Here is a 57671-nt window from a genome sequence, read left to right as displayed (position 1 = left end):
TGGTAAGGCTCCAGATGGTTGACCGGTCGACCACAGAATCTTCCCCGCAGGTTCATCGACCAATCATTCTGAGCCTAGACCACTTTGATCCTAGGGTTCAGCGTGGCTCCATATGAGCGATCATCAATTGCACACTTTCCTGCCCGCGAAACTCGTTGACGTCGAATTTGAAGGCCAGCTCGACCCAGCGCACCGTTGGATTCGGCCAGACATCACGGTCCACGCCGAACGCGATGCCGTCGAGCTTCACCGAACCACACTCGCTTTTGAGCACGACTTTGAGGTGCCGTTCGCCGACCACCCGCTGCTCGACCAACTGGAATACCCCATGAAACAGCGGCTCGGGAAAATGTTGTCCCCATGGCCCGGCATGACGCAGGGCACGGGCCAGTTCCAGATGAAATTCCTCGACGGCCAGGGTGCCATCGGAAAGCAGGCGACCGGTCAAATCGTCCTCGCACAGTTGCCGGCGAACTTCTTCGTCGAATGCCTGGGCAAAGGCCGGGAAGTTTTCGCCGGGCAACGACAGACCCGCGGCCATGGCATGACCACCGAATTTGCTGATCAGTTGCGGATGACGAGCGGCCACTGCATCCAGTGCGTCACGAATGTGAAAGCCTGGCACCGAACGGGCTGAACCTTTGAGCATGCCCTCGCCGGCGTCGGCAAAAGCAATGGTAGGACGGTGGTAACGTTCCTTGAGGCGCGAAGCAAGAATACCGATCACGCCCTGGTGCCAATCCGCTTCGAACAGGCACAAGCCGAAAGGCATGGATTCCAGCGGCAGGTCCTTGAGCTGAGCGAGTGCCTCGCGCTGCATGCCCTGCTCAATGGATTTGCGGTCCTGGTTCAACTCATCGAGCTGCCCAGCCATCTCACGTGCCAGATTTGGATCGTCGCTGAGCAAGCATTCGATACCCAGGCTCATGTCATCCAGACGACCGGCTGCGTTCAGGCGCGGGCCGAGAATGAAACCAAGGTCAGTGGACGTGATCCGCGCATGATCACGTCGGGCGACCTCCAGGATGGCCTTGAGCCCCGGTCGTGCCCGCCCCGCCCTGATCCGCTCAAGCCCCTGATGAATCAGGATACGGTTGTTGGCATCCAGCGGCACGACGTCGGCAACGCTACCCAGCGCCACCAAATCGAGCAATTCGCCAATATTCGGTTGTGCTGCATTGTCGTAATGGCCAAGGCTGCGCAAACGAGCGCGCAAGGCCATCAGCACATAGAAAATAACCCCGACTCCGGCAAGCGCCTTGCTCGGGAACTCGCAACCCGGCTGGTTTGGATTGACGATGGCATCGGCGGCGGGCAGGTCATGGCCCGGCAAATGGTGATCGGTCACCAACACTTTCAGGCCGGCCGCCTTGGCCGCGGCCACTCCTTCCACACTGGAGATGCCGTTATCCACGGTAATCAGCAGTTGCGGCTGGCGCTGCAGCGCAACTTCGACGATTTCAGGGGTAAGTCCATAGCCATACTCGAAGCGATTGGGCACCAGATAATCGACATGGGCCGCTCCCAGCAAGCGCAAGCCCAGCACCCCTACCGTGCTGGCCGTGGCACCATCGGCGTCGAAGTCGCCAACAATCAGGATACGCTGGCGCTGAGCCAGGGCTTCTACCAGCAGGTCTACTGCCGCCCCAATGCCCTTGAGTTGCTGATAAGGCAGCAGTCGCGCCAGGCTTTTGTCCAGTTCGGCCGCACTTTGTACGCCACGGGCGGCGTACAAGCGGGTCAACAGCGGCGGCAAGTCGCCAAGGAACGGCAAATTAACTGGCAGGGGACGCGATTCGATGCGCATGGGGCAGTAAAAGCTTCTCTATGGATGAAGGGAAAAAATCAGCCGCGCTCGCCAAGCAGCCACTGCAGCTGGACTTCGTGCTGGCCACGGTCATCGGTAACGAACACCGTGCCTTCGCTAATCATTACGTCCCACTTGATCGCCCGCGGCATGTCGGTGGCCAGGGTCTCGAGAACCTCCTGCGGTACCGCTGCAATATTCACGTTCTTCAGGTTTTTGACAGCCGGGAGTACCTTGGTCTCCCACACCCGCAGGCTGCCATAGGCCAGCAGGCTGGTGCGTTCGGTACGACGCGAACACCAGGTCAGGCGGTCAGCGTCCGGCTGCCCTACTTCGATCCAGTGCAGGATGCGATCGTCCAGGCTTTTTTCCCACAGGGCTGCTTCATCCACATCTGAAAGACCCCGCCCGAACGACAGCTGTTCGTTGTACCACAGGGCATAGGCCAGCAACCGAACGGCCATACGCTCCTCGGTTTCCGACGGATGACGGGCGATGGTCTGCTTTACGCTTTCGTACACGCCGCGGTCGAGGTCGGTGAGGTTCAGTTCAAATTTGTAGGTAGTGGACGGCTGGGCCATGGACGGGGCTTCTTGCGACAGGGAAAGTCGCCCAGTCTAACCGATCCGCATGTTCCTTGCGCCGCGGCAGTATCTGAGCGCGCCCAGCTATGATAAAAACGGGGGTTCTGACCAGTTGCTACGGACGCCCCATGCCTACGCCCAGCAAACCCCTCGCCGGCCTCAAAGTCATCGAACTCGGCACCTTGATCGCCGGCCCGTTTGCCTCGCGCATCTGCGCAGAATTCGGCGCCCAGGTCATCAAGGTCGAGTCACCCGATGGCGGTGACCCTTTGCGCAAGTGGCGCAAGTTGTATGAAGGCACCTCGCTGTGGTGGTTTGTGCAGGCGCGGAACAAACAGTCTCTGACGCTCAACCTCAAGCATGCCGAAGGCATCGAAATTCTCAAGAAGCTGTTGTCCGAAGCCGACATCCTTATCGAAAACTTCCGCCCCGGTGTGCTGGAAAAGCTCGGACTGGGCTGGGACACACTGCACGCCCTGAATCCGAAACTGGTCATGGTGCGGCTTTCAGGTTTCGGCCAGACCGGCCCAATGAAAGATCAGCCCGGCTTTGGTGCCGTCGGTGAATCCATGGGTGGCCTGCGCTATATCACCGGTTTCGACGACCGTCCGCCGGTACGGACCGGCATCTCCATTGGCGACTCGATTGCCGCGCTCTGGGGGGTGATCGGCGCGCTGATGGCGCTACGTCATCGCGAAGTCAACGGCGGAGAAGGCCAAGTGGTGGATGTGGCGCTGTATGAAGCCATTTTCGCGATGATGGAAAGCATGGTGCCCGAGTTCGACGTGTTTGGTTTTATTCGCGAACGTACCGGCAACATCATGCCGGGCATTACCCCCTCCTCGATCCATACCAGTGCCGATGGCAAGCATGTACAGATCGGGGCCAACGGCGATGCGATTTTCAAGCGTTTCATGCAAGCCATCGGGCGCCAGGATCTTGCCGACGATCCGACCTTGGCCAGCAACGACGGGCGTGACCTGCGCCGCGATGAACTCTATGGCGTCATCGATCGCTGGGCCCGCACGTTGCCGTTGGATGCGCTGATGCAACTGCTCAACGACGCCCAAGTGCCGGCCAGTCGAATCTTCAGTGCCGAAGATATGTTCAGTGACCCGCAGTTCCTCGCTCGGGAGATGTTCCTGCAAGCCAAGCTGCCGGACGGCAAGCCATTCAAGATGCCCGGCATCGTGCCCAAGCTGTCGCAGACGCCAGGCTCCAGCGAATGGGTGGGGCCGGAACTAGGCGCACATACCGAGCAATTGCTAGGTGAGCTGGGTTACGACGGGGCAGAGATTGCTCGTCTGCGTCAGCAAGGCGCGGTGTAAACATTGCGCCTGGCCCGGTGAGCAGCCCGACGGTGGAGACTCGTATATGACCCGACGCAGGCAACAACGCTGTCGTACGCTGCTGGTATGGGCCTTCTGTACCCTGATGGGGGCCGGCATTCCGGGTGCGGCCTGGGCCAAGGAACATCTTGTCTGGCTGCTGCGTGATCTACCGCCGCTGACCGTCTTCGAGGGCTCGAGCAAAGGTCAGGGTATCGTCGATCAACTGCTGCCGATGCTGATCGAAAAAATGCCTGAGTACGATCACAGTATTCTTCGGGTCAACCGCGCTCGCGGTAACCAGATGCTGCAGGAGGGACGCTTCACCTGCGACCCGATGCTGCTCTGGACCCCTGAACGAGCCAAGTACATACACTTCTCGCAACCCAGCCTGGGCGTACTCAGCAGTGGCCTGGTGGTCCGACAGAAGGACCAGCAACTGCTTACCCCTTTTCTGAACAAGGGTGAGATCGACCTGCGCAAATTGCTCGAAGACACCGAACTCAAACTGGGAGTAGTTGCAGAACGCAGTTACAGCCCTTCAGTCGACACTTTGCTCAAAACAGTGCCATCGGCAACCCTCAGTCGTCATTTCGGCAATGATGCCGTTACCAACCTGCTACAGATGCAAAAGCGCGAACGCCTGCAACTGTTGCTCGGCTATTGGCCGGAGGTTCGCTACCTGATCAAGCAACAAGGGTGGACCGTAGCCGACTACGGCTTCTACCCCATCCAAGGTGTGGCACGCTATCAGTTCATTCACGTGGGCTGTGCCGATACCCCCCAGGGACGCGAGGCCGTCAGCCATATCAATCAACTGCTCGACAGCTTGCGTCGCGACACCCTGCCCAATCTGTATGCCCAGTGGCTGGATCCGGAGCTACGCGAGCACTACCTCGAAGACAGTCGGCGGTTCTTCGTCGCCCCCCAATGAGCAGGCAAAAAGAAACCCCGAACGTTGGGGAGACCGCTCAGGGTTAAACAAAAGCCCCGTAGGACTTTTAGCGACAGTTGAAAGACATCGGAGCAAAATGCCATTCAACTGGCCTTACACGTTCTGATTACCTAGCGGGGCAAAGGTTCATTCACAGACAGCCCGAGTCTTTCCATTGGTCTACCGGAGCCGCAATTTGAGCACCTCTGCACAGTCGCCCTTGCGTATCGTCCTGGCAGACGATCATCCGATCTTTCGCATCGGGCTACAGGCCGTCCTTGAACAGATACCCAACGTAAAAGTGGTCGCCCAGGCAGCAAGCCCACTGGAACTCATGACTCATCTGCAGGCCGTGGAATGCGACATACTGGTAACCGACTTCATGATGCCGGTGGACCAGCAGAACGATGGTCTGAAACTACTCGAGCAGATTCGCCGACAGCACCCGCAGTTGCCGATCCTGGTGGTGACCATGCTCAACAATGCCGGACTGTTCAGAGCGATGCTCGGCTTGGGTGTGAGCGGCCTTTTGAGCAAGGCCAGCCTGGCTGACGAACTTCCCCAAGCGATTGGCAGCATGTCGCGGGGCAAGGTTTATCTGGCTGCTTCAGTCCAGCATCTGCTAATGCAGGACGGTGCAGTACGCGAAGACAGGATGGCGGACAAAGATCCACTTTCCCCCAAAGAACTTGAAGTCACCCGGTTGCTTGCCGCTGGTCACACGGTGAACCAGATTGCGGCACTGCTCAGTCGCAGCAAGCAGACTGTCAGTTCCCAGAAGGTCAGCGCCATGCGCAAGCTAGGCGTAAGCAACGATGCGGCGCTTTACCTTTATCTGCAGGAAAATGGCCTGACCTGAACAGTGCCTCAGGCAATGGCCTGGCGGTTGAATCGCGTGCGCTCATCCATCCATTGCTGCAGTTCTGCCTCGGGCATGGGACGGGCGATGAAATACCCCTGCATGACCGGTTGTCCAAGGTCCTTGAGTGCCAGCAAATCATCAGCGGTTTCCACGCCTTCAACCACTACATTCAAGTTCATGCGCCGCGCCATCATCAGGGCGCCAGCCACCACCGCAGCCTTGCGCCCGTCGTGGGCCATGCCGCGAACGAACTCGCTCGGCAGTTTCAACTCACTGAACGGCAGCTCCAGCAATCGCTGGACATTGGAAACGCCCGTACCGAAATCATCGATAGACAACTGACAACCCAGAATCCGCAAGCGCAGCAACCCTTCGAGCTGTTGGTTATCCAATGCACTGCCGGCGGTTTCGACGATTTCCAGGGTCAACGCGCTTGCTGGAGCTTCGTGACGATCCAGCGCTGACTTCACCTGGTCGTGAAAATCATCTCGAACCAATAGATCGGGAGCGATATTTACCGCTACCGGCAATGCCTTACCCGCGCAGGCCTGATGCTGCGCACTCAGTGCCAGGGCTTGATCGAGAACATGCCAACACAGGGTATCGAACAAGTCAGTGCGCTCGATAAGCGGAAAAAACTGCGCGGGCGACAAAATACCCAGCCTAGGATGCTGCCATCGCACCAAAGCCTCGACGCCCACCAGCTTGCCATCGAAGCAGACCTTGGGCTGATAGTGAACGGTCCACTGATCTTTACTCTGCGCCAACTCAGCCGCAGTGACTTCCGACAGTTCCAACTGTAATACCGGCCTGGTAGGGCTGGGCTCGACCTGAACCTGCTCCAGGTAGCGGCGGAACAACTGGTTCAAGACAACGCTGTTGGCCGGTTTCTGCAGGCAACCCAGCACCTTCAGTCCAAGTTGCCGAGCCAGCACGCCGACACTGTCGATAACACAGGCCTCGGCGCTGCTGAGAATGATCAACGCTGCGGCCAGATTGTTTTCCGCCAGATGGCGGATCAACGCCAGGCCATCTTGCCCGTCCATCTGCAGGTCACAGATGGCAATGTCAACGCGACCGCGACGCGCCAGGGTCTGCCGGGCGACCTCAACCGAGTCAGCGGTCAGTACGTCAAACACGCCGATGGCATTGAGCATCTGATGCAACGCCATAAGTTGGAAAGGATGATCTTCTAGAATCAGAACCTTGAGTGAGTGCATGAGTCTTACCCGCGTCTGCAAACATGTGCGAGCGACACTTTAGGAAAGAACCCCTCCGCAACCTATCGGACAAGTCCTAAAGTTGGACCGGAATTTTCGCTAATTCCTTATCGATATCTCGGTTGAGCTGCGACAACACGCGCTTCATCTCCTCCCACGCGCCATTCAAGGCGCCTGGGCTTCCTTCAGCACACGCTCGACTCAAGGCAGAACACGCTTGCGCCAACTGCACTGCATCAACCAAGCAAGCAATGCCCTCGAGCCGATGCAGGGAGATCCGGATAGCGCCCACGGCCTGGCTCGCGGCTGCTTCGCCGAGCAACCCCTGCTCCTCAATCAGATTTTTATTAAGCTCCTCCAGCATGCGTCGCATCACCTGGTGATTGGCTTGAGTCATTTGTTGGAGTAGTTGCATGCGGAAGCTGCACACCGGCGCCTGCTCCTCGATCATGGCCGCCAGATGGTTGAGGGACACCGGCTTGACCAGCAGTTCGTCCATTCCCGCTGCCAGGCAGCGCTCGCGCTCCTCTTTCATGGCATTGGCGGTGCAGCCGATTATGGCTGTGGGCGAACGCTGCATACGTCCTTCCAACTGACGAATACTACGGGCCAAGGCATAGCCACTCATCACTGGCATGTTGCAATCTGTCATTACCAGATCGAAGTGATCTGCTTGCCAGGCATCCAACGCCTCCTGACCATTTTTCACCGCCTGCACCTGATGCCCGAGAAACGCCAGTTGCTGGCTGAGAACCAGGCGATTGGCAGACAGGTCGTCAACCACCAGGATGCGCCTTACCGGGCTTTCCTGGCGAAGCGTAACCACTGCCGTGGCTTCAACCGGCGCCTGCACCAGCGGTTCAAGGGTCAGTGTCACCCGTACTTCGGTCCCCTCGCCCGGATTGCTGTGCAAGATGATGGTACCGTCCATCAGTTCCACAAGTTGCCGACAGATACTAAGCCCCAGGCCAGACCCACCGTACTCGGCAGCCAGGCGCGCATTGGCCTGGGCAAATGGGGTGAACAGTTCTGACTGCTGCTTGGCGCTGATGCCAATACCCGTGTCGCACACGCTCAAAAGCAGCCCGACACCCGCTGGCGAATCTTCCCCGGTGCGACTTACCTGCAGGCTCACTCGGCCCAGATGAGTAAACTTGAGGGCATTAGCCAGCAAATTGACCAGTACTTGGCGCAGTCGCAACGGATCGAACCAATACGTGCCATGTGCGTCGTCGGCAACCTGCAATTGCAGGTGCAAGCCTTGCGTTTGAGCCTGGTTTCGAAACTGGCTGACAATGTCTTCAACGAAAGGGAGCAGAGCGGTTGCCTGCGGTGCCAATTGCAAACTACCGGCCTCGATACGGGCCAGATCCAAACTGTCGCCAATCAAGGCAATCAACTCGTTCGCCGTTCGGTACGCCATCTCCAGCCCTGACGACGGCGCTTTGCCTTGGACTAGAGCGGTTTCCCGCTCCAGTTCCAATAAGCCGACGATCACGGCAATGGGCGTGCGAATCTCATGGCTCATCGTCGCCAGAAACGTACTTTTGGCCTGATTGGCTTGTTCCGCCTGCTGGCGCGCCTGCATCAGGTCGGCCTCCAGTTGCTTACGCTTGGTGATGTCGATCCAGCCCCCCAGCAAACCCTGCAACTGCCCGTCAGCGCGGTAGAAAGGCACTGTCCATTGATAGGCCTCAGTACACTGTCCGTCCAACTCGATGCGCCGATCGACGAATAACGGCTTAGAGTCCTGTAACAACTTTATGTAGTCAGCATGAAGTTCATCTGCAAGCTCAGGTGGAATCATTGCGATATCAGTGAGGCGACGCCCCTTGACGTCTTCCAGGCGCAACGAGAACGCCTGTTCGTAGCTTTTGTTACAGGTGATCAAGCGCCCTTCTAAATCCCGCACATAGATGGGATTGGGAATGCCGTCGAGCAACGCGCGCTTGAAGGCCAGTTGATCGTTCAGCGCCTCCTCCGCCTTCTCTCGTTGGCGGATCTGGGCACGCAAGCGACTGCTCCAAAGCAGCGACACCAAACCCAACAGCACTGCGGCGCCAACAGCCCAATAAACCCAAGGTGCGATGCGTTGCCAGGCCGACGCTGGGGGTGCCTGCGCCCCCAGCCATCGCATCCGCAATGCCCGAAGCTCGGCAACCGGAAAGGCTTCCAGCGCTTTATTGAGAATACTCAGGAGCTCCGGCGCGCTACGTCGCACCGAAAAGTGGTCGGGCGCCCATTGTCCCTCAACGCCACGGCCAACCTTGATTGTCGGATCGTCACTGAGCTCCATGTAAGCACCGACTTCGCTGTCGATGGTCGCGACGGCCTCGCCTCGGCGAACCTTTTCCCGCGCTTGCTCCAGCGAGTCCACCAGCAACAGGCGGATGTCGGGATGAGACTGACGAATACTGCTTTCCAGCGCATGCTTGGCTGGCAGCGCTAGCGTTTGTCCTGACAGCTCGTTCAGCGAAGCCGGACCGAGGTCAGGCTGGCGAACAATAAACACCCAGCTCTGCCCACCCAGGGTATGGCTGAAGTCAAGAAACGCACGTCGCTCAGGTGAGTCACTGAGTGTGGTGCTCATGTCTGCCTCGCCGCTCTTGAGCAATGCCAAACTGTGGGCGATGGACGTCGAAGCGGTGAAGCGAAATTGTAGGCCGGTCAATTGCGCAATAGTTGCCAGCACATCGCTATTCAGACCCACCCAGTCGCCCTGACGATTGCGAAACAGGTAAGGCGGATACTGAATGCCTACCACAGCCACTGTGGGATGCTGGGTAATCCATTGACGCTCCTGTTCGGTCAATTCGATCCGATTGTGGGCTACATCCGATCCCAGCCCCGAGGTCCAGCGCGCAAGAATTTCACCGCGAATCGAATCATCGATGCTGATCAAGGCGCGGTCAAACACGTCACGCAAGGTGCGATCCTCAGCGCGCATGGCAAAGGCAAAGCCTATCGGCGGCAAGGCACTGGGGCCCACCACCTGCAACCCGAGATAGGGTCGCAAGCCGTTATAGGCACGAATGATGACCTCGTTACCAATGAACGCATCGACCTCACCCTGGCGCAGCGCTTCCAGCGCGCTGCTGAGGGTGGGTGCAAGGATTACCTTGCTCTGAGGGTAATCTCGCTGCATTTGCTGGAAATCGGCATAGCCATCGAGCAATGCGATTTTTTTCCCAGCCAGTGACGCTTGTGGAACCGGCGCACCGCCGCGCACCACGACCATGGAGCGGTCCGGAATGTAGTCACGGGTAAACACCAGGTCAGGCACACTGCGCTCGAATCCGTTGGCGCTGGTCAGCACATCGATTTCGCCTTCCTGCAGCGCCTTGATTGCTTCCTCGCGTCTGGCAAACGCCAGAACCTGAGTCTGCACTCCCAGGCGGGCCGCGACCAGGCTCAAGTAATCGGCACTGATACCCTGATAGCGGTTACGGTCGATAGTTATGTCGACAGGTTCGTAGTCGGCAAAGGAAATGCCCACCCGTAACACTCGTGAAGGTCCAAGCCACTGGCGTTCGACCTGATTCAACGGCATCGGCTGGAGGCTGATGAACGGGGGCACCAAGGTGAAAGGTAGCTGTGCAGCCAATGCCCATGCACCTGCGCAGGCCCACAACAGGCAGGCTATCACCAGCCCTATTGATCGTTGCTGCCATTTGCTCATCGGTTCCTCGTCGCTCTCGTCTGGTTCAGGCCAGTAAAAACAAAAAAACCCGTCAGAGACGGGTTTTTCTGGGTGTCTATCGGATGATCACAACGGCTTGCCGCGGTTGCCATGCTGCGCGACGAACGCGTGAACAGCCTTCAAGTCGTTGGCCAGAACCGTGCAGCGCTCTTCCCGCGAGAACAGATCGTTCAGGTGCGCTGGCAGCTCAAGCGCTTTACCCACGCCAGCTTTCTCGACGGCCTCGGGGAACTTGACCGGGTGGGCAGTACCGAGCACCACCATCGGCGTGTCCAGGCTGCGCCGGCATTCGCGTGCTGCCTTGACCCCGATTGCGGTATGCGGGTCGAGTACTTCACCGGTCTGGGCAAAGACTTCGGCAATGGTTTCGCAGGTTTGCGCATCATCGACAGCCAGCGAGTCGAACAATTTGCGCGCCTCGGTCCAGCGATCCTGTTCAACGCTGAAGCCGCCACCTTGTTTGAAGTTGTCCATCAGGTCGGCAATTGCTGCACCGTTACGACCATGCAGATCGAACAACAGGCGTTCGAAGTTGGACGAAACCATGATGTCCATCGACGGCGACAGGGTCGCGTGCAGGGTTTCCTTGACGTACTGGTTGCCACTCATGAAGCGGTGCAGGATGTCATTGCGGTTGGTGGCGACGATCAGTTGGCTGATCGGCAGACCCATGTTACGCGCCAGGTAACCGGCGAAGATGTCACCGAAGTTGCCGGTCGGCACCGAGAATGCAACCGAACGCGCCGGGCCACCCAGTTGCAGGGCCGCATGGAAGTAGTAAACGATCTGGGCCATGATGCGTGCCCAGTTGATCGAGTTTACCGCCACCAGGCGGGTACCCTTGAGGAAGCTCTGGTCAGCGAAGCTGGCCTTGACCATTTCCTGGCAGTCGTCGAAGTTGCCTTCGATGGCAATGTTGTGGATGTTCTCGCCGAAGATGGTGGTCATCTGCCGACGCTGAACCTCGGAGACACGTTGATGCGGATGCAGAATGAAAATATCGACGTTGTCGCAGCGACGGCAGCCTTCGATCGCAGCCGAACCTGTGTCACCACTGGTAGCGCCGAGGATCACTACGCGCTCGCCGCGCTTGACCAGTACGTGATCAAGAAGGCGCCCCAGCAGTTGCAGGGCAAAGTCCTTGAAGGCCAGGGTCGGGCCGTGGAACAGCTCCAATACCCATTCGTTGCTGCCCAATTGACGCAGGGGGGCGACAGCGGCGTGAGCGAACTCGCCATAGGTTTCTTCGAGGATCTTCTTGAAGTCGGCATCGGCAATGCTGCCGGTGACGAACGGGCGCATCACCCGAAAAGCCAGCTCGTGATACGGCAGGCCAGCCCAGGAAGCGATCTCTTCCTGGGTGAACCGTGGAAGGTTTTCCGGCACATACAAGCCGCCATCACTGGCCAGACCAGCCAACAGCACATCTTCGAAATTCAGGGCCGGTGCCTGGCCGCGGGTACTGATATAACGCATAAGGACAAACCTTCGGTTTGGGCTTCAAGCTTCAGGCTTCAAGCTTCAAGCAGGAGCGCGTTGCTCCCTGCCTGCCGCTTGCAGCCTATGACTTGCAACTAAAGTTAACTGAGTTGTTCGACGCGGATACGTACCACGTTGCCGACCACGTCCTGCAACGCTTCCAGGGCGGTGATCGCATCGTTCATGCGTTGCTCGACCACGCTATGGGTAAGCAGGATCATCGGCACCAGGCCGTCTTGTTCCTCGACTTCCTTCTGCATGATCGATTCGATGTTGATGCCCCGCTCAGACAAGATGCTGGCCACCTGGGCGAGTACGCCTGGGTGATCCTTGGCCTGGATACGCAGGTAATACGCTGATTCGCAGGCTTCGATCGGCAGGATCGGGTGGTCCGACAGCGAGTCCGGCTGGAAGGCCAGGTGCGGCACGCGATTCTCCGGATCGGAGGTCATGGCCCGGACCACATCGACCAGGTCGGCCACCACCGAGGATGCGGTAGGTTCCATGCCAGCGCCAGCGCCGTAAAACAAGGTGGAGCCAGCGGCATCGCCGTTGACCATGACAGCGTTCATTACGCCATTGACGTTGGCAATCAGGCGATCGGATGGAATCAGCGTGGGGTGTACGCGCAGCTCGATGCCGTTGGCAGTGCTGCGGGCAACGCCCAGGTGCTTGATACGGTAGCCAAGCGCTTCTGCGTAGTTCACATCGGCAGTCGTCAGCTTGGTGATGCCTTCGGTGTAGGCCTTGTCGAACTGCAGCGGAATACCAAAGGCAATGGAAGCCAGGATGGTGAGCTTGTGCGCAGCATCGATACCTTCGACGTCAAAGGTTGGGTCGGCTTCGGCATAGCCCAGGGCCTGGGCTTCGGCCAACACGTCAGGGAAGGCACGGCCTTTCTCACGCATCTCGGTGAGAATGAAGTTGCCGGTACCGTTGATGATCCCCGCTACCCAGTTGATGCGGTTGGCCGACAGTCCTTCACGAATTGCCTTGATCACGGGAATGCCACCGGCTACGGCTGCTTCGAAGGCAACGATAACGCCCTTTTCGCGTGCCTTGGCGAAGATTTCATTGCCATGCTCGGCAATCAGCGCCTTGTTGGCGGTGACAACATGCTTGCCGTTATCGATCGCCTTGAGCACCAGATCACGGGCAATGGTGTAGCCGCCAATCAGCTCGATGACAATGTCGATTTCCGGGTTCGTTGCGACCTCGAATACATCAGCGGTAATGGGGGTACCGGTAATCTGGCAATTCGGGTTTGGCGAACGCATGGCAATCTGCGCCACTTCGATACCACGCCCGGCACGACGGGCGATTTCCTCGGCGTTACGCTGAAGTACATTGAAGGTACCGCCACCGACGGTCCCCAACCCACAGATGCCTACTTTGACCGGTTTCACTGTGAACTCCCCATTGAACGAACGGCGCTAAGCCGTCCGTGATATCAGCCGTCTCCCCATGGTGACGGCTCGCTTGTTGAATTATTTACCGCCGGCCAATGCCAGCTTGGCTACCTGTGGTGCCGGTTGATAACCCGGGATTACCTGGCCGTCTTCAAGAACGATGGCCGGGGTACCGTTGACACCAATGGACTGGCCCAACTGGAACTGTTTGCTGACCGGATTGGCACATTTGGCAGCTTTGATTTCTTTGCCGTCGATCATCTTGTCCAGAGCGCCCTTGCGGTCGCTGGAGCACCAGACGGCTTGCAGTTGTTCATCGCCCGCGGAGCCGAGACCCTGACGCGGGAAGGCTACATAGCGCACTTCAATACCGCGGCGGTTTAACTCGGGAACTTCGGCATGCAGCTTGTGGCAGTACGGGCAGGTAGTGTCGGTAAACACAGTGATGTGCGATTTGGTTTCGCCCTTGGCAGGATAAACCACCATCTCTGCGGCTGGAATAGCATTGATGGTCTTGGCGATGGCCTGACGCTCGGTTTTTTCAGTCAGGTTGACCGGCTTACCGTCCTGGATCTGGTAGAGATAGCCCTGCATGACGAACTGGCCGTCGGGGCTGGCGTACAGTACCCGACCGCCCTGCAGCTTCACTTCGTAAAGGCCGTTCAACGGGCTGGAGGCAACACTTTCAACCGGCAAGCCCAACTCCAGGGTTTGCAGGGTCTTGCGGATCGTCTGCTCGGCGGTATCGGTAGCAGCAGCAAAAGTACTGACCAACGCCAGGGCGGCGGTGGCGATAATCTGGGTCACGCGCATGGGAACTCCTGAAGGCGGGCAAAGAGCCGGTGAGCAACGCGCGTCTTGAAATAACGGCGGTCGAACGGCCCTTGATGCAAACCGTCCAAGCCTACCACAACATCCCCGCGCAGACCGCCCCCAGGCGACACATGCGCGGTGCACTCAGCCACGTGGATGATGGCGCGCATGCAACTCCTGCAATCGCGCACGGGCCACATGGGTATAGATTTGCGTGGTGGACAGGTCGCTGTGTCCGAGCAACATCTGCACCACACGCAGGTCGGCGCCGTGATTGAGTAAATGAGTGGCAAAAGCATGGCGCAAGGTATGCGGCGAAAGGCTTTTACCGATGCCGGCGACCTGAGCCTGGTGCTTGATGCGGTGCCAGAAGGTCTGCCGGGTCATCTGCTCGCCACGCAGGCTGGGAAACAACACATCGCTTGGGCGACCGCCGAGCATTTCGATGCGCCCATCGCGCAGGTAGCGCTCGATCCACACCACCGCCTCTTCCCCCATCGGCACCAGGCGCTCCTTGCTGCCTTTACCCATCACGCGCAATACGCCCTGGCGTAGATTGACCTGGTCCAGGGTCAGGCTCACCAGTTCGGTTACACGCAAACCACAAGCATAGAGAACCTCCAGCATTGCCCGGTCGCGCTGACCAATCGGCTCGCTCAGGTCCGGCGCTTGTAGCAACGCCTCCACGTCGTCCTCGGACAAAGACTTGGGCAATGGCCGTCCCAACTGGGGCATGTCGACCTGCAGGGTTGGATCGATGCCGATCAGCTTTTCCCTGAGCAAATAACGATAAAAGCCACGCACACCGGAGAGAAAACGTGCAGTAGAACGAGGCTTGTAGCCTTGATCCAGGCGCCAGGCCAGATGATCGAGAATCAACTCACGACCAGCAGCGGGCAACGCGACGCCTTGCTCCTGGAGCCAGCCATTGAACAAGGCCAGGTCACTTCGATAAGCGTCGCGGGTATTGTCGGACAGGCCCTTCTCCAGCCACAGGGCATCGAGGAACTGGTCTATCAGAGGATGCTCTAGTGCGGGCATGACAACTCGAAGGCAAAAGACAAAATCGGAAAATTGCCGCTAGTCTTCCACAACACGGTCGGCATAGGGAATTGGAATGAACGATCAACAAATATTGCTGACTTTCGGCGGCATCGGTGGTGCCGCCCTCGCCTGCCAGTGGCTGGCCTGGCGCCTGAAACTGCCTGCGATCCTCTTTCTGCTGCTCAGCGGCATTCTTGCCGGGCCGATTCTTGGTTGGCTTGACCCACAACAGATGTTCGGCCCACTGCTGATGCCCCTCGTTTCACTGGCGGTTGCGCTGATTCTGTTCGAAGGCAGCCTGACCCTGCACCTGTCGCAATGGCGCGAAATCGGCACGGTTGTCCGGCGCATGGTAACCCTCGGCGCACTGTCTACCTGGATAATCATCACCGTCGCTACCCACTGGCTGCTCGGTTTCGACTGGTTACTGGCGACCCTGTTCGGCACCCTGACACTGGTCACCGGCCCCACGGTCATTGTGCCGATGCTGCGCGTGGTGCGCCCCAAATCCACGATTGCCAATATCCTGCGTTGGGAAGGCATTGTCATCGACCCGATCGGCGCCCTGCTGGCAGTGGTGGTATACAGCTTCATCATTGCCAGCGCGGCCGGTAACGGCCTGAGCCAGAGCCTGATGACCTTTGCCGGCGTGATTCTCTGCGGGAGTGCCTTCGGCGCAGCCGGTGGCTGGATACTTGGGCAGGTCATGCGCGAGCAGTGGCTCCCCGAATACCTGCACAATCTCGCCTCTCTGGCCGCCGTGCTGGGGATCTTCATTGCCGCCAACCAGGTCATGCATGAGTCCGGCCTGCTGGCGGTGACCATCATGGGTATGTGGCTGGCCAACATGAAAGGGGTGGACGTCCGGCAAATCCTGCACTTCAAGGAAAACCTCAGCGTCTTGCTGATATCAGGCCTGTTCATCCTCCTCGCCGCTCGCCTGGATCTCAATGCACTGCTTGGCCTTGGCCCGGCGGTATTGGCCCTGCTGTTGGTGATCCAGCTGATCGCGCGGCCATTGAACGTGGCGCTATCAACCTGGGGCTCGCAACTGAACTGGAGAGAACGTGCCTTGCTGAGCTGGATCGCCCCCCGCGGAATCGTGGCAGCGGCGGTGTCGGCAATCTTCGCCATTCGTCTGCATGAAGCCGGACACCAGGGCGCCCTACTGCTGGTACCGCTGACTTTTGCCGTTATTATCGGCACAGTCGTGCTGCAAAGCGCCACAGCGCGCCCCCTGGCACGCATGCTCAAGGTTGCCGAACCCGCGCCCAGCGGCTTTCTAATCGTTGGCGCCAACCCACCGGCCAGGACCATCGCCAAGGCATTGCAGCAACTGGACTGCCGCGTATTGCTGACCGATTCGAGCTGGGAGAACATCCGCGCAGCACGCATGGAAGGGCTGCCCACCTACTTTGGCAACCCGGCCTCGCAACATGCCGATGCCCACCTGGACCTGGTCGGTTTGGGGCATCTGCTCGGACTTTCGCCTTCTGGAGAGCTGAACACCTTGGCCTGTGCGCGCTTTCGCCATGACTTTGGCCATGCACGCCTGTTTGTGCTCGCCAGCGGCCTGGAAGCGCGCCGCAGCGACAAGCACCGCGCCAGCAATGAACATCGCGGACACGTTCTCGGCAGCCAGGAGCTGACCTATGTACAACTGGCCAACCGCCTGCACCAGGGCGCTGAGCTGTACAGCACCCACCTGACCGAGACCTTTGGTTGGGAGGACTACCAGGCGTTGCATGGCCAACGTGCGACCTTGCTGTTTGCTCGAGACAGCAGCGGCTGGGTGCATGTGTTTGGCCCAGAAAGCGTGCTCAAGCCAAGCGCGGGCTGGACGGTGGTGGCATTGATCCAGCCCGAAGTTGAATGATGGTCGTTAGCCCATCTGCCCTGCACTCAGCCGCTGCGTGCCCAGGGTGAGTTCAAAACCCTGGCAACACCGGCACCGGGCGCTTGTCTTCGTCGATAGCCACAAAGCTGAACAGGCCATGGATCGCCTTCTCGCGACTGTCACAGCTCATGCTTTCGACAAACACTTCAACCTCGACCTTGAGGCTGGTGTTGCCTACCGTCGCCACCCGCCCGACCAACTCAACAATGGAACCAGCAGCAATCGGATGCTTGAAATCGATTCGGTCAGTGGACACAGTCACCAGCGGCAACCGGCAAAAACGCGTGGCAGCGATAAACGATACTTCATCCATCCAGGCCAAAGCGGTACCACCGAACAAGGTGTTGTGATGGTTTGTGGTGGACGGGAACACCGCCTTGGTAACGCGAGTTACCGACAGTTCGGTACGGCGTTCGATTTCCTGCTCTCTTGAACTCATAAACTTCACATCTGGGACAAATTACAGACAACAAAAAAGCAGCCCGAAGGCTGCTTTTTTCGCATGGTGGCCGCAGCCACCGGTCAAACTGTCATCAGGACAGTTTTTCCTTGATGCGAGCGGCTTTACCGGACAGGTCGCGCAGGTAGTACAGCTTGGCTTTACGCACGTCACCACGACGTTTCACGGCCAGGCTGTCGATTTGCGGGCTGTAGGTCTGGAAAGTACGCTCAACACCAACACCGTTGGAGATTTTACGAACAGTGAAAGCACTGTTCACACCACGGTTACGCTTGGCGATGACAACGCCTTCGAAAGCCTGCAGACGCGAACGATCGCCTTCCTTCACTTTCACCTGAACGACGATGGTGTCGCCCGGGGCAAAGGTCGGGATCTCTTTGGTCATCTGCTCTGCTTCGAGTGCAAGGATGATTTTGTTAGTCATGCTGTGCTCCTAAGGTAAATCAATTGGATTTACCATCGATACGTTAACTATCGTCCCGCTCACGGAGGTATTCCGTCAGCAGCTTCTTCTCTTCTCCAGAAAGTGAGCGACTTTCCAGAAGATCGGCGCGTCGTTCATAGGTCCGCCCAAGGGACTGCTGTAAACGCCATCGCCGGATATGTGCATGGTTGCCACTAAGCAACACGTCGGGAACACGCTGATCCGCATACACCTCCGGTCGGGTGTAGTGCGGGCAATCAAGCAGACCGTCAGTGAAGGAATCTTCCTCCGCCGAGTCCGCATGCCCTAAAGCTCCGGGCAGCAGCCGCGTAACCGCATCAATCAGGACCATCGCCGGCAGCTCACCACCGGACAACACATAATCACCAATCGACCACTCTTCATCGACATGAGCATCAATAAAACGCTCGTCAATGCCTTCATAACGACCGGCTATCAGAATCAACGATTCGTGCTTCGCCAGGTCCTTGACCGCCGACTGAGTCAGCTTGCGGCCTTGTGGGCTCAGGTAAATTACCTTTGCCGCCTCTCCGGTTGCCTGCCTTGCATCCACCAGGGCATCTTCCAGAGGCTTGATCTTCATCACCATGCCTGGACCACCGCCAAAAGGCCGATCATCCACCGTATGGTGTCGATCTGTGGTGTAGTCCCGCGGGTTCCAGCAGGTCAATTGCAACAACCCCTGTTTTACCGCTCGGCTGGTAATGCCGTACTCACTGATGGCCGAGAACATCTCGGGAAACAGCGTGATGACGTCTACGCGCAGGCTGGCCATTGCTTAGAAGTCCGCGTCCCATTCCACCCTCATTTCGCCTGCATCCAGGTCGATTGCCAGCACGCATTGCTCTGTATAGGGCAACAACCGCTCGCGATCATCCAGGCTGCCTGCGCAGGGCTTGACCACCAATACATCATTCGCGCCGGTCTCCAACAGGTGATCAACCTTGCCGAACAGTTGTTCGTCCTGGTTGATGACTTTCAGGCCTACCAACTGGTACCAGTAGTACTCGTCGCTAGACAGGTTGGGCAGAAGGCTTCGCGAGATACAAATCTCATAACCGCTCAGAAGACGCGCTTCATCACGATCGTCGAGGCCTTTGAGCTTGGCGACCAGATCCTTTTGAGTGGAACGGCCACTGACCAGCTCGACCTGTTTCACCACGCCTTCGCGCCGAAGCGTCCAGTTGCGGTACCCCAACAGGTTTTCAATCGGATCAGTAAAGGAATAAACCTTCACTTCGCCGCGAACGCCGTGAACCGAAAAAATCTTGCCGACAACGATCAAATCGTCAGCACTTTCTGGCGTCGCGTTCATATTGCTCAGGCAGCAGCCTTGGCAGCGTCCTTCAGCAGCTGAGCAACGCGCTCAGACGGCTGCGCGCCAACGCTCAACCAGTGAGCAACGCGGTCTTGCTTAACGGACAGACGAACTTCCTGGCCACGAGCGATAGGGTTGAAGAAACCAACCTGCTCGATGTGCGAACCGGTAACTGGGTTACGCGAGTCGGTCACGGTCAGGGTGTAGAATGGGCGCTTTTTAGAGCCACCACGGGCAAGACGGATGGTTAGCATTGAACATCGTTCCTGTAGTCGGTGCTGCAAATCATAATGCACAGCGGGCACACGGGTGCCCGAAAGGCCGCATATTCTCAAGGAATACACGGACTTTTGCAAATGCCTTTTTAGCTCAAGCAAAAAGGCCCGCCTGTCGATCTGCGAATAACGCTGCCTCTATATAAGGCAACAGTGTCCTACCGCACGGACCAAGAATGTTAACTTCGGCCCGGCGCAGGTTCCGGTCGTCGGTGCGACATGCACCGACAACCTGAATCAGGTTACAGCTTTGGCATGCCACCGCCGGGCATCATTCCGCCCAGGCCGCGCATCATTTTCGCCATGCCACCTTTGGCAGAAAACTTCTTCATCATTTTCTGCATTTGCTTGTGCTGCTTGATCAAGCGACCAATGTCCTGCACCTGGGTGCCGGAACCCAGGGCGATCCGGCGCTTGCGCGAACCACTGATCAGTTCAGGGTCGCGGCGCTCGGCCGGGGTCATCGAGTTGATGATCGCTTCCATCTGCTTGAACTGCTTTTCGGCTGCGCCTTGGGCATTGCCCATTTGCGCCAGGTTTACCCCGCCGATACTTGGCAGTTTATCCATGAGGCCGCCGAGGCCGCCCATGTTCTTCATTTGTTGCAGCTGGTCACGGAAGTCTTCGAGGTCGAAGCCTTTGCCTTTCTTCAGCTTCTTGGCCAGCTTGTCGGCCTTTTCCTTGTCGAGGGTCTGTTCGGCCTGTTCGATCAGGCTGAGCACATCACCCATACCCAGGATGCGCGAGGCAATACGGTCCGGGTGAAACGGTTCGAGCGCTTCGCTCTTCTCACCCATACCGATGAACTTGATCGGCTTGCCGGTGATGGCACGCACCGAGAGCGCCGCACCGCCACGGGCATCACCATCGACCTTGGTCAGGATCACGCCGGTCAGCGGCAACGCATCACCAAAGGCCTTGGCGGTGTTGGCCGCGTCCTGGCCGGTCATGGCATCGACGACGAACAGCGTCTCGATCGGCTTGACGGCAGCGTGCAGGTCCTTGATCTCGGCCATCATCTCGGCGTCGATGTGCAAGCGACCTGCGGTATCGACGATCACCACGTCGATGAATTTCAGCTTGGCTTCGCGAATGGCGGCTTCAGCGATAGCCACTGGCTTCTGGCTGATATCAGACGGGAAGAAAGTAACGCCGATGTCGGTTGCCAGGGTTTCCAGCTGTTTGATTGCAGCAGGACGGTAAACGTCGGCCGACACAACCATTACCGATTTTTTCTTGCGCTCCTTGAGGAAGCGCGCCAGTTTGCCGGCAGTGGTGGTCTTGCCCGCGCCCTGCAAGCCCGCCATCAGCACCACGGCCGGAGGGGCGGCATTGAGCGTCAGGTCTTCGTTGGCGGCGCCCATCAAGCCTTCAAGTTCGGCTTGAACGATCTTCACGAACGCCTGGCCTGGCGTCAGGCTACGCGACACTTCGGTGCCGACCGCACGTTCCTTGATTTTGTTGACGAAATCCTTGACCACCGGCAGGGCGACGTCAGCCTCGAGCAACGCCATGCGCACTTCACGCAGGGTGTCTTTGATGTTGTCTTCGGTCAGCTTGGCCTTGCCAGTGACATGGCGCAACGTCTGTGACAGACGGTCGGTCAGGTTTTCAAACATGGTGATCCTTTCAGGTTCTGTAGAACCGAGGTTTATCAGCTGCCTCTGGCGTATTCGACGGGCCTTGGGCAGGGGCAGATCGGCGATTATAACGAAGACTCGGGCAAGCGCACACCTCGCCGTCGGCTGACAGTCTTCCTTGGCAGGCGCGTTCTATGCCAAACTCAATTCTTTTCGGGCTTGCCTAACAGGACTTATGCTCCCCTTGTCACCCAGCTTGCTACCCAATCTTATCGCCGCCTGCCTGTATGCCGCCGCGACCCTCTATCAAGGCTCCCGTCTGGCGCAAGGTGCCAAGGCCGACAAACGCCTGCTCGGCCTGCTTGGCGCGCTTGCGGTCATTTCCCAGGGCACCGCACTGTTCTGGCAGTTGCTCACGCCTCTGGGGCTGAGCCTGGACTTCTTCAGTGCTGCCAGCCTGATCGCAATGGCGGTGATCACCCTCACGCTGCTGGCCTGCCTGCGCATCCCGGTGGAAAACCTTTTGGTGCTGCTGTTTCCGCTAGGCATGGCCACGGCGCTGATGGCCCAGTTCGCACCATCGGGAACAGTACCGCTGATCAACGAAGAGACCGGTATCCTCGCGCATATACTGCTGTCGATACTGGCTTACGGACTGTTTACCATCGCCGTGTTCCAGTCGTTGCTGTTGCTGGTGCAAGACCACCAGCTCAAGCACAAGCATCCTTCCGGCCTGATCCGCAACTTCCCCCCACTGCAGACCATGGAAAGCTTGCTGTTCGGCTTTCTCTGGACCGGCTGGGGCTTGTTGTCGCTATCGCTGATATCCGGCTGGCTGTTCCTCGACAATCTGTTTGCCCAACACCTGGTACACAAGACCCTGTTGGCGTGCCTGGCCTGGATAGTCTTCAGCGTATTGCTGTGGGGCCGCACCCGCCTTGGTTGGCGTGGCCACAAGGCAATCCGCTGGACCCTGGCCGGTTTCTGCCTGCTGATGCTTGCCTACTTCGGGAGCAAGCTGGTGCGTGAATTCATCCTGCATATCTGACAGGCACAGGTAAATGGACGAACTGCCGTTAGGACCCTTGCTTGGCATTCTGGCCCTGGCGCTGCTCTGGTCGGCAATATTCACTGCGGTGGACGCCGCCCAGCAGCAACTCAACAGCGCGCGACGCAACGGTCTGACGGACGAACATCCGGAACTGGCGGTCGCACCACAATCGCTGGTGCTCTGCTCGACCCTGGGCAAGTTGCTGGTCCTGGCTCTGGCCTGCCTGCTGGGTCAACGCTATAGCGGCGAACAAGGTTTCTGGCTTAGCGGCCTGGCAGGCGCAGCCCTTGTACTGATCCTGGCCGAGTACCTGCCACGGCAATTGGCGCGGCGCAATCCACAGACGTTCATTACCTTGGGCAACAGCTTGCTCAAAGCGCCATTGAAGATGCTCCAGCCCCTGGCCTGGCTACTCGATGGCTGTGCGCGAGTGCTGCTGCGTCCGTTTCGGGTTCAGCCCCACGCGGTGACCCTGCACGACCAGGGCAGCTACGATACTGCCCCAGAAGAACAACTGCATGCCGACTACCGCCTCAATCTTCCCGAAAGCCTGCTGGCCCTGGACAAAATCACTGTCAACGACATTCTGGTACCGCGCAATGATGTCGACGGCATCAATCTCGACGACCCGATCGAGCAGATCATCGAACAGCTGATCATCAGCCGTCACACGCGCCTGCCGGTCTATCACAGCGACATCAACCAGGTTGAAGCCATACTCAACACCAAGCTGATCAGCCATTTGCTGCCCAAGGCCGAATTGACCCGCGAAGCCCTGCAGGCAGCCTGCTACGACCCCTACTTCGTGCCTGAAAGCACCCCCTTGCAACTGCAGTTGCTCAACTTTCACAAGCAACAACGGCGCCTCGGCGTAGTGGTCGATGAGTATGGCGAAGTGCTGGGCATCGTTACCCTGGAAGACATTCTCGAAGAAATCGTCGGCGAATTCGAAGACGAGCACAGCCTGGACAATCCGCACATCCACCCTCAAGCCGATGGGCGCTTCGTCATCGAAGGAACGGTGTCGATCCGCGAGCTGAACCGCAGCCTGGGTTGGCACCTCCCCAGCGATGGCCCGAAAACGCTAAATGGCCTGGTCACCGAAGCCCTGGAAAGTATCCCGGCCAGCGCGGTATGTCTGAAAATTGGTCGTTACCGGCTGGAAATTCTCGAAACAGAAGACAATTGTGCCAGTCGCATACTGGTCTGGACGGTAACTCGCTAGCTATACTCGGCCAACGCTTACCCAGCCTGGCCGTCTCGCTTGCTACCCGCACCCTGCGTCTCCCGGCCAGCCCGCATCACTGAATAATGCGCATTTTTCCGGCACTGCTTCACACCCCCGAAGATTGCCCGCGCCGCCCCTATCCCCAACGGGCGTATGCTCAGTCACGCGACCAACAACAATATGCTCCGGCGCCTGCCCGCTGCTACCTGCCTGTGCAGGACAGCTACTGCGCCCATGGAGTACTCGACTGTCAGGGATAATCGCATGACAACCAGCAGCACCTACGCCGAAACGGCCCAGGCCAGCCCCGGCAATTCGCCGGCGAGAGTGGCAACCGCCAGCTTCATCGGCACCGCCATCGAGTTCTACGACTTTTATGTCTACGCCACCGCCGCCGCCCTGGTGATTGGCCCGGTGTTCTTTCCGCAGACCTCTGGCACCGCCCAGATGCTTTCGGCCTTTCTCACCTTTGGTATTGCCTTCCTCGCTCGTCCCCTGGGTTCAGCCCTATTCGGCCACTTCGGCGACCGCATCGGACGTAAATCCACCTTGGTGGCATCGCTACTGCTGATGGGGGTCTGTACCACCCTGATCGGTGTACTGCCGGGCTACGACAGCATCGGGGCCTGGGCACCGATCCTGTTGTGCGTACTGCGTTTTGGCCAGGGCTTGGGCCTGGGCGGTGAATGGGGCGGCGCAGCACTGCTGGCCACTGAAAACGCGCCCAAAGGTAAGCGTGCCTGGTTTGGCATGTTCCCCCAGCTTGGGCCTTCAATCGGCTTTCTGGCCGCCAACGGCCTATTCCTGACCCTCGCCATGACGCTGACCGACGAGCAGTTCCGCAGTTGGGGCTGGCGCATTCCCTTCCTGCTCAGCGCAGCACTGGTCATTGTTGGCCTGTATGTACGGCTCAAGCTCGAAGAAACTCCAGTGTTCGCCAAAGCCATTGCCCGTCACGAACGGGTGAAAATGCCGGTGGTCGAACTTTTCGCCAACTACTGGATGCCGGTTCTGCTCGGCGCCTCGGCCATGGTGGTGTGTTACGCCCTGTTCTATATATCCACAGTGTTCTCGCTCAGTTATGGCGTGTCCACCTTGGGATACAGTCGCGAAACCTTCCTCGGCCTGCTGTGCTTCGCCGTGCTGTTCATGGCCCTGGCCACGCCGCTGTCGGCCTGGTTGAGCGACAAATACGGGCGCAAACCGGTGCTGATCGTCGGTGCGATCCTGGCAATTCTTTCGGGCTTTACCATGCAGCCGTTGCTGACCTCGGGCTCAACTGCAGGGGTGGCACTGTTCCTGGCCATCGAGCTGTTTCTGATGGGCGTGACATTTGCCCCGATGGGCGCATTGCTGCCCGAACTGTTCCCGACCCACGTGCGTTATACCGGCGCCTCGGCAGCCTACAACCTGGGCGGAATTGTCGGTGCTTCGGCTGCACCGTTCTTTGCCCAGAAGCTGGTAACGATGGGCGGTTTGAGCTGGGTTGGCGGGTATGTCTCGGCAGCAGCGCTGTTAAGCCTGATTGCCGTCCTGTGCCTGAAAGAAACCCGGCACTCGGAGCTCTGAAAGCTGCAAGCTGCAAGCTGCAAGCGATCGTGCTTGCAGCTTGCAGCTTGCGGCGTTTAGAACTCGACGCTGACCGCTTGGGAGGCACGAGTAGCTTTGGCTCGGGCGGTGTCGATAGATTCGTCACGGGCCAGGCACACCCCCATGCGGCGCTGGCCATTGACCTCAGGCTTGCCGAACAGACGAATGGCTGTATCCGGCTCGCTCAGGGCTGCACCCAGGTTGGCGAACGAGGTCTGTTGCGATTGCCCTTCCACCAGGATTACCGCCGATGCCGATGGGCCAAACTGACGAATAAGTGGAATCGGCAGGCCGAGAATGGCGCGGGCATGCAAGGCGAATTGCGACAGGTCCTGGGAGATCAGGGTCACAAGGCCGGTATCGTGCGGTCGCGGGGATACTTCGCTGAACCACACCTGATCACCTTTGATGAACAGCTCCACACCGAACAGACCCCGACCGCCCAATGCCTCAGTAACAGCCTTGGCTACGCGTTCGGACTCGGCCAACGCCACCGGGCTCATGGCCTGCGGCTGCCACGATTCCTGATAGTCGCCTTTTTCCTGGCGATGCCCCACCGGTGCACAGAAGGTGGTCCCGCCGATGTGGCGTACAGTCAGCAGCGTAATTTCGTAATCAAAGTCGATGAAGCCTTCAATGATCACTCGCCCCTTGCCGGCACGACCACCCTCTTGAGCGTAGTCCCAGGCTTTTTGCACATCGTCTGTGCTGCGCAGCAAGCTCTGGCCTTTGCCCGATGAACTCATCACCGGCTTTACCACACAGGGGAAGCCCAGGTCTTCGACCGCTTTGCGATAGTCTTCGAAGGTATCGGCAAAATGGTAAGGCGAGGTCGGCAGATCCAGCTCCTCAGCAGCCAAGCGCCGAATACCTTCGCGGTTCATGGTCAACTGGGTAGCACGGGCGGTCGGTACCACGGTGAAACCTTCATTTTCCAGCTCGACCAGGGTCGCGGTGGCGATGGCTTCGATTTCCGGCACGATGTAGTGCGGCTTCTCGGCCTCGATCACTGCCCGCAGGGTCGCGCCATCGAGCATGTTGACCACATGGCTGCGATGGGCCACTTGCATGGCAGGGGCGTTGGCGTAACGGTCCACGGCAATCACTTCAACGCCCAGGCGTTGCAGCTCGATCACGACTTCCTTGCCCAACTCGCCACAGCCACAAAGCAGTACGCGGGTCGCTGTCGGCGACAATGGGGTTCCGATACGAGTCATTTCAGGTCCTCAGAGGGAAGGAATCCCGGGCTGCCCTTAAACGGTGCAGGCCAGTGAAAAGGAGCGACATTTTACATGAACTGCAGCACATGGCCTCAGCCAACAATGGCACGCTTGCGCAGACGCCAGGCCATGATCAGCCAGACAGCCGTCACCCCGGCGAACTTTGAAGCCAGTGCGGTACCGATCACCACCGGCGTCAAGGCGCCGATCATGCCGAAGAAGATCAAGGTGTCGATGGGAATGCTCAACGCCGAGCTCAACCACAAGCGATCGTGCAAGGGACGCTTGGTAATACTGAAGACCAGCCAGTCAATAAGCTCGGAGACGGCGAATGCGGTCGCACTGGCCAAGGCAATGGCAGGCTCGGAGGTCACATAGGACAGCACCAGCGCCACCAACATAGCCACCAGAGCGCCATGGCCGTAACGGGTTTGCACCATATCGCGCAGGATGAACACCAGTCCGCCCCAGGCAGACCAGATGACGTCCAGGTGCGGGGCGCTGGAGAAGGCGTAGTTGATCAGCACGACGCTGCTGATGTAGGCAATCAGAAAAGGCATGGAATAGACCGCTGGACAAGCCCTACAGGGTACTTGAGCGACCGCTTGCGGCCAAGTGCCAGATCAGCACGTGACGCTGCCGACGCTGAGCATCATCCCCGCCGCCACTGCCCGCTCATGACACAATTTGAGCACCTGCCGGCGCTCGATGTTGTCCATCCGTCCCCAGCGGGTAATTTCTGTAGCGCTGCGCTGGCAGCCCGTGCAGATGTCGGCCTCATCCAGGGCGCAGATATGCACGCAGGGCGACGCGACCGGGCGTTCACTACTGCTCATCAATCCTCCTGCGGGGCCAGGTCACGGGCATAACGCTCGGCGTTATGCACATAATGCGCGGCGCTTGCCTCAAGCATTTTCTTCTGCGCCTCGGTCAGCTCGCGCACCACCTTGCCGGGAGAGCCCATCACCAATGATCCGTCAGGAATTTCCTTGCCCTCCGGAATCAGTGCATTGGCGCCAATAATGCAATATTTGCCGATACGCGCACCGTTGAGGATGACCGCATTGATACCGACCAGACTGTAGTCGCCGACACTGCAGCCATGCAGCATGGCGTTGTGGCCGACAGTCACGCCTTTGCCCAAGGTGAGTGGCGAGCCCATGTCGGTATGCATCACTGTACCGTCCTGGACGTTACTGTTCTCGCCAATATCGATCAGCTCGTTATCACCGCGCAGCACTGCGCCGAACCAGACGCTGGCCCCCGCCTGCAGTCGCACTTTGCCAATCAGCGTGGCAGTGGGCGCAGCCCAACTGCGTGGATGGGTCTCGACCTTCAGGTCGCCCAGACGATATTTCATGCGTGGTTCCTCACGGTCCGGCAATGACGGCGGGTGGGCCCGCTCAAATTGGAATGAAGCGTTCAGGCGGATGGTGCAGATTGATATCGGCATCGTAAAGCAAGTTGACCAGCTCGACGATCATGATCGCGGAGAGCCCCCAGATTTTATATTCGCCAAAGCGATAACTGGGCACATACCAACTGCGCCCCTGGTAATCGATACGGTGAGTATGATCGCGGGGATCCTGGCGGAAAAACTCCAGGGGCACAGTGAACACGGCGGCAATTTCAGCGTCGTTGGCCCGGTATTCGACAAAGTCGGGAATCAAGCCGACGAACGGCGTCACCTTTAACCCATGCAGGGAAATCAGAGGGCTCAAAGGGCCGATAATCTCCACCAGTCCTGGCGGCAGGCCAATTTCCTCTTCGGCTTCACGCAAGGCGGTGAACACCAGATCGGGGTCTTCAGGGTCACGCCGACCGCCCGGAAAGGCGACCTCGCCGCCATGGGTCGACAAGCCCTTGGCACGTAACGTTAGTACCAGCTCAGGCGCTTCGCTGCGGGTAATGGGCAATAACACTGCAGCCTCGGGAAAACGGTGATCGGTTTCCAGGGTGCCCGGCGTATGACTGCTCACGCGGCGAAGTAGCTCGTCCAGCATTGCTCTCTCTCGATTCCAAAGCTTGGTCAGCATGATGCACCAAAGCCGCGAGCCGCCCAAGCCCTGAGGTGAACCGACTTGCAGCGGCGATGAAAGTCGCGCCAAGATAAGCACAACCTATAGGAATAAAAGCATGAAATTCTGCAGTGCGTGCGCCAATCCGGTAATTCAGCGTATTCCCGACGGTGATACTCGCCTGCGTTACGTCTGCGACCACTGTCACACTGTCCACTACCAAAATCCCAATATCGTCGCCGGGGTACTTCCGACCCTGGGCCAGCAGGTCTTGTTGTGCCGTCGAGCCATCGAGCCACGGCGCGGCTACTGGACCCTGCCGGCGGGCTTTATGGAGAACGGAGAAACCCTGGAACAGGCCGCCCGTCGCGAAACCATCGAGGAAGCCTGCGCCCGGGTCGGGCAGATGAGCCTCTACCAATTATTCGATCTGCCGCACATCAACCAGGTCCATGTATTTTTTCGCGCCGAACTCGCCGACCGGGATTTCGCCGTCGGCGTCGAAAGCCTGGAAGTGAGACTTTTCGATGAAAGTGAGATCCCGTGGGACGAGCTGGCTTTCAGGACCGTCAGTCGTACCCTAGAATGCTACTATCGCGACCGTATCGAGCAGTACTACCCGATTGGCAACGAATACTTGCCGCCATTGCTCGTTCCGTCACCCAACACCTAGTTTTCAGGGATATCGTTTCATGCGCTGGTTGCTTGCCCTTTTCTGCCTCAGTGTGGCTTCGGTGTCCCAGGCAGCGTTTACCGAAACCATCGTCACCAAGCCAATTGAGAAGGTCGCGCCCTCGCCTCTGCAACTCAAGCCCCAGCAATCCTCGATCGACAAGATCCTGGTGCTCAAATCCGAGCGACGCCTGCAACTGATCAGCGCCGGGTCCCCGCTGAAAACCTATCGCATCTCCCTGGGCAAACAGCCCAAGGGCGCCAAACAGCGCGAAGGCGACAAGCGTACCCCCGAGGGCTTCTACTGGATTGATTGGCGCAAAGTCAGCGACCGTTACAACCTGGCCATGCATGTGTCTTACCCGAACATCAGCGATTCGGCACGTGCGCGGCGCGAAGGCGTACCACCTGGCGGAATGATCATGATCCACGGCACCCCTCTGGACGAAGAGTATCCAGAAGAAGTCTTCCATACCCTGGACTGGACCGAAGGCTGCATCGCCATGACCAACAGCGACATGCGCGAGGTCTGGAACCTGGTGCCAGACGGCACGATGATCGAAATTCGCCCCTGAGAATTTGCCAATTCTCCTCTCCGGCGCATCGCGCCGGAAATTCCCTACCCAATTCCAACTTCTGCCCTACAGCGCTATCGGCCCGGTATCGCATCCAAACGAATAGTAGCGTCCATAGAATCCGTGCATTCGGATAAACGCGGGTGTTCTCAGCACCCAACGCCCTGGACGCCACCTTATGCCTTTTGCCTGCAGACCCGCTGGCTCATGCCTTCGCCCCGGGCAATTGAGCGCTCTTGCCCTTGGTCTCGTGTTGTGGACCATCCCCTCGACTGCGTCCGAAAGCCATCCAGCGGTGCAACAACTGCAGGACCAGCGCCAGCAGCGCGAACAACTGGAACAACGCCAACGCCTGCGCACGTTGCAACGCGCGGACGAAGCATCCACCGAAATCGACAAACAACTTACCCCTGCAGATACAGGTGCGTGCTGGCCATTGCAGGGCGTGCGCCTGGCAGGCAACCAGCAACTGTCATCGGCCGAACTCAGTGACGCGCTTACAGAGTTGATCCTGCCGTGCATGAGCCCGGCGCGAATTAATCAGATCCTCAAAGCTATTACCCAGCGGTACCTCCAGTCCGGTTACTTGGCCAGCCGGCCGTACCTGGCAGCGCCTCTGGTCGCCGGTGGCACACTGGATATTGTGATTATCGAAGGCTATGTCGAGTCGATCGAACTCGCTGACCCTGCCTTGCCCCTGTCATTGAACAGTGCATTTCCCTCATTGCTGGGACAACCCTTGCGCCTGACTGAACTGGAGCAAGGCATGGACCAATTGAACCGGTTGAGGGCATTCGATCTGGGTGCCGATATTCTTCCGGGCAGTCGCCAAGGTGCAAGCCGGGTCGTGGTGGTCCCCAGGCAAATCAAGCGCCGTTGGCATCTTGGCGGCAGCCTCGACAATCGCGGCAGCGAACAGACCGGGCGCGAGCGGCTGGGCGTCAACTTAAGCCTGGACAGTCCTCTGCAACTCAATGACTTCGTACAGGTATCGGCTAACGCCACACTCCCGTCAGGTTCAAGCTACAGCCGCGGGTATGGCGTGTACTACAGCGTTCCGTACGGTGCCTGGACCTACGCCCTGAGCTTCAATCAACTGCATTACCAGGCTCAGCTTCCAGGTCGACACTTGCACAGCAGCGGCCAAAGTGACTTCTACGGCTTAAGCCTGGAGCGCACGCTGTGGCGCAATCAGCAGGGACTGCTCAGTGCCAGTGTGCGCATGGAGCAAAAACGCCTGGAAAATCGTCTGAGCGAACAGCGCCTGGCACTCCAAAGCCCCACGCTCACCACAATCGAGGCCGGCCTGAATCTGCTATGGCTCAGTGACGGTCTATGGAGCGCCTACTTGGGTGTGAGTCAGGGCCTGGACTGGTTTGGCGCCGATCGTGAAACATTACACGACAATGCACCTCAACCGCATTTTCGAAAGTATCGCGCCACCCTCATGCATATGCGCCAGGGTCGCAGTCCGAATTGGCCCTGGCGTTGGCAAAGTGACTTGAACCTGCAGTACAGCCCCGACGTGCTCCCTGCCGTGGAACAACAGCAATTGAGTGATACCACTGCTGTACGCGGCTTTCGCCAGCAGGTGGTCGCCGGTGCCAATGGCGCCGTCTGGCGCAACACCCTAAGCCAGCCGCTGGCCCTGGACCTGCCCCGGGCCCTGGTGCTGCGCCCACAACTGGGCGTGGACCTGGGTTGGAGCAAGTTCAGCCACGGCACTGCCGCACAACGTCTGGTCGGCGCACATGCCGGCCTGGAGCTGAGCCTGCCCGACAGTCAACTGAAGCTCGACTACCAGCACGCCATCTATGCCAGCGCTACTCCCCGCGTAGCGCTGGAAAAGGGCTACTGGTTGCTGGAATGGGTAGTGAACATCTGATTACCACCACAAAAAAGAGAGACCATGATGTCCGAACAAACCTTCGAGCGAATCAGCCCCAATCACCTGCGCTGGATAATTGCCTTGTGCCTGCTCACTCCCTACGTCAGCCTGGCCGAGAATGGCCTGCAGGCCGCAGCCGGTGCTGGCGGTACCGCGTTGATCAATAACCAGCATGGCGTGCCGGTAATCAACATTGTTGCGCCCAATGCCGGCGGCCTTTCACACAATCAATTTCTCGACTACAACGTCAACACGCCAGGCGTGGTGCTCAACAACGCCGTGCAGGCCGGACAATCGCAACTGGCCGGGGCTTTGGCTGCCAACCCGCAATTTCAAGGCCAGGCCGCCTCGACCATCCTCAACGAAGTCATCAGCCGCAACGCCTCGCGCATCGAGGGCCCACAGGAAATTTTCGGCAGCCGCGCGGACTACATACTGGCCAATCCTAATGGCATCACACTCAATGGCGGCACGTTTATCAATACCACTCGCGCAGGCTTTCTGGTCGGCAGCCCCGAAGTCGATGGGCAAAGCATCAAGCACTTTGATACCCGCAACGCCACTGGCACCCTGCAAGTGCTTCGAGGTGGCCAGAGCAACCTGGAAGGAGCGCTCGACCTGATTGCACCCCGCGTTGACAACCGGGGTTCACTTGTGGCGCGCGACGATCTGAATCTTACCGTGGGCCGAAATCTTGTCCGCAGCACCGACCAACAGGTAATCGATCATCGTGCGGCGCCAACCTCGAGCGTCGATGCCAGCTTGTTTGGGGCTATGCAGGCTGGGCGAATCAGAATTCTCAGTACCGCAGAAGGCGCTGGCGTGCGGATGGCTGACACCCAACTGCGTGCTCGCGACGGAATAAGCATTCAATCCCAGGGCGGGCTGGCAATCAGCGGCACGCAAAACAAGCGCAGCGTGCTCAATACCGAGCATGGCGCGGTAACACTGAATGCCGCAGAGAACCTCAGCTTGTCTGCCGTAGAAGTCAAAGGGCAGCAGATTTTGGCCAAGGCAGGCAGCAACCTGACCCTCGATACCCGCATGCACCAAGCGCTGCGCCGTGAGCACGAAAACCGTGAAGAAAAGTGGTGGTTCGTTCCTACCGAAACCTACAACCGAGAAGTCACCCACACCGCGCGCAAGCATCTTGCCAGTCAATTGCAGGCCAGTGAAAACATCGATCTGCAAGCAGGTAAAGACATCAGTCTGGTTGCGGCCACCGTGCAGGCCAAAGGAGACCTGAGCGTCCTCGCGGGGAGCACGCTGAACATCATTGCCGCGACTGACAGCCAGCAGGTTGACGAACAGATTCGCCATCGCAAACACCTTTGGCGCGGGGATCAGGACACCCGTCAATATAAGGAAAACGCCAAGCCCAGCGAGCTCTCCGGCCAGCAGATATCCCTCGTATCGGCAGGGCCTACCCAGGTGCTTGGCAGTAGCCTTTCCAGCAAAGGTGACACCAACATAAAAGCTGGCACCCTGGAGGTTGCCGAAACCACCCTGAACAACAGCATGCATGCAAAAGGTTATCGAGGAGACCTGGCTTCGGGCACTTTCTTCGGCACCAACGAGCAATCCGATGGCAACGGCCAAAACGCCAGCGGCAGTTCCATTCACGCCGGTGGCGCGTTAACCGTGGCTGCGCAGCAGGTGCAGATCAAAGGCTCCAAGGTGAACAGTCTGGGCGACGCGCTGGTGCTCAGCGAAAAAGGATTGCTGACAGTCGACGCAGCACAAAGCCAGACTTCCCTCAATCAGCGCGCAAGCAACAGCAAGCTGTTCGGGTTGATCAAAGAACAGCGCGAACAGCAAGAGCAACGCAAGGAAGTACTGACCAGTGACGTTGCGTCACAAAGTAACCTGCGCCTGGCCAGCGCCGATGAACTGCGGATACTGGGGGCCAAGGTCGATGCCGGACAGCAACTACAGCTACAGGCTAAAAAGGACATCACCGTCGGCACCGCTGAGCAATCGCAGAGCCTGAGCGTCCGCCAGCAAAACAAAGGTTTCACTGCCAGTGCCAGCCAGACCCAGGACGCCGCCGACGGTAAACCCGACTCTCATCAATACAACGCCTCGGTAGGCTACAACGTCAGCACAACCGAAAGCACTCGCGCCGATAAAAAGCAGATTGCCAGCGCCCTGACGGGCGCACAGGTGAAAATCAACGGCCAAAGCGACGTCAATATCAAGGGCTCGAGCATCAGTGCAACCGCTGGAGACCTGCAGGTCGATGCGCAGAACATCAACCTTGTGGCAGCACATGACCAGCAGTCACAAAAGACCAGCACTCGCGATGACGGTGGGGGGATCTCTGTCAGCGGAGGTATCGATAAACTGGGTAGCGCGTTTGACGGTTATCACAAGCAAAAGGACCTAGAGGAGCACTCGAGCCAGGCGCAGCGCAGCAGCCTGCAAAGCAACAAAGACTTGCGTGTGGCAACCGGCACAATGGTCAACGAGGGCGCGGTTGTGACGGCCGGTCAGGGGCTGGCACTGAACACCGGCACCTTGCAAAACCGTGCAGTAGATGACACCCAGACCGGCAGCAAGACCGAACAGAACTGGCAGGCAAGCCTGGGCGCCAGTGTTGCCTACCGCGGCCTGACCCGTCCTATCGAAAATCTGATCAAGGGCGAAGAAGCCAGTCGATTCCAGCAGGCTTCTATCGAAGACGCCTTGGCGCCTCCGGCAATAGGCGCTGAACTTGAGTTCAAGCATCTGAACCGTGAGGAGATCAGCCAGACCACCACTGCTCAGGTCGCCCAGTTGAACGCTGGTGGCATCGATATCAAATCCGACACAATCGAGGATACCGGCACTCAATACCGCGCCGCGCAGGGGCCATTGTCAATTCAGGCACAGAACCATCGCTTCGCCGCCGCCCAGAACAGCAGCGCGAACAGTGTCCGACGCCTGGATGTAGAGACCGCTGTACGCGCCGATACCAGCACAGGCAGCGATATCAACCTGCGCCTTTCGGGCAAGGGCGGCTCTTTGCAAAATGATCAACTCAGGCAGACGGCCAACCCCGGCAGCCTGTACGGAAAGACAGGTATCCAGATACAACTGGGCAGCGACGGTGCCTACGAGGGCACGCACTTCGACGCAGGCCAAGGCTCTTTGAAGCTGTTGGCCGACGGCAACCTGGGCCTGGAGCAGGCCAACGACAAACAGCAGAGCCAGCTGAAACAGCTCGACGGTAGCGCTTGGGCCAAGGGGGGCAACAATCCCTTGGATACGAGCCTGGAGCTGCGAGGCTACCTCGATCACGCCACGCTCGACACTACCGATAGCCAGGCCAGGATCGCCACAATCGACGCCAAGGGCGACGTGCAGTTGCAGGCAGGTGGAACACTTGAACTGGCAGGGGCCCGCATTGGCAGCAACAGTGCCAAAGTCGCAAATATCAGCTTGCACGGCAACGATGCATTGGCAGCCAAGGCCGCCACGGACTCCCACACCGCTCACGGCAAGTTGTTAGGAGGCGGCGTTGAGCTGCTGGGCAATAGCACTGCCGCTGGCAAGGGCGGCGGAGTCGGTGGTCACGTGAGCATTGGTCACACTGAAGAGCGCAGCACCAGCAGCAGTGCAGCTCAATGGTCGACCACAGGCAAACTGACAGCGAGCAGTGCCGGGGCAAACGCCGACGCCGTGCATTTACAAGGTGTAAAGGCCTCGGCAGCAGAAGTCGACATCAGCGCCAGCAATGGTGGCGTACTCATCGAGGCGACCAGCAATACCGAGCAGCGCAATAACCAGGAAATTACCGCAGGTGCTGGGGTCAGCGGCGCACCTGGCGCAACCTCCGAGCAATCCACTCGTGGGTTGTATGCCCGGACAGAAGCGAACATTGATCGACGCGACAACCTGACTTATGCAAACAGCGAGTGGCGGGCCAAACACATCACCCTCAATAGCCTGACCGACACTCGCCTGGAAGGTGTACGCATGGAAGCCGAAGCTATAGAGGGCAAGATTGGCGGTGATCTTCGCGTTGCCAGTCGCCAGGACCGGATCAACACCTTGAAGGTGGATGCCGACGCACGCCTGAGCCAGGAAAAAAACCCGCAAGGCTACATCAACGCCGCTACCGCCCTGGCTGGGCCATTTGCCGGTAAGGTGGAAAAACAGGTTGGGCCCTTGGTTCAGACCGCCGACCCGAAGCTGTCGCCGACATTCAAGCTCGACATCGAACACACCCAGCGTGACAGCGTGACCAGTCAAAGCCTGCTCAGTGGCCGTGACGGCGTAACCTTGACGGTCGGTGGCGAAACCGCGCTTTCAGGTGCCCGGATACAGGCAGCCCATGACAAGGTCGAACTCGGCAACGGTCCGATTAGCCAGGAAACCCTGAATGGTCGAGACTACCGTCGCGCCGTAAACGTCAACGCTTCAAATGCCCCAGTGGATCTGATCAGCGGCTTGATCGAGCACTACAGCTCGGCGAACAGCGGCGAAGGCGAAAACGCCGTCGACCTTGGTCTGGTCAGCACCAGCGGCCATGACCGCAGGACCGTTCTGGCATCGAGCTTGATCAGCAAATCCAGCAATTGAGGAGCTGAAAAGCAGCGCGGGGCAAGCCCGCTCCCCCCTAACGGGCAGGAGCGGGCTTGCCCCGCGATACAGCTTATAAAACCTCAGAAACTGGCGAGCTGCCAAACCTCATAAGCCGGTGTCTGGTAAGGGTGACTGTGCTTGAGCGCAGCGACCACCGACTGAATCAGCTCGTCAGCCACCACCAGTTCTACCCGCCACTCTTCGACCTGTTCAACCACGCCCGTTTGCCCGATAAACGGCTGGCTACCGTCCAACGGGCGGAACTGGCCCTGGCCCAGCACCTGCCAGGCACAGCAGTCGTAGTCGCCGATGCGTCCGCCACCTGCGGCGAACACAGCGGCCTTGACCACTTCCACATGGCTGGGTGGGACGAAGAAGGCGAGTTTGTACACCCTTAGTTCACCCACACCCGCGCGTTGCGGAACATGCGCATCCAAGCGGCGTCTTCGTTCCAGTCATCCGGGCGCCAGGAGTTCTGCACGGCACGGAAAACCCGCTCTGGGTGCGGCATCATGATGGTAACGCGACCGTCGCGGCTGGTAAGGCCAGTGATGCCACGCGGCGAACCGTTCGGGTTGGCAGGGTAGGTTTCAGTAACCTTGCCATGGTTATCGACAAAGCGCAGTGCCACGCAACCGGACAGATCCGCTTCCAGCAGCGCTTCTTCGCTTTCGAATTCGGCATGGCCTTCACCGTGAGCGATGGCGATCGGCATGCGCGAACCGGCCATGCCCTGCAGGAAGATCGAGTTCGACTCCTGAACCTGAACCATGGCCACGCGGGCTTCGAACTGTTCGGAGCGGTTGCGCACAAAATGCGGCCACAGGTCGGTGCCAGGAATAAGTTCGTGCAAGTTGGACATCATCTGGCAACCGTTGCACACACCCAGGGTGAAGCTGTCGGTGCGCTCGAAGAAGCCCTGGAAGGCATCACGCGCACGGCTGTTGAACAGCGCCGACTTGGCCCAGCCTTCGCCGGCGCCGAGCACGTCACCATAGGAAAAGCCACCGCAAGCCACCAGGCCTTTGAACGCGTCCAGGTCAATGCGACCGGCGAGAATATCGCTCATGTGCACATCGATTGCGTTGAACCCGGCACGATCGAAAGCCGCAGCCATCTCGACCTGACCGTTGACGCCCTGCTCGCGCAGCACCGCCACCTGAGGACGAATACCCTTCTTGATGTAAGGCGCAGCGATGTCGTGGTTGACGTCGAAGCCGAGCTTGACGCTCAGGCCCGGATTGTCTTCTTCGAGCAGACCTTCGAACTCTTGATCGGCGCAGTCGGCGTTGTCACGCAGGCGCTGGATCTGGTAGCTGGTCTCGGCCCACTGGCGCTGCAGGAGACGACGGTCGCCCTGGAACAACTGTTCGCCAGCGAAGTTGATCACCACTTCACCGTTGTTGATCGGCTGACCGATAACCGCGACGCAGTCTTCACCCAGGCCGGCAGCGCTGAACTGCGCCAGTACATCCGGGGTAGCGTCCTGATGCACCTGGATGACCGCACCCAGTTCTTCGTTGAACAGAATGGCGGCAATCTTTTCGCGTTTGCTGGTCAGGGTGTCCAGTTCCAGCTCCAGGCCGCAATGACCGGCGAAAGCCATTTCCAGCACGGTGGTCATCAGGCCGCCGTCGGAACGGTCGTGATAGGCCAGCAAATGGCCATCCGCGTTCAAGCCCTGAATCACTGCAAAGAACGCTTTGAGGTCTTCGGCATCATCGACGTCCGGCGCCTGGCTACCCAGCTTGCCGTGAGTCTGGGCCAGGATCGAGGCGCCCATGCGGTTCTGACCACGACCCAGGTCGATCAGAATCAGGTCGGTTTCGCCCTTGTCCATGCGCAGTTGCGGGGTCAGGGTCTTGCGAATGTCGGTTACCGGGGCAAAACCGGTGACAATCAGCGACAGCGGCGAGGTGACGGATTTCTCCGCACCTTCTTCGCTCCACTTGGTCTTCATCGACATGGAGTCCTTGCCGACCGGAATGGTCAGGCCCAACTCAGGGCACAGTTCCATGCCGACAGCCTTGACGGTGTCGTACAGACGCGCGTCTTCGCCTGGGTGACCAGCTGCGGACATCCAGTTGGCCGACAGTTTGATGTCGGAAAGCTTGGCAATACGCGAAGCGGCCATGTTGGTCAGCGTTTCGCCGATAGCCATGCGCCCGGAGGCCGGAGCGTCCAGCAGTGCCAGCGGCGTACGCTCGCCCATCGCCATCGCTTCACCGGTGTAGACGTCGAAGCTGGTCGCGGTGACAGCAACGTCGGCCACAGGAACCTGCCAAGGACCAACCATCTGGTCGCGGGCAACCAGGCCGGTAATGGTCCGGTCGCCAATGGTGATCAGGAAGCTCTTGCTGGCCACGGCCGGGTGACGCAACACGCGTTCGACCGAGTCGTTCAACTCAAGGCCCGACGGATCGAAGTCGTCACCCTGCTCTGCTTCACGGGTAACCGAACGGTGCATACGCGGTGGCTTGCCCAGCAGCACTTCGAGCGGCATGTCCACTGGACTGTTGCCGAAGTGGCTGTCGGTAACGGTCAGGTGCGGTTCTTCAGTGGCTTCACCGACCACGGCGAATGGGCAGCGCTCACGCTCGCAGATGGCCTGGAAGCGTTCGAAGTCGGCAGCATCGACTGCCAGGACGTAACGTTCCTGGGATTCGTTGCTCCAGATTTCATGGGGCGCCATGCCCGGCTCGTCGTTAGGCACGTTACGCAGTTCGAAACGACCGCCACGACCGCCGTCGTTGACCAGCTCAGGGAAGGCGTTGGAAATGCCGCCCGCACCCACGTCGTGGATGAAAGCGATCGGGTTCTGCTCACCCAGCTGCCAGCAGCGGTCGATGACCTCCTGACAGCGGCGTTCCATTTCAGGGTTTTCACGCTGTACCGAAGCGAAATCCAGGTCCGCAGAGCTGGCGCCAGTGGCTACGGAGGATGCCGCACCACCGCCCAGGCCGATCAGCATGGCCGGGCCACCGAGGACGATCAGCTTGGCGCCAACGGTGATTTCGGCCTTCTGGACGTGATCTTCGCGGATGTTGCCCATACCACCGGCGAGCATGATCGGCTTGTGGTAGCCGCGCACTTCTTCGCCATGAGGTGTGGTGATCGACTGCTCGAAAGTACGGAAGTAGCCAGTGAGAGCCGGACGACCGAACTCGTTGTTGAAGGCCGCGCCACCCAGCGGGCCATCAATCATGATGTCCAGCGCGGTAACGATGCGCTCAGGCTTGCCGTAGGCCTTCTCCCATGGCTGTTCGAAGCCTGGGATCTGCAGGTTGGAAACGGTGAAACCGGTGAGACCGGCTTTTGGCTTGGCGCCGCGACCTGTGGCACCTTCATCGCGAATTTCGCCGCCGGAACCTGTTGAAGCACCGGAGAATGGCGAGATGGCGGTCGGGTGGTTGTGGGTCTCGACCTTCATCAGGATGTGCACCGGTTCCTGCACCGCGCCGTATTGGCGGGTTTCAGGGTTCGGGAAGAACCGGCCGGCGACGTTACCGACGATCACCGAGGCGTTGTCCTTGTAAGCGGACAACACGCCTTCGCTGTGCATCTGGTAGGTGTTCTTGATCATGCCGAACAGGCTTTTTTCCTGGCTCTGGCCGTCGATATCCCAACTGGCGTTGAAAATCTTGTGGCGGCAGTGCTCGGAGTTGGCCTGGGCGAACATCATCAGTTCGATGTCATTCGGGTTGCGCGCAAGCGTCTGGAAGGCCTCGACCAGGTAGTCGATCTCGTCTTCTGCCAGTGCCAGACCCAGGTCGGTGTTCGCCTGTACCAGTGCAGCACGACCACCGCCGAGGATATCCACCGAGGTCATCGGCTTGGGCTCGGCATGACTGAACAGACCAGCGGCCTCTTCGAGCTTGCTCAGGACCATTTGAGTCATGCGATCGTGCAGGATGTCGGCTACGTTGACAGCATCGGCTTCGCTCAGCTGGCCGCTGACGTAGAAGGCAATACCGCGCTCCAGGCGCCGGACATTTTCCAGGCCGCAGTTGTGGGCAATGTCGCTGGCCTTGCTCGACCAGGGCGAGATGGTGCCGAATCGCGGCATTACCAGGAACAGGCGACCACTAGGCTCCTGTACCGGTACGCTCGGACCGTACTTGAGCAAGCGCGCGAGCACTTGCTGTTGGTCGGCAGTCAGATCGCCGTCAACCTCGGCGAAATGAGCGAATTCAGCGTACAAACCACTAACAGCGGGGACTTTCTGACTCAATTGCTCGAGTAATTTACCGTGGCGAAAGGCAGAAAGGGCAGGAGCGCCGCGCAGGATCAACATCGTCGGGACAGCCTCAGGAAGGGGGTGTGCTTAGAGGCCGTGCATTCTAGCCTAAATCCGTCGCTTCCGGCACCCGCAACACAGCATTCTGACGCAGCCGCATGTCGGTGGAGTAAAGCGGACTCAGGGGTCAAAAAACCGGCCCATCCGGAGCCTTACCGCGTAAATAGCGCAAAGCGTGCTAGCAGACAAGCAAACAGTTGTCGAGATATGGCGGGACCAGTCCTTTGCGTATACTGCAACCTATGTTCGCCCAAACTGCTTTGCGCCAGCGCTGCGCCAAATGGCTCATCGCAACCGGACTCTTCCTGATGCTCGGTGCCTGTGTTGAAAAACCCAGCACCCTGGAGCGCGTCAAGGAGGACGGTGTACTGCGCGTGATTACTCGCAACAGCCCTGCTACCTACTTCGAGGACCGCAACGGTGAAACCGGCTTCGAATACGAATTGGTCAAGCGCTTTGCCGACGACCTCGGGGTCGAGCTTAAAATCGAAACAGCCGACAATCTCGACGAATTGTACGACCAGCTCGGCAAGCCTTCCGGACCGGTGGTAGCAGCTGCAGGCCTGGTCAGCAGCGAGCAGCGCAGGTCACAGGTACGTTTTTCCCACCCCTACCTTGAAGTGACCCCACAGATTATCTACCGCAATGGTCGTTCGCGGCCGACCGATGCCAAGGACCTGGTCGGCAAGAAGATTATGGTGCTCAAGGGCAGCACTCATGCCGAGCAATTGGCCGAGCTCAAAAAGCAATATCCCGCGCTCGAGTACGAAGAATCCGATGCAGTAGAAGTGGTCGACCTGCTGCGTATGGTCGATGAAGGCCAAATCGACCTGACCCTGGTCGACTCCAACGAACTGGCGATGAACCAGGTCTACTTCCCCAAGGTGCGCGTCGCCTTCGATCTTGGCGATTCCCGCGATCAACGTTGGGCAGTGGCTGCCGGCGACGACAACAGTCTCCTCAACGAAATCAACGAATTTCTCGACAAAGTTCAGAAAAATGGCACCTTACAGCGCCTGAAAGATCGCTATTACGGCCATGTCGATGTACTCGGCTATGTGGGCGCCTACACCTTTGCCCAACATTTGCAGCAGCGTTTGCCACGCTACGAAAAGCACTTCAAGGCGTCCGCGAAAAAAGAACAGGTCGACTGGCGCTTGTTGGCAGCGATCGGTTACCAGGAATCGATGTGGCAGGCTGAAGTCACCTCAAAGACCGGCGTACGCGGCCTGATGATGCTAACCCAGCGCACAGCCCAGGCCATGGGCGTGTCCAACCGTCTGGACCCGGTGCAAAGCATTCGCGGCGGGGCCAAGTATTTCATGCACGTCAAAGAAGCACTGGACGACTCGATCAAGGAGCCGGACCGAACCTGGTTCGCCCTGGCGGCGTACAACGTCGGCGGTGGCCATCTGGAGGATGCGCGCAAGCTGGCCAAACGCGAGGGCTTGAACCCGAACAAATGGCTGGATGTGAAAAAAATGCTGCCGCGCCTGGCACAGAAGCAGTGGTACAGCAAAACCCGCTATGGCTATGCCCGAGGCGGCGAGCCCGTACATTTCGTGGCCAACATCCGCCGCTATTACGACATCCTCACCTGGGTAACCCAGCCACAGCTCGAAGGCAGCCAGGTCGCTGATGGCAACCTGCATGTCCCTGGCGTCGACAAGACCAAGCCGACCGAGCAGACACCTCCCCTCTAACGCGTCCCACGCCTGCCACAGTGGCGTCACTCAAGCCTTGGCGCGGCGCGCCTTGAAGAATTCGGAAAGGATCGTGCCGCATTCCTCTGCCAGTACCCCACCCTCGAACATCACACGATGATTGAGGAAACCTTGGGTAAAGAACTGCCCCTGGCTCTGTACGATGCCCGCCTTGGGCTCCAGCGCCCCATACACCACCCTAGCAATGCGTGCGTGAACGATGAGCCCGGCACACATACTGCAGGGCTCCAGCGTTACGTACAGGGTGCTTCCAGGCAGACGATAGTTACTCGCTGCCTGGGCGGCGGCACGGATGGCGACCATCTCGGCATGCGCACTCGGATCACTGCCACTGATCGGGCAATTGAAGCCACGACCAATGACCTGGCCATGTTGCACCAGAACGGCGCCCACCGGCACTTCACCCCGCGCTGCACCCTGCGCAGCCAGCTCCAGAGCCAGACGCATGAATTCCTGATCACGGCTGCGATCGATAATTTGCGGCTGACGCATCAGACGACCTCGATAGCGGCCATCAGGCCGGTTTCCATATGGTCGATCACGTGACAATGAAACATCCAGGTTCCCGGGTTATCAGCAACCAAGGCCACTTGTGCACTCTCGTTCTTGCCCAGCAGGTACGTATCAGTGAAGTACTGCTGCGCGAACTTGTGCCGGTTCGAACTGAGAACCTTGAAGCTCATGCCATGCAAATGAATAGGGTGCTGGTACTGGGTCATATTCTTGAGTTCGAAGATGTAGCTCTTGCCCTTGGTCAGCGTCGCGATCGGCCGGTCTGCACAGGTCTTGTCGGTGATATCCCAGGCCTGACCGTTGATCTGCCATAGGCTTGGCGGCTTGCCATTCTCGGTGTTCACCGACACCGACCCTACCCATTCAAAATTGAAATTGAGCTTCTCGGCATTGGCCAGGTCCGGCTCGGCGACCGGGTTGGCCGGCAACTCCGGGGGCCACTCGCCTGGTGCTTCATTGCTGGCCACCGAACGCAAGGTGCCCAGGCGCACGGAACCATCGCGCAGGGACAACTCCTCACCCGCCGGTGGCATCTTGATTGCCAGGCAAATACGCATGCCAGGCCCAAGCCAGTAGTCCTTGCCCAACGGCCTTGGCGTAATCGGGTTACCGTCGAGCGCATAAATACGCGCCTCGAAGTTGCCTTTCAGGTTGATGCGGTAGGTCAGCGTATTGTCCAGATTAAGCAGGCGCACCCGGACAATTTGCCCTTCGGGCATATCAACGACCGCATTGGCCTGGCCATTGATGGTGATCAGGCGACCGGCAGTGCCCCCGCGGGCAGCTTCACGGGCAATACTGAAAGGCAGGTACGCGCCCTGCTCATCCACATGCCAGTTTTTCAGGCTCAAGGTGCGCTCATGCTTGAAACCGGTAGGCTCGCGCTCCTCGACAATCAGTGGACCTACCAGGCCCTTGCCGAGTTCTTCGGAACTGTTCACATGCGGGTGGTACCAGTAACTGCCGGCATCCGGCACGCGGAACTTGTAATCGAAGTATTCGCCCGGTAATACCGGCAACTGCGAAACGTAAGGTACCCCATCCATTTCCAGCGGCAGGCGGATACCGTGCCAATGAATGGTAGTGGCTACTGGCAGGCGGTTGATGAAACGCACGCGCAGCCATTCCCCCTGGCGCACTCGCAACTCGGTTCCAGGTGCCGACGGGCCGAATGCCCAAGCCTCGGTCTTGTACCCAGAGACCAGCTCTACATCCAGCGGGGCAGCAATCAACTCGTAGTCGTGGCCGGCATCAGGGTCAGTGCGCCCCAGCCAATAACGGGATGCGCCGCCGGCGCCCAGGCCGATTGCCACAAGGCCAGTCAGGCCACCGAGTATTTGTCGCCGGGTAAAGGACATGCCACAGGTACCTCGTAATGCCAGGAACAACATGCCGGCACCTTGCCAGGTGCCGACGATGAAGGGCGAATACGATACACCTGCAATTGCGAAATATTAAGTTAAGTCTTGTTCAATCACCTGCGCACGATGTCGCACCCTCCCAGCATTAAGTACCACCACTACCCCTATTGCCTGCCTCACGCTGAGCGCCCTTCCCTCTCCTACGAGAACGCTCATGCTGAAAACCGCACAGCAAAACAAGGATCTTGAAGACCTGAGACTGATGGCCACCCAGGTGAGCACGCACTGCCCGGACATTCGCCAAATGGCGCGCGATACTGCCATCGCCCTGCTCCTCCGGCACAACCTTGCAGGCCTCGATCCTGACCATGTCTATTTCCACCGTTTTCACTCGGGGTCGAGCAGCCCCCGCACCTTCAGTGGTTGGCAACATTGCGGCCATCCGTATCAATCCCTGACCCTGGCGCAATTGGTACTGCACCGCTTCAATGTTGCCGATCAGGACGGCACCGACGAGCTCGGTACCTACACCGGTTTCTATTCCGACGGACCGGGCAAGGATACTTACGACGAACACAACGAAATCCCCTTGGCACCCAAGGACGTGCTCGAATACTTCTGGGACGTCAATTTAAGCGCGGACTATAGCCAACGCCTTGAACGTTTCTGGGCGCACTATTCAGACGCTTATCGCACATTGGCCAAATCGACTTTCCTCAGCAACGTGCTAGAAGCCTGCGCCGAGAAAGGTGACAAGACGCTGGTCAGATACCTGCGCAAGGTCGCTGTCGCCTTGGCGGCAGAGACAACATGGCCGCCGACCCTGCAACAACTGCAGAACACGGTGACACCGGCACAGGGAGTTCGCCTGTGCACCTTTGACATTGGTGGTCATGTCGCCAGTTCCATCCTCAGAGTGGTCATGGATGATGGCTACCAGTTGCTCTACCTCCCCGGTGAGGTTGATACGTTTCAGCTGTTTGCCAGCAACCTCGAACTTCGTACCTGGGTGCTGGCGCAGACCGGCACAGCAGAGAAACGCGCTCGCCTGCTGAACCACTTCGCTCTCAGCAGCCAGGATGAGGATGATCGAGGCGTAGGTCTCGGCCATCTGCTTGACGTCATGAAAACACAATGGGGCAGCCTCCATTACGATGGACTGAACACCCTGAATACGACCCTGCACACGGATGCTTTCAGCCATCTACGCGATGCGGCACGTCAACGCATGCTCGACGACGCCCATTTTGCCCTGCGCTCAAATGCCGATCTGCGCAAACAACTCTGGATCGGCTACCTCGCAGCCTTCTCCAAGGTATTCGGACCCATGGCGGCTTTTGATTGGCCGGTGGCGCTCGCCGTAGTAGGCGCTGGTCTGGCGGAAACCGGGCTGAATGTTGACCAGGCCATTAACGGACACACCACCGCAGAACGTCAGGCGGGTGTCACAGGCGCGATACTGGCGGGCATCAATACCTTATTCAACGCCACCCTGTTGCGCGCTGGCGGCGTTGATGCTGCCGGGGAAATGACGGAAACAACTGCAGGTGACGAAGCCGCCACGAATACCCCTGAAAACCCATTCGCAAGCGAAGAATTCGAACCAATCACACCTGCGGACCTGCAGACCTGGGTCCCTGAGTCATTCAGGTACGAAGGACAGGCGCAGTTGCTGGAGTCGCTTGAAAGCAACGATATCCTGAGGACCGCGCCTGACAGCGAGTTCAAAGGGATTTTCGTCCAGGACGGCAAACAATACGCCATGGTGGGCGAGCAAACCTACCAGGTGCGCTACGTAGGAGAGTTATCGACTTGGGTGATCATTGATCCAGACAACCCCTACTCATTTTCCCGCAATATTCCCATTGCAGTGGATGACCAGGGGAACTGGCAGATCAAGCCGCGTTTGGGACTCAAAGGAGGTGCACCTCGATTCTTGCTGAAAATCTGGGGCAGAGTGGCACCACGACCTGGCCTACCAGCGTTGGAACCTAGCCCTTATGAAGTGCCACAGGCCGAGCGCGAGGCATTGAGGGCCGCAGCGGACGGCAGAGAAAACTTTGCATTGGGCGACCCAGACAGCGGCGCGCCGCACTCACGTTACAGGCAGCTACGTGACCAGCTGGCCCTTGACGCACACCAGTTCTATGGATCATTCGAACAACCGCCGCGCCCATCGATTCCCGAAATCCCCAGCACCGCCAGCCCCAAAGAAATACTGCGCAGCCTGTACGAAGAGAGTGAAGGACTTGTGATCGGCGAGTCCCACACCCAGGAAAGTGCCAAGCAATTTCTGATGAACAACATGCGTCAGTTGAAGAAGCTCGGGGTGGATGTCTTTTACATGGAACATTTCATGACCGACTTTCAGCAGGCCGACCTGGACTTGTTCAATCGAACCGGAACGATGCCTGCAGAGTTGAAAGCCTACGTTGAGAATCATGACTACATGGCCACTTTGGGCATGCAGACACCTCACACGCTCAAAAAAGTGATGTACGAGGCATTTCGGCAAAACATACGGATACAAGGCATCGACTGCATGGCCTCTTATCGCCAGGCTTGGTATGTGCAACCTTCACTCACGATTCGCCAGGAAATGATGAACTTCTACGCCCACAGAATCATCGAGGCTGACCAGGCACGCCGAGGGGCCGGGCGCTGGGTGGCATTGGTGGGTAACTCGCACACCAATAACTTCGAGGGTGTTCCTGGGCTAAGTGAATTGCAAGGCGCCATTGGCCTGCGCATTGAAGACATTGAAATTGGCCAGGCGGGAAGCATTGGTGCCGACGCGGGCGTATGGGACGAAATAGAAGGTGAGGCTTTGTTCGTCAGAAACGACCTGCTGTTGAAAGTGCCGATCTCGCGGCCCTGGATGTAGGTGCAGGCTACAGGCAACAGCACTAGATACGACAAGGGCGCCCCGAGGCGCCCTTGTCGTTCAACTCACTCCCACTCGATCGTGGCAGGCGGCTTGCTCGACACGTCGTAAGTGACGCGGGAGATGCCTTCGATTTCGTTGATGATGCGGCCGCTGACGGTTTCCAGCAGTTCGTAAGGCAGGTGCGCCCAACGTGCAGTCATGAAGTCGATGGTTTCTACCGCACGCAGGGCCACGACCCAGGCGTAACGGCGGCCGTCACCGACCACGCCAACCGATTTCACCGGCTGGAACACCACGAAGGCCTGGCTGACCTTGTGGTACCAGTCGGCCTTGCGCAGCTCTTCGATGAAGATGTGGTCGGCACGACGCAGCAGGTCGGCGTATTCCTTCTTCACTTCACCCAGGATACGCACGCCCAGGCCCGGGCCCGGGAACGGGTGACGGTAGACCATGTCGTAAGGCAGGCCCAGCTCCAGGCCAAGACGACGGACTTCGTCCTTGAACAGCTCACGCAGCGGCTCGACCAGCTTGAGGTTCATTTCTTCCGGCAGGCCACCCACGTTGTGGTGCGACTTGATCACATGAGCCTTGCCGCTTTTAGCGCCAGCCGACTCGATCACGTCAGGGTAGATGGTGCCCTGAGCCAGGTACTTGATGTTGTGCAGCTTGTTCGACTCGGCATCGAACACGTCGATGAAGGTGCGACCAATGATTTTACGCTTCTTCTCAGGGTCCGCCTCGCCAGCGAGGTTATTCAGGAACTGGTCTTCAGCGTTGGCGCGGATAACCTTGACGCCCATGTTCTCGGCGAACATGGCCATGACCTGCTCACCTTCGTGCAGGCGCAGCAGACCGTTGTCGACGAAGACGCAGGTCAACTGGTCGCCGATGGCTTTGTGCAACAGCGCGGCAACTACCGAGGAATCAACGCCGCCGGACAGACCGAGCAGAACGTTGTCGGTACCCACCTGGGCACGCACCTGGGCAATGGCGTCTTCAGCGATCTTCGAGGGCGTCCACAGGGCTTCGCAGCCGCAGACGTCGAGGATGAAGCGCGAGAGGATGCGACCGCCCTGTTTGGTGTGGGTTACCTCGGGGTGGAACTGCACGCCATAGTAGCCGCGAGTGTCGTCGGCCATGCCGGCGATCGGGCAGCTCGGGGTGCTGGCCAGGATGTGGAACTCTTCTGGAATGCGCGTGACCTTGTCACCATGGCTCATCCAGACGTCCAGGCCCAGCACACCATCGGCATCGACGTGATCTTCAATGCCATCAAGCAAGCGGCTCTTGCCAACTACATCGACACGGGCGTAACCAAACTCGCGCAGCTCGGAACCTTCAACCTTGCCGCCCAGTTGCTCGGCCATGGTCTGCATACCGTAGCAAATGCCAAAAACCGGTACGTTCAGGTCCCAGACGGCCTGTGGCGCGCGCGGGCTGTTGGCTTCGTGCACGGACTCTGGGCCGCCGGCAAGGATGATGCCGCGAGGAGCGAACTCGCGAATCGCTTCATCGTCCATGTCGAACGGGTGCAGTTCGCAGTACACGCCGATTTCGCGCACGCGGCGGGCGATCAGCTGGGTGTACTGGGAACCGAAGTCGAGAATCAGGATGCGGTGAGCGTGAATGTCGAGGGCCATGACTCAATCTCGTCAGTGGTAAACAGAAACGACGCGGGGCTGTCGATAACAGCCCCGCTTGCAAGTGTTGCCAGAAGCATCAACCTACGCGGTAGTTTGGCGCTTCTTTGGTAATTTGTACGTCATGCACATGGGACTCGGCCATGCCGGCACCGGTGATACGCACGAACTCAGGTTTGGTGCGCATTTCTTCGATGTTGGCACTGCCGGTGTAGCCCATCGAGGAACGCAGGCCACCCATCAACTGGTGGATGATCGCGGTCAGAGTGCCCTTGTATGGCACGCGACCTTCGATACCTTCCGGAACCAGTTTCTCGGCACCTGCCGAGGAGTCCTGGAAGTAACGGTCGGAGGAACCTTGAGCCTGGGACATTGCGCCCAGCGAGCCCATGCCGCGGTAAGCTTTGTAGGAGCGCCCCTGGAACAGTTCGATCTCGCCAGGCGCTTCTTCGGTACCGGCGAACATCGAGCCCATCATCACAGCCGATGCACCGGCTACGATGGCCTTGGACAGGTCACCGGAGAAACGGATACCGCCGTCGGCGATCAATGGGATACCGGTGCCTTCCAGCGCAGCGGCAACATTGGCGATCGCGCTGATTTGCGGAACACCAACACCTGCGACGATGCGGGTCGTGCAGATCGAGCCTGGGCCGATACCAACCTTGACTGCGTCAGCGCCGGCTTCGGCCAGGGCCTTGGCTGCAGCGCCAGTCGCAATGTTGCCACCAATGACCTGTACCTGTGGGAAGTTCTCTTTTACCCAGCGAACGCGGTCGATCACACCCTTGGAGTGACCGTGAGCGGTGTCGACAACCACTACATCGACGCCAGCGGCGACCAGCGCGGAAACGCGGTCAGCGGTGTCTTTGCCGGTACCGACCGCGGCACCAACACGCAGACGACCCTGGTCGTCCTTGCTGGCCAGTGGATAGGCCTTGGCCTTCTCGATATCGTTGACGGTCATCATGCCTTTGAGAGCGAACTTGTCGTCGACGATCAGCACGCGCTCGATGCGATGCTTGTGCAGCAGTTCGCGCGCTTCGTTCTTGTCGGCGCCTTCCTTGACCGTGACCAGCCCTTCTTTAGGCGTCATCACTTCGCGGACGGTGGCATCCAGGCGGCTTTCGAAGCGAACGTCACGGGAAGTAACGATGCCGACCAGGTCGCCGTTATGCAGCACCGGAACACCGGAGATGTTGTTCAGGCGAGTCAATTCGAACAGGTCACGGACCGTGGCGTCAGCCTCGATGGTGATCGGGTCCTTGACCACGCCGGCCTCGAACTTCTTGACCTTGCGCACTTCGGCAGCTTGCTGCTCGATGGTCATGTTCTTGTGGATGATGCCGATGCCACCTTCCTGGGCCATGGCAATGGCCAGGCGGGCTTCGGTCACGGTATCCATGGCGGCAGAAACCAGCGGAATATTCAGCTCGATGCCACGGGTCAAACGGGTCTTGAGACTGACTTCATTGGGTAGTACCTCTGAATAACCAGGCACTAGGAGAATGTCGTCGAAGGTCAGGGCTTCTTGGCTGATACGCAGCATCGCGGGGGCTCCCGGGCGGGAAAAATGGAAGCGCGCCATTATACTCATCCAGAGCCCTTCGCTCAATGCAAAGATGGGCCTTCGGTCAGTTACCTGCGCGACTGACCTGCACCAGGGCCACTGGCTGATCCAGCCAGTCGGCGAAGTCATCGAGAAACGTTTGCTTGAACCCCGCTGCGCTCCAGTTGTTGAAGATGAAACCCAGGTTGGAAAAAGCGCAAGGTTGCAAGAACAGAAAGCCATTGATGTCGTCTTCATGTGCGCACAATGGGCAAATGAAGTTGTCGGTCTGCCCGGGCATCCACTCCTCCAGGCTTTCGAACAAGGCCACGCCAACCTCTCGACGGCATTGCGGGCAGCCAGCCTCCTCGAGGAAATCGTCGAGCGGGGTATAGATGCAACGCTTGGTAATCACCTCCAGGCCGTTGACCGCGTTGTCATAGGGCAACAGTTCAGGACGCTCCACTACTTTGCGCGCGCCCTCGCCGATGGCATACGCCATGCGATTGCCAGTGCCGCCGCAGGTGCTCAACTGCTCCTCAACGATCCTTTCACGCACCAGCCAACGCAGAATCGCCCGCGCACGCGGCTCATGCACAGGAACGCTGGATATCTTCGGGACAATGATGCTCTGGGTAATCATGACGGCAGCCAAACATGCTTGAAAGCTGCCAGTTTACCATCGCGGTGCCACATTCCTTTATGATGCTGTCCCATGATCAAAGACCCTTTCGAAAGACTCGGCCTGGACCGCGAAGTCCTCACCGTCAGTCAACTTAATGGCCGCGCCCGAGTGCTGCTCGAAGACGTGTTCCGCAATGTCTGGGTGGAAGGCGAGATATCCAACCTCGCCCGCCCAGCGTCTGGTCACATCTACTTCACCCTCAAGGACAGCGGCGCCCAGGTGCGTTGCGCACTGTTTCGGCAGAACGCTGTACGCGTTCGCCAGGCCTTGCGCGACGGCCTGGCAGTGAAAGTGCGCGGCAAGGTTTCACTGTTCGAGGGCCGCGGCGACTATCAACTGATTCTCGACACCGTCGAGCCCGCAGGCGATGGCGCCCTGCGCCTGGCGTTCGACGCTCTTAAAGAGAAGCTCGGCGCTGAAGGCCTGTTCAGTGCCGAGAACAAGGTCGCCCTACCCGCGCATCCACAACGCATCGGTATTATCAGCTCGCCGACCGGTGCCGTTATTCGCGACATTATCAGCGTGTTCCGCCGACGTGCCCCGCAGGTCGAACTCACCTTGATCCCCACCGCCGTACAAGGACGCGAGGCCATCAATCAGATCGTTCGCGCCTTGCAACTGGCTGATGGTCGCGGCTTCGATGCGCTGATCCTGGCCCGTGGCGGTGGTTCGCTGGAGGACCTCTGGTGCTTCAACGAAGAAGCGGTAGCGCGCGCCATCGCCGCCTGTGTGACGCCCATCGTCAGCGCCGTCGGTCATGAGACCGATGTTTCGATCAGCGACTTTGTCGCCGATGTTCGCGCCCCAACACCATCGGCCGCCGCCGAACTGCTGGCGCCCGACAGCAGCGACCTGCAGCGACGCATCGACAGCCTCAAGCGGCGTCTGCTACTGCGCATTCAAAGCCGACTGATGCACGACCGCCTGCGCCTGGACAGCCTGACACGTCGCCTGCGCCACCCAGGCGAACGCCTGCGTCAACAAGCCCAGCGCCTGGATGACCTGGACATGCGTTTGCGCCGGGCATTCGAACAACGCCTCAACCAGCGCCGCGAACGCCTCGCCCGTCTCGACACGCGCCTGGCGGCGCAGCATCCTGGACGTACCCTGGCGTTGCTCAAACAGCGTCTTGACAGCCTCGCCGAACGCTTGCCACGCGCCATGCGCGACACCCTGAAGGATCGTCGTCAACGCCTCCAGGCCCACGCGCAAACCCTGCAGATCGTCAGCCCCCTGGCGACCCTGGGTCGCGGCTACAGCATTCTTCTCGATGAGCGCGGCCAGGCCATCCGCAGTGCCGCGCAGACCCACAACGGCCAGCGCCTGACTGCCCGCCTGGGTGAAGGTGAGTTGCAAGTACGGGTTGAAGACAATCACCTGACCCCGGTCACGCTATCTCTACTGGATTGAGCCATGTCCCGTCTGATTACGCCGCTGTTAATGCTGTGCCTGATGTTCGCCAGCAGTGCCCATGCCAGCTACATCACCCGTCAATTGAACAAACCCGTACCCGGAGGCGTTGCCGTCATCAACCTTGGCCCAGCCGCCCAGGCGCCAAGCGCTCGCTTTGACGGCAAACCCGTACTGGTGGTCAAGGAGCAGAACAACTGGCTGGCCATCGTCGGCTTGCCACTGACCCAGAAGCCCGGCCCGGCGCAGCTCAGACAAGGCTCACGAACACTGAGCTTTACCGTAGGCAGCAAAAAATACCCCGAGCAACGCATCACCTTGAAGAACAAGCGCCAGGTCAATCCAGCCCCTGCCGACCTCAAGCGCATCGATGCCGAGCTTGCCGAACAGCTCAAGGCCTATCGTAGCTTCAGTCCCAACCTGCCGAGCAACCTGATCCTCGACAAGCCCGTCATTGGCCCTTTGTCGAGCAAGTTCGGCGTACGTCGCTTCTTCAACGGTGAAGAACGCAACCCCCATGCCGGCCTCGACTTTGCCGTACCTGCCGGCACTCCAATCAAAACCCCGGCCAACGGCAAAGTGATTCTGATCGGCAATTACTTCTTCAATGGCAACACGGTGTTCGTCGACCACGGACAGGGCTTTATCAGCATGTTCTGCCACATGTCCAAGATCGATGTAAAACCCGGCCAGATGCTCAGTCGCGGCGCCGTGGTCGGCAAGGTCGGCTCGACCGGACGCGCCACCGGCCCGCACATGCACTGGAACGTCAGCCTCAATGATGCACGGGTGGATCCAGCCATCTTCATCGGCGCATTCCAGCCCTGAAGCCGGCTTGCGTCATTCAAAAAGACCGCGCAATAATCGCGTTCCTTCCATTCACAAACAGCTATAAAATCTCGACAAGAAGCTATTTTTAAGCATTCCTCTCAATTTTTTCTGAAGGCTTGCCATCCTCAATGCCACTGGTTAGGGTTGAGGCCATGAAGAACTTTCAGACCCTCATCCTGCTTCGTCAACATCGCAGCCTCTGCCTGGTCAGTGCACGACTACCAAGCTGAAACGCGTTGCCTCGCCTTTTCATCTCGTTTTCGTTCGGCAGGCCACCTTTCCAGGCCGCACACTCAAGGATTGCTTTCATGACCATGCTCAAAGACCCTTCGAAAAAATACAGTGCCTTCCCTACCGTCAACTTGCCTGACCGTACCTGGCCGTCGAAGACCATCACCCAGGCGCCGATCTGGTGCAGCTCTGACCTGCGTGATGGTAACCAGTCGCTGATCGAGCCGATGGATGCGGTGAAGAAGCTGCGCTTCTGGAAAACCCTGGTCAGCGTTGGCGTGAAAGAAATCGAAGCGTCGTTCCCGTCGGCATCGCAAACCGACTTCGACTTCGTTCGCACCCTGATCGAAGATGGCCACATCCCAGATGACACCACCATTCAGGTGCTGACCCAGGCCCGTGAAGATCTTATCGCCCGGACATTCGAGTCCCTGCGCGGGGCGAAGAAAGCCATCGTTCACCTGTACAACGCTACCAGCCCATCGTTCCGCCGTATCGTCTTCAATCAGGACAAGCAAGGTGTGAAAGACATCGCGGTGAACGCGGCCAAGCTGTTCGTCAAATATGCTGCCCAGCAGCCGGAAACCCAGTGGACCTTCCAGTATTCCCCGGAGACCTTCAGCGCTACCGAACTGGAGTTCGCCAAGGAAGTCTGTGACGCAGTGATCGAGGTGTGGAACCCGACACCAGAGCACAAGATCATCCTCAACCTGCCAGCGACCGTCGAAGTCTCGACGCCGAACATCTACGCCGACCAGATCGAATGGTTTGGTCGGAATGTCAGCCGCCGTGACAGCGTGCTTATCAGCCTGCACACCCACAACGACCGCGGTACGGGCGTCGCAGCTACCGAGCTTGGCCTGATGGCTGGCGCCGACCGTGTCGAAGGCTGCCTGTTCGGCAACGGCGAGCGCACCGGCAACGTCGACCTGGTTACCCTGGGCTTGAACCTTTACACCCAAGGTGTCGACCCCGAGCTGGATTTCTCCGACATCGACGGCGTACGCAAAGTGGTCGAAGAGTGCAACCAACTCCCTGTTCACCCGCGTCACCCGTACGTTGGCGATCTGGTTCACACCGCATTCTCCGGCTCGCATCAGGACGCCATCCGCAAAGGCTTCTCGCAGCAGAAGGACGATGCCAAGTGGGAGGTGCCTTACTTGCCGATCGACCCTGCAGACATTGGCCGCAGCTATGAAGCCGTCATTCGCGTCAACAGCCAGTCGGGCAAAGGTGGCATCACGTACCTGCTCGAGCAGGAGTACGGCATCAGCTTGCCGCGCCGCATGCAGATCGAGTTCAGCCAGGTAGTCCAGGGTGAAACCGACCGCTTGGGCCTGGAAATGACTGCCCAACAGATCTACAGCTTGCTGCACCGCGAATACTTGCAAGCCAACTCACCCTACGCGCTGGTCAGCCACCGCCTGCAGGAAGAGAACGGCAACAGCAATGTCGAGGTGGAAGTGTCCGGTGAAGGCGAGACCACCTTGCACTGGCGCGGCAAAGGCAATGGTGCTCTCGAAGCCCTGGTCGCCGGCCTGCCGGTTGCCGTAGAAATCATGGACTACAACGAGCACGCCATCGGCGCCGGCACCAATGCCAAGGCCGCTGCCTACATCGAGCTGCGTGTCGCCGGTGGTCGCCCAGTACACGGCGTGGGTATCGACGAGAACATCACCACTGCCAGCTTCAAAGCACTGTTCAGCGCGCTGAACCGTTCATTGAGCCAGCAGGAAGCCAAAGCCGCATAAGCGGACGCTGTAAAACCGCAAAGGCCCGTATTCCAGAATACGGGCCTTTTTTATTATTCAATGCTTACTCGCAAACTTTAAGTTTTATTAAAATTGACTCTCGTCAATTTCATATATCAAACCTTATGCTAACGGAATTATTAATTAATCCCTCAACTTAGTTAACGCTATCCCCACTTATATCCACTCCAGTAGAATAGTGGCTGCGTGCCACCAAACAATAAAAGGAACCGGCCAAACGCTTACTACAGAATGCATATGAGGTTTGAATCAACATGCTCAAGAACGCTCCGCTTCGTCTAAAACTATTATTGCTGCTGGTATTACCAGTGCTCGGGTTTTTGAGCCTTGCAGGCGTATTCATCGTCGACAACTACCGAACGCTCAAGGACATGGATACCACTGTCGAAGCCACCCGAACGGCAACACTTCTGAGCCAGTTGATTACCACCTTGCAACGCGAACGCGGCACCAGCGGAGTGTTTCTTGGCAGCCGCGGGACCGCCATGGCCGACCACCTGATGTCCATGCGCAGCGAATCCACTGCGGCCGTCGAAGCAGTGAGCAGGCAGTCCAGCAAGCAAGACGCCGGGCTTGAGAAAGTAATTGCAGCCCTGCAGCGCTTGCCTGAAATCCGTAGCCAAGTGGACAAACTGAGCATCGACAGCACCGAGTCAGGAACACGCTACACGCAAATTATCGATCAGTTGATCGGCTACACCCATTCACTAGAAAGCGGTGTAACTAATACCCGTGTGATTCATGCCTTGAGCGCCCTTAACCAGTTCATTGAAATGAAAGAGCGGGCCGGCCGTGAGCGAGTAACACTTGGCCTGGTCTTCCATCAAGATCGTTTCGATGAAACTTTGCTATCACGCTTCGCCCGCAACTTGGGAGAATTCAGCGCATATGCCGACGGGTTTCGACGCAAGGCCCCTCCTGCAGCACTGCGCCAATTCGACGAAAAAATGCAATCAGCCGCCGCCGTCGAAGTTGCCCGTTTGCAACGCCTGGCATTTGAAGTACCACTAGGCCAGCGACTCGGCGTCAATCCGCAAGTCTGGTTTGAAACAGCCACCCAGCGCATTGATCAGATGAGCGAGGTCGAGCATTCACTGACCCAGACGGTCGGCACTCTGGCCGAGCAAGCACGCAGCGAGGCAAGTAGGGCTATGTGGCTGACCATTGGTAGCGCCCTTGTCGCACTGCTGGCAGTAGCACTGCTGGCCTGGGCGATAATTCGCAGCATCGATGTAGCTGTACGCGATATCAATCAAGCATTGAACAAGCTGGCCGAACGCGACCTGACCTCCAGGACCACTTACCAGAGTGACGATGAATTCGGCCAGATTGCCAACAACCTCAATCGCATGAGCAAAGAGATCACCAACATTGTCGAGGAAATCAGCAATGCCACCACGCAGGTAGCGACTGCCGCCGAAGAGTCCTCGGCGGTCACGCTGCAAACCAGCCGCAGCGTCGAACAACAACGCCAAAGCACCGAATTGGTTGCCACGGCCATCAACGAAATGAGCGCAACCGTACGCGAAGTGGCTCACAGCACTAGCGACGCGGCGAGCATGTCTCAGCAAGTCAATGCCAACGCGGCTCAGGGCCGAATCGAGATCGAGAGCACCGTCGAGCTGATCCGTCAGCTGTCGGACCAAGCCGAGCAGACTGCCAGCACCATTGATGACCTCAAGCGCGAAAGCGATGCCATCTCTTCAGTGCTGGATGTCATCCGCGGGATTGCCGACCAGACCAACTTGCTGGCCTTGAACGCAGCGATAGAGGCGGCTCGCGCCGGAGATCACGGTCGCGGCTTCGCTGTAGTCGCCTCGGAAGTGCGGACTTTGGCACAGCGAACCCAGGAGTCAACCGGCAACATTCAGCAGATGATCAGCAATCTGCAAGCCGGCTCGGAGCGCGCCAGCACCTCGATGCTTGAAACCTTGAGCAAGGCTCAGTCAGGCGCCAACAATATCGAACGCGCCGGTGAACTGCTCTGCGAAATTGCCGACGGGGTTGCCAGTATTAATGACCGCAATATTCAAATCGCCTCTGCCGCAGAAGAGCAGAGTGCAGTATCGGAAGACATCAACCGCAATGTGAACGAGATCAACGACCTGGTGATACAGGTGAGTGCGGGCGCGCAGCAGACGGCTGTGACCAGCCAGGAGTTGGCGCGACTGGCGGAACAGCAACAAGACCTGGTCAACCGCTTCAAAGTTGCCTAAGGCCTGTAGGTACGCCAGGCAAAAAAAAGGTTGTTCACGGAATGCCGGGAACTACGCACCGGGGCCTGCTAGCGAGTGAGCACCGGAATGTGGCTCGAATGGCGATGGACATATCCGTTTGTTGGGGTGGCACTACTGGCCGGCTTCGCTTTTACGGCGACCCACTTTCGTCGGGGTGTATGGACCGGACACATGGTGGACACGTGTACGGATACATCGTTGACACATTATCGCCTGCCATCCGGGTTGTCCCTTCGGTAGGTTGAGTGTAGGTATTGCGTAGTCGGGTGCAGCCTAGACAAAAGGGATGCGCCGTAAGAGCGCAAAGGAGATCCGAAACCGCCTAAGCCAATGGATCAGCACTGGCTGAATGGGGCACCACCTACGCACCGGAATGTGGCTCAGGTGTCGATGGGCATATCCGTTTGATGTGGTGGCACCACTGGCTGGTTTCGCCTTTACGGCGACCCGCTTTTGTCGGGGCAAAAGTGGGCAAAACCCCTTGTCCCTGCATTCGGCCCTGCGCTGCGCTCCGGGTTCCCTCATTCCACCCTTGCTCCCGTGGGGACCGCGCCGAAGGGCCGTCCTGGCC

The 57671-nt window shown here is 58.7% G+C and carries 43 protein-coding genes and 1 pseudogene; 18 read left to right on the top strand and 26 right to left on the bottom strand.

Going from position 1 to position 57671, the window contains the following annotated elements; genetic code table 11:
* Positions 1-97: 97 nt before the first annotated feature.
* Both recJ and V0R60_RS25210 read right to left on the bottom strand, forming a co-directional pair.
* On the bottom strand, positions 98-1807 hold the full coding sequence (gene recJ, locus V0R60_RS25215; RefSeq protein WP_330080871.1) for a single-stranded-DNA-specific exonuclease RecJ: 1710 nt from the start codon (positions 1805-1807) through the stop codon (positions 98-100).
* Positions 1808-1845: 38 nt separating this feature from the next.
* Positions 1846-2388, bottom strand: coding sequence for a YaeQ family protein (locus V0R60_RS25210; protein WP_136477879.1), 543 nt, complete (start codon positions 2386-2388; stop codon positions 1846-1848).
* Positions 2389-2519: 131 nt separating this feature from the next.
* On the opposite strand from V0R60_RS25210, the gene V0R60_RS25205 reads away from it, so the two are divergent.
* From V0R60_RS25205 to V0R60_RS25195, 3 genes are all read left to right on the top strand, one after another.
* Positions 2520-3719, top strand: coding sequence for a CaiB/BaiF CoA transferase family protein (locus V0R60_RS25205; protein WP_136477880.1), 1200 nt, complete (start codon positions 2520-2522; stop codon positions 3717-3719).
* Between the two features lie 46 nt (positions 3720-3765).
* Positions 3766-4653: a TIGR02285 family protein gene (locus V0R60_RS25200; RefSeq protein ID WP_375547300.1), complete on the top strand. Its 888-nt coding sequence runs from the start codon at positions 3766-3768 to the stop codon at positions 4651-4653.
* Positions 4654-4849: 196 nt separating this feature from the next.
* Positions 4850-5512 (top strand): response regulator transcription factor, encoded by a 663-nt coding sequence (locus tag V0R60_RS25195; RefSeq protein ID WP_136477881.1) that lies wholly within the window; start codon positions 4850-4852, stop codon positions 5510-5512.
* 8 nt (positions 5513-5520) lie between these two features.
* Here V0R60_RS25195 and V0R60_RS25190 read toward each other — a convergent pair whose 3' ends face one another.
* The 6 genes from V0R60_RS25190 to xerD form a co-directional block, all read right to left on the bottom strand.
* Complete coding sequence (locus V0R60_RS25190) at positions 5521-6735, bottom strand: EAL domain-containing response regulator (protein ID WP_136477882.1); 1215 nt, start codon at positions 6733-6735, stop codon at positions 5521-5523.
* Positions 6736-6811: 76 nt separating this feature from the next.
* Positions 6812-10414 (bottom strand): transporter substrate-binding domain-containing protein, encoded by a 3603-nt coding sequence (locus V0R60_RS25185; protein ID WP_330080872.1) that lies wholly within the window; start codon positions 10412-10414, stop codon positions 6812-6814.
* An 87-nt stretch (positions 10415-10501) separates the two neighbouring features.
* Positions 10502-11911, bottom strand: coding sequence for a threonine synthase (gene thrC, locus V0R60_RS25180; RefSeq protein ID WP_203542061.1), 1410 nt, complete (start codon positions 11909-11911; stop codon positions 10502-10504).
* 104 nt (positions 11912-12015) lie between these two features.
* Positions 12016-13320, bottom strand: a complete 1305-nt coding sequence (locus V0R60_RS25175) for a homoserine dehydrogenase (RefSeq protein ID WP_136477884.1) — start codon at positions 13318-13320, stop codon at positions 12016-12018.
* 81 nt (positions 13321-13401) lie between these two features.
* Positions 13402-14136 (bottom strand): bifunctional protein-disulfide isomerase/oxidoreductase DsbC, encoded by a 735-nt coding sequence (gene dsbC / locus V0R60_RS25170; protein WP_136477885.1) that lies wholly within the window; start codon positions 14134-14136, stop codon positions 13402-13404.
* 144 nt (positions 14137-14280) lie between these two features.
* Positions 14281-15177: a site-specific tyrosine recombinase XerD gene (gene xerD / locus V0R60_RS25165; RefSeq protein WP_136477886.1), complete on the bottom strand. Its 897-nt coding sequence runs from the start codon at positions 15175-15177 to the stop codon at positions 14281-14283.
* Between the two features lie 76 nt (positions 15178-15253).
* Here xerD and V0R60_RS25160 point away from each other — a divergent pair, with 76 nt between their 5' ends.
* The gene (locus tag V0R60_RS25160) at positions 15254-17056 is read left to right on the top strand and encodes a cation:proton antiporter (RefSeq protein WP_136477887.1); all 1803 of its coding nucleotides are present in this window, start codon (positions 15254-15256) and stop codon (positions 17054-17056) included.
* Between the two features lie 52 nt (positions 17057-17108).
* Here the strand turns inward: V0R60_RS25160 and V0R60_RS25155 are convergent, their stop codons facing one another.
* The 6 genes from V0R60_RS25155 to ffh form a co-directional block, all read right to left on the bottom strand.
* A complete protein-coding gene (locus tag V0R60_RS25155) occupies positions 17109-17516 on the bottom strand; it encodes an acyl-CoA thioesterase (RefSeq protein WP_136477888.1) in 408 nt (135 codons plus the stop codon).
* A 94-nt stretch (positions 17517-17610) separates the two neighbouring features.
* Positions 17611-17961 carry a 50S ribosomal protein L19 gene (gene rplS / locus V0R60_RS25150; RefSeq protein WP_038996821.1) on the bottom strand — a complete coding sequence of 117 codons (351 nt, stop codon included), beginning with the start codon at positions 17959-17961 and terminating at the stop codon, positions 17611-17613.
* Between the two features lie 43 nt (positions 17962-18004).
* A complete protein-coding gene (gene trmD, locus V0R60_RS25145; RefSeq protein ID WP_136477889.1) occupies positions 18005-18757 on the bottom strand; it encodes a tRNA (guanosine(37)-N1)-methyltransferase TrmD in 753 nt (250 codons plus the stop codon).
* Between the two features lie 3 nt (positions 18758-18760).
* Complete coding sequence (gene rimM / locus V0R60_RS25140) at positions 18761-19297, bottom strand: ribosome maturation factor RimM (protein ID WP_136477890.1); 537 nt, start codon at positions 19295-19297, stop codon at positions 18761-18763.
* A 5-nt stretch (positions 19298-19302) separates the two neighbouring features.
* Positions 19303-19554, bottom strand: a complete 252-nt coding sequence (gene rpsP / locus V0R60_RS25135) for a 30S ribosomal protein S16 (protein WP_136477891.1) — start codon at positions 19552-19554, stop codon at positions 19303-19305.
* Positions 19555-19817: 263 nt separating this feature from the next.
* Positions 19818-21194, bottom strand: a complete 1377-nt coding sequence (gene ffh / locus V0R60_RS25130) for a signal recognition particle protein (protein ID WP_136477892.1) — start codon at positions 21192-21194, stop codon at positions 19818-19820.
* A 196-nt stretch (positions 21195-21390) separates the two neighbouring features.
* Here ffh and V0R60_RS25125 point away from each other — a divergent pair, with 196 nt between their 5' ends.
* From V0R60_RS25125 to V0R60_RS25115, 3 genes are all read left to right on the top strand, one after another.
* Complete coding sequence (locus tag V0R60_RS25125; protein ID WP_136477893.1) at positions 21391-22203, top strand: cytochrome C assembly family protein; 813 nt, start codon at positions 21391-21393, stop codon at positions 22201-22203.
* A 13-nt stretch (positions 22204-22216) separates the two neighbouring features.
* Positions 22217-23431 (top strand): transporter associated domain-containing protein, encoded by a 1215-nt coding sequence (locus tag V0R60_RS25120; RefSeq protein ID WP_330080873.1) that lies wholly within the window; start codon positions 22217-22219, stop codon positions 23429-23431.
* Between the two features lie 267 nt (positions 23432-23698).
* A complete protein-coding gene (locus tag V0R60_RS25115) occupies positions 23699-25003 on the top strand; it encodes an MFS transporter (RefSeq protein ID WP_330080874.1) in 1305 nt (434 codons plus the stop codon).
* 56 nt (positions 25004-25059) lie between these two features.
* Here V0R60_RS25115 and purT read toward each other — a convergent pair whose 3' ends face one another.
* The 5 genes from purT to V0R60_RS25090 form a co-directional block, all read right to left on the bottom strand.
* The gene (gene purT / locus V0R60_RS25110; RefSeq protein WP_330080875.1) at positions 25060-26241 is read right to left on the bottom strand and encodes a formate-dependent phosphoribosylglycinamide formyltransferase; all 1182 of its coding nucleotides are present in this window, start codon (positions 26239-26241) and stop codon (positions 25060-25062) included.
* A 95-nt stretch (positions 26242-26336) separates the two neighbouring features.
* Positions 26337-26804: a VUT family protein gene (locus V0R60_RS25105; protein ID WP_330080876.1), complete on the bottom strand. Its 468-nt coding sequence runs from the start codon at positions 26802-26804 to the stop codon at positions 26337-26339.
* Between the two features lie 63 nt (positions 26805-26867).
* Positions 26868-27080 (bottom strand): DUF1289 domain-containing protein, encoded by a 213-nt coding sequence (locus V0R60_RS25100; RefSeq protein ID WP_330080877.1) that lies wholly within the window; start codon positions 27078-27080, stop codon positions 26868-26870.
* Entirely contained in the window at positions 27080-27604 is a 525-nt protein-coding gene (locus V0R60_RS25095; RefSeq protein ID WP_330080878.1) for a gamma carbonic anhydrase family protein, read from the bottom strand. Before V0R60_RS25095 ends, V0R60_RS25100 begins: the two co-directional genes overlap by 1 nt.
* Before the next feature lie 43 nt (positions 27605-27647).
* The gene (locus tag V0R60_RS25090; protein WP_136477900.1) at positions 27648-28247 is read right to left on the bottom strand and encodes a CoA pyrophosphatase; all 600 of its coding nucleotides are present in this window, start codon (positions 28245-28247) and stop codon (positions 27648-27650) included.
* Positions 28248-28380: 133 nt separating this feature from the next.
* On the opposite strand from V0R60_RS25090, the gene V0R60_RS25085 reads away from it, so the two are divergent.
* From V0R60_RS25085 to V0R60_RS25070, 4 genes are all read left to right on the top strand, one after another.
* Positions 28381-28935, top strand: a complete 555-nt coding sequence (locus V0R60_RS25085; protein ID WP_330080879.1) for an NUDIX hydrolase — start codon at positions 28381-28383, stop codon at positions 28933-28935.
* A gap of 19 nt (positions 28936-28954) precedes the next feature.
* Positions 28955-29509 carry a L,D-transpeptidase family protein gene (locus V0R60_RS25080; RefSeq protein ID WP_136477902.1) on the top strand — a complete coding sequence of 185 codons (555 nt, stop codon included), beginning with the start codon at positions 28955-28957 and terminating at the stop codon, positions 29507-29509.
* Positions 29510-29804: 295 nt separating this feature from the next.
* Complete coding sequence (locus V0R60_RS25075) at positions 29805-31394, top strand: ShlB/FhaC/HecB family hemolysin secretion/activation protein (RefSeq protein ID WP_330080880.1); 1590 nt, start codon at positions 29805-29807, stop codon at positions 31392-31394.
* 24 nt (positions 31395-31418) lie between these two features.
* Entirely contained in the window at positions 31419-35960 is a 4542-nt protein-coding gene (locus tag V0R60_RS25070) for a hemagglutinin repeat-containing protein (RefSeq protein ID WP_330080881.1), read from the top strand.
* An 83-nt stretch (positions 35961-36043) separates the two neighbouring features.
* Here the strand turns inward: V0R60_RS25070 and V0R60_RS25065 are convergent, their stop codons facing one another.
* Both V0R60_RS25065 and purL read right to left on the bottom strand, forming a co-directional pair.
* On the bottom strand, positions 36044-36355 hold the full coding sequence (locus tag V0R60_RS25065; RefSeq protein ID WP_330080882.1) for a YqfO family protein: 312 nt from the start codon (positions 36353-36355) through the stop codon (positions 36044-36046).
* Positions 36356-36357: 2 nt separating this feature from the next.
* On the bottom strand, positions 36358-40257 hold the full coding sequence (purL, locus tag V0R60_RS25060) for a phosphoribosylformylglycinamidine synthase (RefSeq protein WP_330080883.1): 3900 nt from the start codon (positions 40255-40257) through the stop codon (positions 36358-36360).
* Positions 40258-40502: 245 nt separating this feature from the next.
* Between purL and mltF the strand changes: the two genes are divergently transcribed.
* Positions 40503-41963, top strand: coding sequence for a membrane-bound lytic murein transglycosylase MltF (mltF, locus tag V0R60_RS25055; RefSeq protein ID WP_136479019.1), 1461 nt, complete (start codon positions 40503-40505; stop codon positions 41961-41963).
* 30 nt (positions 41964-41993) lie between these two features.
* On the opposite strand, the gene tadA is transcribed toward mltF, so the two are convergent.
* Both tadA and V0R60_RS25045 read right to left on the bottom strand, forming a co-directional pair.
* Positions 41994-42476, bottom strand: coding sequence for a tRNA adenosine(34) deaminase TadA (tadA, locus tag V0R60_RS25050; protein ID WP_136477907.1), 483 nt, complete (start codon positions 42474-42476; stop codon positions 41994-41996).
* Positions 42476-43855 (bottom strand): multicopper oxidase family protein, encoded by a 1380-nt coding sequence (locus V0R60_RS25045; RefSeq protein WP_136479020.1) that lies wholly within the window; start codon positions 43853-43855, stop codon positions 42476-42478. Before V0R60_RS25045 ends, tadA begins: the two co-directional genes overlap by 1 nt.
* A 217-nt stretch (positions 43856-44072) precedes the next feature.
* Between V0R60_RS25045 and V0R60_RS25040 the strand changes: the two genes are divergently transcribed.
* Positions 44073-46742, top strand: a complete 2670-nt coding sequence (locus V0R60_RS25040) for a dermonecrotic toxin domain-containing protein (RefSeq protein WP_330080884.1) — start codon at positions 44073-44075, stop codon at positions 46740-46742.
* Between the two features lie 65 nt (positions 46743-46807).
* Here the strand turns inward: V0R60_RS25040 and guaA are convergent, their stop codons facing one another.
* The 3 genes from guaA to V0R60_RS25025 all read right to left on the bottom strand — a co-directional run bounded on the left by guaA (position 46808) and on the right by V0R60_RS25025 (position 50577).
* Entirely contained in the window at positions 46808-48385 is a 1578-nt protein-coding gene (gene guaA, locus V0R60_RS25035; RefSeq protein WP_136477909.1) for a glutamine-hydrolyzing GMP synthase, read from the bottom strand.
* Positions 48386-48464: 79 nt separating this feature from the next.
* Positions 48465-49934 carry an IMP dehydrogenase gene (gene guaB, locus V0R60_RS25030; RefSeq protein WP_136477910.1) on the bottom strand — a complete coding sequence of 490 codons (1470 nt, stop codon included), beginning with the start codon at positions 49932-49934 and terminating at the stop codon, positions 48465-48467.
* A gap of 85 nt (positions 49935-50019) precedes the next feature.
* The gene (locus V0R60_RS25025; RefSeq protein WP_136477911.1) at positions 50020-50577 is read right to left on the bottom strand and encodes a sugar ABC transporter ATPase; all 558 of its coding nucleotides are present in this window, start codon (positions 50575-50577) and stop codon (positions 50020-50022) included.
* Positions 50578-50649: 72 nt separating this feature from the next.
* On the opposite strand from V0R60_RS25025, the gene xseA reads away from it, so the two are divergent.
* The 5 genes and pseudogenes from xseA (at position 50650) to V0R60_RS27100 (ending at position 57079) form a co-directional block, all read left to right on the top strand.
* Positions 50650-52029, top strand: a complete 1380-nt coding sequence (xseA, locus tag V0R60_RS25020; protein ID WP_136477912.1) for an exodeoxyribonuclease VII large subunit — start codon at positions 50650-50652, stop codon at positions 52027-52029.
* A gap of 3 nt (positions 52030-52032) precedes the next feature.
* Positions 52033-52857 (top strand): peptidoglycan DD-metalloendopeptidase family protein, encoded by an 825-nt coding sequence (locus tag V0R60_RS25015; protein ID WP_330080885.1) that lies wholly within the window; start codon positions 52033-52035, stop codon positions 52855-52857.
* A 311-nt stretch (positions 52858-53168) separates the two neighbouring features.
* Positions 53169-54842: a 2-isopropylmalate synthase gene (leuA, locus tag V0R60_RS25010; protein WP_136477914.1), complete on the top strand. Its 1674-nt coding sequence runs from the start codon at positions 53169-53171 to the stop codon at positions 54840-54842.
* 275 nt (positions 54843-55117) lie between these two features.
* Positions 55118-56215, top strand: a pseudogene (locus V0R60_RS27105) (nitrate- and nitrite sensing domain-containing protein); the annotation flags it as partial.
* Positions 56213-57079: a methyl-accepting chemotaxis protein gene (locus V0R60_RS27100; protein ID WP_408005559.1), complete on the top strand. Its 867-nt coding sequence runs from the start codon at positions 56213-56215 to the stop codon at positions 57077-57079. The pseudogene V0R60_RS27105 and the gene V0R60_RS27100, both read left to right, overlap by 3 nt.
* The last annotated feature ends 592 nt before the right edge of the window (positions 57080-57671 follow it).

This window comes from Pseudomonas auratipiscis (genome assembly GCF_036324085.1).
In the GTDB taxonomy this organism is placed as follows: Bacteria; Pseudomonadota; Gammaproteobacteria; order Pseudomonadales; family Pseudomonadaceae; genus Aquipseudomonas; species Aquipseudomonas auratipiscis.
Note: the sequence above shows the minus strand (reverse complement) of the source record. Positions and strands in the feature narration are given on the sequence as shown.

Excerpts from the sequence above, each read along its gene's own strand:
- recJ (WP_330080871.1), bottom strand. The coding sequence starts at position 1,807 with ATGCGCATCGAATCGCGTCCCCTGCCAGTTAATTTGCCGTTCCTTGGC.
- V0R60_RS25210 (WP_136477879.1), bottom strand. The coding sequence starts at position 2,388 with ATGGCCCAGCCGTCCACTACCTACAAATTTGAACTGAACCTCACCGAC.
- V0R60_RS25205 (WP_136477880.1), top strand. The coding sequence starts at position 2,520 with ATGCCTACGCCCAGCAAACCCCTCGCCGGCCTCAAAGTCATCGAACTC.
- V0R60_RS25200 (WP_375547300.1), top strand. The coding sequence starts at position 3,766 with ATGACCCGACGCAGGCAACAACGCTGTCGTACGCTGCTGGTATGGGCC.
- V0R60_RS25190 (WP_136477882.1), bottom strand. The coding sequence starts at position 6,735 with ATGCACTCACTCAAGGTTCTGATTCTAGAAGATCATCCTTTCCAACTT.
- V0R60_RS25185 (WP_330080872.1), bottom strand. The coding sequence starts at position 10,414 with ATGAGCAAATGGCAGCAACGATCAATAGGGCTGGTGATAGCCTGCCTG.
- thrC (WP_203542061.1), bottom strand. The coding sequence starts at position 11,911 with ATGCGTTATATCAGTACCCGCGGCCAGGCACCGGCCCTGAATTTCGAA.
- dsbC (WP_136477885.1), bottom strand. The coding sequence starts at position 14,136 with ATGCGCGTGACCCAGATTATCGCCACCGCCGCCCTGGCGTTGGTCAGT.
- xerD (WP_136477886.1), bottom strand. The coding sequence starts at position 15,177 with ATGCCCGCACTAGAGCATCCTCTGATAGACCAGTTCCTCGATGCCCTG.
- V0R60_RS25160 (WP_136477887.1), top strand. The coding sequence starts at position 15,254 with ATGAACGATCAACAAATATTGCTGACTTTCGGCGGCATCGGTGGTGCC.
- V0R60_RS25155 (WP_136477888.1), bottom strand. The coding sequence starts at position 17,516 with ATGAGTTCAAGAGAGCAGGAAATCGAACGCCGTACCGAACTGTCGGTA.
- rplS (WP_038996821.1), bottom strand. The coding sequence starts at position 17,961 with ATGACTAACAAAATCATCCTTGCACTCGAAGCAGAGCAGATGACCAAA.
- trmD (WP_136477889.1), bottom strand. The coding sequence starts at position 18,757 with ATGGCCAGCCTGCGCGTAGACGTCATCACGCTGTTTCCCGAGATGTTC.
- rimM (WP_136477890.1), bottom strand. The coding sequence starts at position 19,297 with ATGAACGCGACGCCAGAAAGTGCTGACGATTTGATCGTTGTCGGCAAG.
- rpsP (WP_136477891.1), bottom strand. The coding sequence starts at position 19,554 with ATGCTAACCATCCGTCTTGCCCGTGGTGGCTCTAAAAAGCGCCCATTC.
- ffh (WP_136477892.1), bottom strand. The coding sequence starts at position 21,194 with ATGTTTGAAAACCTGACCGACCGTCTGTCACAGACGTTGCGCCATGTC.
- V0R60_RS25125 (WP_136477893.1), top strand. The coding sequence starts at position 21,391 with ATGCTCCCCTTGTCACCCAGCTTGCTACCCAATCTTATCGCCGCCTGC.
- V0R60_RS25120 (WP_330080873.1), top strand. The coding sequence starts at position 22,217 with ATGGACGAACTGCCGTTAGGACCCTTGCTTGGCATTCTGGCCCTGGCG.
- V0R60_RS25115 (WP_330080874.1), top strand. The coding sequence starts at position 23,699 with ATGACAACCAGCAGCACCTACGCCGAAACGGCCCAGGCCAGCCCCGGC.
- purT (WP_330080875.1), bottom strand. The coding sequence starts at position 26,241 with ATGACTCGTATCGGAACCCCATTGTCGCCGACAGCGACCCGCGTACTG.
- V0R60_RS25105 (WP_330080876.1), bottom strand. The coding sequence starts at position 26,804 with ATGCCTTTTCTGATTGCCTACATCAGCAGCGTCGTGCTGATCAACTAC.
- V0R60_RS25100 (WP_330080877.1), bottom strand. The coding sequence starts at position 27,080 with ATGAGCAGTAGTGAACGCCCGGTCGCGTCGCCCTGCGTGCATATCTGC.
- V0R60_RS25095 (WP_330080878.1), bottom strand. The coding sequence starts at position 27,604 with ATGAAATATCGTCTGGGCGACCTGAAGGTCGAGACCCATCCACGCAGT.
- V0R60_RS25090 (WP_136477900.1), bottom strand. The coding sequence starts at position 28,247 with ATGCTGGACGAGCTACTTCGCCGCGTGAGCAGTCATACGCCGGGCACC.
- V0R60_RS25085 (WP_330080879.1), top strand. The coding sequence starts at position 28,381 with ATGAAATTCTGCAGTGCGTGCGCCAATCCGGTAATTCAGCGTATTCCC.
- V0R60_RS25080 (WP_136477902.1), top strand. The coding sequence starts at position 28,955 with ATGCGCTGGTTGCTTGCCCTTTTCTGCCTCAGTGTGGCTTCGGTGTCC.
- V0R60_RS25070 (WP_330080881.1), top strand. The coding sequence starts at position 31,419 with ATGATGTCCGAACAAACCTTCGAGCGAATCAGCCCCAATCACCTGCGC.
- purL (WP_330080883.1), bottom strand. The coding sequence starts at position 40,257 with ATGTTGATCCTGCGCGGCGCTCCTGCCCTTTCTGCCTTTCGCCACGGT.
- mltF (WP_136479019.1), top strand. The coding sequence starts at position 40,503 with ATGTTCGCCCAAACTGCTTTGCGCCAGCGCTGCGCCAAATGGCTCATC.
- tadA (WP_136477907.1), bottom strand. The coding sequence starts at position 42,476 with ATGCGTCAGCCGCAAATTATCGATCGCAGCCGTGATCAGGAATTCATG.
- V0R60_RS25045 (WP_136479020.1), bottom strand. The coding sequence starts at position 43,855 with ATGTCCTTTACCCGGCGACAAATACTCGGTGGCCTGACTGGCCTTGTG.
- V0R60_RS25040 (WP_330080884.1), top strand. The coding sequence starts at position 44,073 with ATGCTGAAAACCGCACAGCAAAACAAGGATCTTGAAGACCTGAGACTG.
- guaA (WP_136477909.1), bottom strand. The coding sequence starts at position 48,385 with ATGGCCCTCGACATTCACGCTCACCGCATCCTGATTCTCGACTTCGGT.
- guaB (WP_136477910.1), bottom strand. The coding sequence starts at position 49,934 with ATGCTGCGTATCAGCCAAGAAGCCCTGACCTTCGACGACATTCTCCTA.
- V0R60_RS25025 (WP_136477911.1), bottom strand. The coding sequence starts at position 50,577 with ATGATTACCCAGAGCATCATTGTCCCGAAGATATCCAGCGTTCCTGTG.
- xseA (WP_136477912.1), top strand. The coding sequence starts at position 50,650 with ATGATCAAAGACCCTTTCGAAAGACTCGGCCTGGACCGCGAAGTCCTC.
- V0R60_RS25015 (WP_330080885.1), top strand. The coding sequence starts at position 52,033 with ATGTCCCGTCTGATTACGCCGCTGTTAATGCTGTGCCTGATGTTCGCC.
- leuA (WP_136477914.1), top strand. The coding sequence starts at position 53,169 with ATGACCATGCTCAAAGACCCTTCGAAAAAATACAGTGCCTTCCCTACC.
- V0R60_RS27100 (WP_408005559.1), top strand. The coding sequence starts at position 56,213 with ATGAGCAAAGAGATCACCAACATTGTCGAGGAAATCAGCAATGCCACC.